Annotated in this window: 44 protein-coding genes and 3 pseudogenes (1 of these 47 running past the window's edge); 29 read left to right on the forward strand and 18 right to left on the reverse strand. The window is 61.0% G+C overall.

What is annotated here, in order from left to right; genetic code table 11:
* From AB4Z43_RS29535 to AB4Z43_RS29545, 3 genes are all read right to left on the reverse strand, one after another.
* Positions 1-400: the beginning of a c-type cytochrome gene (locus AB4Z43_RS29535; protein ID WP_441940239.1), read on the reverse strand. The gene continues 551 nt to the left of window position 1, outside the view; only the first 400 of its 951 coding nucleotides appear in the window; the start codon lies at positions 398-400; its stop codon lies beyond the left edge, outside the window.
* Positions 401-437: 37 nt separating this feature from the next.
* Positions 438-797, reverse strand: a complete 360-nt coding sequence (locus tag AB4Z43_RS29540; protein WP_441940241.1) for a hypothetical protein — start codon at positions 795-797, stop codon at positions 438-440.
* 442 nt (positions 798-1,239) lie between these two features.
* The gene (locus AB4Z43_RS29545) at positions 1,240-1,626 is read right to left on the reverse strand and encodes a response regulator (RefSeq protein WP_441940243.1); all 387 of its coding nucleotides are present in this window, start codon (positions 1,624-1,626) and stop codon (positions 1,240-1,242) included.
* A gap of 448 nt (positions 1,627-2,074) precedes the next feature.
* Here AB4Z43_RS29545 and AB4Z43_RS29550 point away from each other — a divergent pair, with 448 nt between their 5' ends.
* From AB4Z43_RS29550 to ligD, 3 genes are all read left to right on the forward strand, one after another.
* On the forward strand, positions 2,075-2,563 hold the full coding sequence (locus AB4Z43_RS29550; RefSeq protein WP_441940245.1) for an Hsp20 family protein: 489 nt from the start codon (positions 2,075-2,077) through the stop codon (positions 2,561-2,563).
* 74 nt (positions 2,564-2,637) lie between these two features.
* Positions 2,638-3,096 (forward strand): hypothetical protein, encoded by a 459-nt coding sequence (locus AB4Z43_RS29555; RefSeq protein WP_441940247.1) that lies wholly within the window; start codon positions 2,638-2,640, stop codon positions 3,094-3,096.
* A 95-nt stretch (positions 3,097-3,191) separates the two neighbouring features.
* On the forward strand, positions 3,192-5,834 hold the full coding sequence (gene ligD / locus AB4Z43_RS29560) for a DNA ligase D (protein WP_441940249.1): 2,643 nt from the start codon (positions 3,192-3,194) through the stop codon (positions 5,832-5,834).
* A 40-nt stretch (positions 5,835-5,874) separates the two neighbouring features.
* On the opposite strand, the gene AB4Z43_RS29565 is transcribed toward ligD, so the two are convergent.
* The gene (locus tag AB4Z43_RS29565) at positions 5,875-6,030 is read right to left on the reverse strand and encodes a hypothetical protein (protein WP_441940358.1); all 156 of its coding nucleotides are present in this window, start codon (positions 6,028-6,030) and stop codon (positions 5,875-5,877) included.
* A 455-nt stretch (positions 6,031-6,485) separates the two neighbouring features.
* Here AB4Z43_RS29565 and AB4Z43_RS29570 point away from each other — a divergent pair, with 455 nt between their 5' ends.
* Complete coding sequence (locus tag AB4Z43_RS29570; protein WP_441940251.1) at positions 6,486-8,522, forward strand: sensor histidine kinase; 2,037 nt, start codon at positions 6,486-6,488, stop codon at positions 8,520-8,522.
* Positions 8,523-8,753: 231 nt separating this feature from the next.
* On the opposite strand, the gene ku is transcribed toward AB4Z43_RS29570, so the two are convergent.
* Positions 8,754-9,563: a non-homologous end joining protein Ku gene (gene ku, locus AB4Z43_RS29575; protein WP_441940253.1), complete on the reverse strand. Its 810-nt coding sequence runs from the start codon at positions 9,561-9,563 to the stop codon at positions 8,754-8,756.
* Positions 9,564-9,804: 241 nt separating this feature from the next.
* Between ku and AB4Z43_RS29580 the strand changes: the two genes are divergently transcribed.
* From AB4Z43_RS29580 to AB4Z43_RS29605, 6 genes and pseudogenes are all read left to right on the forward strand, one after another.
* Positions 9,805-12,780: a Tn3 family transposase gene (locus tag AB4Z43_RS29580; protein ID WP_441940255.1), complete on the forward strand. Its 2,976-nt coding sequence runs from the start codon at positions 9,805-9,807 to the stop codon at positions 12,778-12,780.
* Between the two features lie 57 nt (positions 12,781-12,837).
* Positions 12,838-13,101, forward strand: a pseudogene (locus tag AB4Z43_RS29585) (AAA family ATPase); the annotation flags it as partial.
* A 183-nt stretch (positions 13,102-13,284) separates the two neighbouring features.
* A complete protein-coding gene (locus tag AB4Z43_RS29590) occupies positions 13,285-14,544 on the forward strand; it encodes a metallophosphoesterase family protein (RefSeq protein WP_441940257.1) in 1,260 nt (419 codons plus the stop codon).
* A complete protein-coding gene (locus tag AB4Z43_RS29595; protein WP_441940259.1) occupies positions 14,541-18,011 on the forward strand; it encodes an AAA family ATPase in 3,471 nt (1,156 codons plus the stop codon). Before AB4Z43_RS29590 ends, AB4Z43_RS29595 begins: the two co-directional genes overlap by 4 nt.
* Before the next feature lie 362 nt (positions 18,012-18,373).
* A pseudogene (locus tag AB4Z43_RS29600) lies at positions 18,374-21,486 on the forward strand (type ISP restriction/modification enzyme).
* 72 nt (positions 21,487-21,558) lie between these two features.
* Positions 21,559-21,837, forward strand: coding sequence for a hypothetical protein (locus AB4Z43_RS29605; RefSeq protein WP_441940260.1), 279 nt, complete (start codon positions 21,559-21,561; stop codon positions 21,835-21,837).
* Positions 21,838-22,143: 306 nt separating this feature from the next.
* Here the strand turns inward: AB4Z43_RS29605 and AB4Z43_RS29610 are convergent, their stop codons facing one another.
* Positions 22,144-23,142, reverse strand: coding sequence for a LacI family DNA-binding transcriptional regulator (locus tag AB4Z43_RS29610; protein WP_441940262.1), 999 nt, complete (start codon positions 23,140-23,142; stop codon positions 22,144-22,146).
* A 195-nt stretch (positions 23,143-23,337) separates the two neighbouring features.
* On the opposite strand from AB4Z43_RS29610, the gene AB4Z43_RS29615 reads away from it, so the two are divergent.
* The 5 genes from AB4Z43_RS29615 to AB4Z43_RS29635 are packed head-to-tail and all read left to right on the forward strand — an operon-like array spanning position 23,338 to position 28,046.
* A complete protein-coding gene (locus AB4Z43_RS29615; RefSeq protein ID WP_135883150.1) occupies positions 23,338-24,378 on the forward strand; it encodes an ABC transporter substrate-binding protein in 1,041 nt (346 codons plus the stop codon).
* Positions 24,379-24,405: 27 nt separating this feature from the next.
* A complete protein-coding gene (locus tag AB4Z43_RS29620) occupies positions 24,406-25,443 on the forward strand; it encodes an ABC transporter ATP-binding protein (RefSeq protein WP_441940356.1) in 1,038 nt (345 codons plus the stop codon).
* Positions 25,440-26,327, forward strand: a complete 888-nt coding sequence (locus AB4Z43_RS29625; protein WP_441940264.1) for an ABC transporter permease — start codon at positions 25,440-25,442, stop codon at positions 26,325-26,327. The genes AB4Z43_RS29620 and AB4Z43_RS29625 overlap by 4 nt, the downstream gene beginning before the upstream one ends.
* Entirely contained in the window at positions 26,320-27,111 is a 792-nt protein-coding gene (locus AB4Z43_RS29630; RefSeq protein WP_441940266.1) for an ABC transporter permease, read from the forward strand. Before AB4Z43_RS29625 ends, AB4Z43_RS29630 begins: the two co-directional genes overlap by 8 nt.
* 14 nt (positions 27,112-27,125) lie before the next feature.
* Positions 27,126-28,046 carry a phosphorylase family protein gene (locus AB4Z43_RS29635; RefSeq protein ID WP_441940268.1) on the forward strand — a complete coding sequence of 307 codons (921 nt, stop codon included), beginning with the start codon at positions 27,126-27,128 and terminating at the stop codon, positions 28,044-28,046.
* A gap of 186 nt (positions 28,047-28,232) precedes the next feature.
* Here the strand turns inward: AB4Z43_RS29635 and AB4Z43_RS29640 are convergent, their stop codons facing one another.
* Genes AB4Z43_RS29640 through AB4Z43_RS29660 form a run of 5 tightly spaced genes read right to left on the reverse strand, consistent with a single transcriptional unit; the run spans position 28,233 to position 32,735 of the window.
* Positions 28,233-29,258, reverse strand: a complete 1,026-nt coding sequence (locus tag AB4Z43_RS29640) for a leucyl aminopeptidase (RefSeq protein WP_441940270.1) — start codon at positions 29,256-29,258, stop codon at positions 28,233-28,235.
* A gap of 51 nt (positions 29,259-29,309) precedes the next feature.
* Complete coding sequence (locus tag AB4Z43_RS29645) at positions 29,310-29,999, reverse strand: N-carbamoylsarcosine amidohydrolase (RefSeq protein WP_441940272.1); 690 nt, start codon at positions 29,997-29,999, stop codon at positions 29,310-29,312.
* A gap of 11 nt (positions 30,000-30,010) precedes the next feature.
* On the reverse strand, positions 30,011-30,766 hold the full coding sequence (locus tag AB4Z43_RS29650) for a maleate cis-trans isomerase family protein (RefSeq protein WP_441940274.1): 756 nt from the start codon (positions 30,764-30,766) through the stop codon (positions 30,011-30,013).
* Complete coding sequence (locus AB4Z43_RS29655; RefSeq protein ID WP_441940276.1) at positions 30,763-31,587, reverse strand: alpha/beta fold hydrolase; 825 nt, start codon at positions 31,585-31,587, stop codon at positions 30,763-30,765. Before AB4Z43_RS29655 ends, AB4Z43_RS29650 begins: the two co-directional genes overlap by 4 nt.
* Positions 31,584-32,735 carry an FAD-dependent monooxygenase gene (locus AB4Z43_RS29660; RefSeq protein WP_441940278.1) on the reverse strand — a complete coding sequence of 384 codons (1,152 nt, stop codon included), beginning with the start codon at positions 32,733-32,735 and terminating at the stop codon, positions 31,584-31,586. Before AB4Z43_RS29660 ends, AB4Z43_RS29655 begins: the two co-directional genes overlap by 4 nt.
* 389 nt (positions 32,736-33,124) lie before the next feature.
* On the opposite strand from AB4Z43_RS29660, the gene AB4Z43_RS29665 reads away from it, so the two are divergent.
* Genes AB4Z43_RS29665 through AB4Z43_RS29675 form a run of 3 tightly spaced genes read left to right on the forward strand, consistent with a single transcriptional unit; the run spans position 33,125 to position 37,702 of the window.
* The gene (locus AB4Z43_RS29665; RefSeq protein WP_127262868.1) at positions 33,125-33,604 is read left to right on the forward strand and encodes a MarR family winged helix-turn-helix transcriptional regulator; all 480 of its coding nucleotides are present in this window, start codon (positions 33,125-33,127) and stop codon (positions 33,602-33,604) included.
* Between the two features lie 37 nt (positions 33,605-33,641).
* Positions 33,642-34,145: a (2Fe-2S)-binding protein gene (locus tag AB4Z43_RS29670; protein WP_441940279.1), complete on the forward strand. Its 504-nt coding sequence runs from the start codon at positions 33,642-33,644 to the stop codon at positions 34,143-34,145.
* Positions 34,142-37,702 (forward strand): molybdopterin cofactor-binding domain-containing protein, encoded by a 3,561-nt coding sequence (locus AB4Z43_RS29675; RefSeq protein WP_441940281.1) that lies wholly within the window; start codon positions 34,142-34,144, stop codon positions 37,700-37,702. Before AB4Z43_RS29670 ends, AB4Z43_RS29675 begins: the two co-directional genes overlap by 4 nt.
* Positions 37,703-37,788: 86 nt before the next feature.
* Here the strand turns inward: AB4Z43_RS29675 and AB4Z43_RS29680 are convergent.
* The 4 genes and pseudogenes from AB4Z43_RS29680 to AB4Z43_RS29695 all read right to left on the reverse strand — a co-directional run.
* Positions 37,789-38,403 (reverse strand): annotated as a pseudogene (locus AB4Z43_RS29680) (ROK family protein); the annotation flags it as partial.
* A gap of 206 nt (positions 38,404-38,609) precedes the next feature.
* On the reverse strand, positions 38,610-38,909 hold the full coding sequence (locus tag AB4Z43_RS29685) for a monooxygenase (RefSeq protein ID WP_441940282.1): 300 nt from the start codon (positions 38,907-38,909) through the stop codon (positions 38,610-38,612).
* 170 nt (positions 38,910-39,079) lie between these two features.
* A complete protein-coding gene (locus tag AB4Z43_RS29690; RefSeq protein ID WP_441940284.1) occupies positions 39,080-39,514 on the reverse strand; it encodes a RidA family protein in 435 nt (144 codons plus the stop codon).
* A 120-nt stretch (positions 39,515-39,634) separates the two neighbouring features.
* Positions 39,635-40,354 carry a DJ-1/PfpI family protein gene (locus AB4Z43_RS29695; RefSeq protein ID WP_441940286.1) on the reverse strand — a complete coding sequence of 240 codons (720 nt, stop codon included), beginning with the start codon at positions 40,352-40,354 and terminating at the stop codon, positions 39,635-39,637.
* Between the two features lie 162 nt (positions 40,355-40,516).
* On the opposite strand from AB4Z43_RS29695, the gene AB4Z43_RS29700 reads away from it, so the two are divergent.
* Positions 40,517-41,488 (forward strand): GlxA family transcriptional regulator, encoded by a 972-nt coding sequence (locus tag AB4Z43_RS29700; RefSeq protein WP_441940288.1) that lies wholly within the window; start codon positions 40,517-40,519, stop codon positions 41,486-41,488.
* Between the two features lie 147 nt (positions 41,489-41,635).
* Here the strand turns inward: AB4Z43_RS29700 and AB4Z43_RS29705 are convergent, their stop codons facing one another.
* Positions 41,636-42,265, reverse strand: coding sequence for a hypothetical protein (locus tag AB4Z43_RS29705; protein ID WP_441940290.1), 630 nt, complete (start codon positions 42,263-42,265; stop codon positions 41,636-41,638).
* A 75-nt stretch (positions 42,266-42,340) separates the two neighbouring features.
* Between AB4Z43_RS29705 and AB4Z43_RS29710 the strand changes: the two genes are divergently transcribed.
* The 8 genes from AB4Z43_RS29710 (at position 42,341) to AB4Z43_RS29745 (ending at position 53,144) form a co-directional block, all read left to right on the forward strand.
* On the forward strand, positions 42,341-42,784 hold the full coding sequence (locus AB4Z43_RS29710; protein WP_441940292.1) for a winged helix-turn-helix transcriptional regulator: 444 nt from the start codon (positions 42,341-42,343) through the stop codon (positions 42,782-42,784).
* A 366-nt stretch (positions 42,785-43,150) separates the two neighbouring features.
* Entirely contained in the window at positions 43,151-44,617 is a 1,467-nt protein-coding gene (locus AB4Z43_RS29715) for an FAD/NAD(P)-binding protein (RefSeq protein ID WP_441940294.1), read from the forward strand.
* A gap of 23 nt (positions 44,618-44,640) precedes the next feature.
* Positions 44,641-45,618 (forward strand): FAD binding domain-containing protein, encoded by a 978-nt coding sequence (locus tag AB4Z43_RS29720; protein WP_441940295.1) that lies wholly within the window; start codon positions 44,641-44,643, stop codon positions 45,616-45,618.
* Complete coding sequence (locus AB4Z43_RS29725) at positions 45,611-46,102, forward strand: (2Fe-2S)-binding protein (protein WP_441940297.1); 492 nt, start codon at positions 45,611-45,613, stop codon at positions 46,100-46,102. The genes AB4Z43_RS29720 and AB4Z43_RS29725 overlap by 8 nt, the downstream gene beginning before the upstream one ends.
* Positions 46,099-46,653, forward strand: coding sequence for a CoxG family protein (locus AB4Z43_RS29730; protein ID WP_441940298.1), 555 nt, complete (start codon positions 46,099-46,101; stop codon positions 46,651-46,653). Before AB4Z43_RS29725 ends, AB4Z43_RS29730 begins: the two co-directional genes overlap by 4 nt.
* Positions 46,650-49,094, forward strand: coding sequence for a xanthine dehydrogenase family protein molybdopterin-binding subunit (locus tag AB4Z43_RS29735; protein WP_441940300.1), 2,445 nt, complete (start codon positions 46,650-46,652; stop codon positions 49,092-49,094). Before AB4Z43_RS29730 ends, AB4Z43_RS29735 begins: the two co-directional genes overlap by 4 nt.
* 49 nt (positions 49,095-49,143) lie before the next feature.
* Positions 49,144-50,085 (forward strand): LysR family transcriptional regulator, encoded by a 942-nt coding sequence (locus tag AB4Z43_RS29740; RefSeq protein ID WP_441940302.1) that lies wholly within the window; start codon positions 49,144-49,146, stop codon positions 50,083-50,085.
* An 83-nt stretch (positions 50,086-50,168) separates the two neighbouring features.
* The gene (locus AB4Z43_RS29745) at positions 50,169-53,144 is read left to right on the forward strand and encodes a Tn3 family transposase (RefSeq protein ID WP_441940304.1); all 2,976 of its coding nucleotides are present in this window, start codon (positions 50,169-50,171) and stop codon (positions 53,142-53,144) included.
* Here the strand turns inward: AB4Z43_RS29745 and AB4Z43_RS29750 are convergent.
* Entirely contained in the window at positions 53,110-53,373 is a 264-nt protein-coding gene (locus AB4Z43_RS29750; protein WP_441940306.1) for a hypothetical protein, read from the reverse strand. The two genes, AB4Z43_RS29745 and AB4Z43_RS29750, sit on opposite strands and share 35 nt — an antisense overlap.
* Before the next feature lie 1,126 nt (positions 53,374-54,499).
* A complete protein-coding gene (locus tag AB4Z43_RS29755; RefSeq protein WP_441940308.1) occupies positions 54,500-54,808 on the reverse strand; it encodes a hypothetical protein in 309 nt (102 codons plus the stop codon).
* Positions 54,809-54,962: 154 nt separating this feature from the next.
* Between AB4Z43_RS29755 and AB4Z43_RS29760 the strand changes: the two genes are divergently transcribed.
* Positions 54,963-55,550 carry an NUDIX hydrolase gene (locus AB4Z43_RS29760; protein ID WP_441940309.1) on the forward strand — a complete coding sequence of 196 codons (588 nt, stop codon included), beginning with the start codon at positions 54,963-54,965 and terminating at the stop codon, positions 55,548-55,550.
* A 26-nt stretch (positions 55,551-55,576) separates the two neighbouring features.
* On the forward strand, positions 55,577-57,016 hold the full coding sequence (locus AB4Z43_RS29765; protein WP_137935309.1) for a homospermidine synthase: 1,440 nt from the start codon (positions 55,577-55,579) through the stop codon (positions 57,014-57,016).
* Positions 57,017-57,671 lie beyond the last annotated feature (655 nt).

Consider the following 57,671-nt stretch of genomic DNA (forward strand, 5'->3'; position numbering starts at 1 on the left):
GATAGTAATGCTCGCCGCTTGGCGAGACGCCTCCGACAAGGGCATTCGCCAAGTCGGCCGCGGTCCACCTCCCTATACCGTCGACCGGATCGGGAGAAATGTTTGGTGGCCGAAAGGTGCCGAATGGCGAGCCAAGCGCCATCCCGCCGCCGAGCTTCAGCCGGTCCGATTGCCCTGGCGTCGCATGACAGGACGCGCAATCGCCGGCCGCGAAGACGAGTTTGCCTCGCGAGGCATCGCCGCCGTCAAATTGCGGATCGCTTTGAGAAAATGGCGGGCGTGCCGCCGTCACGTACAACGCCATCACCGCTGCGGCGCATAAAACCACTAGAGCAATAAGCGCAACAAGAACAGTACGCCGTGTCGTGTTGCCATGTGAAGGATATGTACCGCCGCGCATCACGGTTGCTCGTTACGGGGCTCTTTACTCCGGGCGATCATACGAGCCAACTCGGAGAAGGAGGGGATTTCGGTTTCGCCTTGAGCGTGGTTGGAAATATGCAGGAACCATGGTTGGCGGGCGACATGTCTTCGAACAGGCGCTCATCGCCAGCCAGGTTGGCCTCGGCAGTTCGCAGCGGCGGATCGATTTCGTCGATGTTGAGAATGCCTTTGTGTGCAAGGGCATTGTTAATCGATGCGACCGCCTGGATTGGGCCCTGAAGCTGGAGATCTGCGACGTTCTTTGGCAGGTTACGTCCTGGTGTGGACGCCCGCCGACGCCCCACCTCCTGAATGTCTGGCGAAGCTGCCGAGGAAGTTGTAATTACCCTCTCTCGGTACTGGTCCGTGTCCATGGCATGCTCCTCCGCCTTATTTTTTGAGTCAACACCCAGGGTCACGTCGAGTTCCACCGTGCTGTAGCGCGCAAATTCGTTTGGCACCTCCGCGCAACTTCATTTGGCACTAAATCGTGCGATGTACGGGCCTTATATCGGGCGATGTTCAGAAAGCGGCGGAGACCGCGCCGCTGGAACTTGAGGCGCTGCACTTCTTCCGGCTTAGTCGACTTCGATAATTTTCCGCGCCGGTTTTTTGGCGGGCGGCCGGCGCCTTTTAACCGGGGCTGACCTCTCCGCGGGCTGTGCCGAAAGACGTAGCGCCCGCAATCGCGCCGTCTTTGCATTTCGCGCCTTCCTCTCCGCTTCGACTAACTGCTTCGCCTCTCGATCGGCGCGCTCGATGCGCTCTTTGTCGACTTGTCGTTGGGTCAAGATGGCCCTCCCTTGGCTAACTGACCTATGAAATTATCGCTTGCTTAAATTGTTCCCTCGTTGGTCCCCGGCGGTCAATTTCGTGACCGCACCGACGATATCGAGAACCCCCGCTGGCTAGGAACGTACCCGATCGGAAAGCGTCGTCGACCTCTGTCCGTGCCAAAGCCGAATGCACAACGAAGGGAACGTCATCTGCATGAAGTTTCTTTGCTACATCGACGCATTGGCCGTCGCTAAGGAGTACGTCCAGAACTGCGACATCCGGCCGGCGAGTAGCTAGCAAATCAGCGGCTTGGGGGCATGATCTCGCTGTTGCGACGAGATATCCGACTTCCGCCAGCGAGACCTCCAGGTCCCAACTGATCAACTCTTCGTCTTCAAGTACAAGCACAAGGGGCGCCCGTATCATAGAGACAGAGGTAGCTTGTCGCGGGAAGGGGTCAAGACCCTCTGGTTTCTTTCACCGCCGCTTTATTGTCGTCTGTCTCATGGACATCTGCACGGACGCATCGCGCCGCCTGTTTTCGCCTCGGAGCTAGCGCACACGCGCCTTGAAACCGGGCTTGAGCCATTCCACTTCCGGGCCCGTGACCGCTTCCGGGACACCCTCGGGCCGTCTATCTATCTCGCATTTGTTTGGTAAGCGCGATGGGGGCAGGGCCGAGCATATTTGCCGTCGCAGGGGACGGAAATCATGCACCCGGGATGTCGATCAAAAAAATAGAATCTGCCCTCTTGAACCGGATTTCGGGTTTTCCCAAATCGTTCTGCGTCGGGGCTTCGGCCCGACAGATTGAGCGTCGCAGAGACGCTGCGGCGCTGCTTGTAACCCATGTTGCTTTACGGAGGATATGGCTATGAGAAGCTTCGATTATACACCTCTCTACCGCTCGACGGTCGGCTTCGACCGTCTCTTCGACATGCTCGACAATGGCGTGCGTTCGGAGTGGCCGCCCTACAACATCGAGAAGCTCGGCACCGACGACTACCGCATTACGATGGCGATCGCCGGGTTCAGTACGGAAGAAGTCGAGCTCACCCAGCACGGCCCCGAGCTGATTGTCACCGGCCAGAAAAAGCCGGAGGAGGGCAACCGCCAGATTCTCCACCAGGGATTGGCCATCGGCAATTTCAGGCAGGCTTTTAAGCTGGCCGACCATGTCAAGGTAGCACGCGCCACGCTCGAGAATGGCCTGCTTTCGGTTGACCTGGTGCGCGAGATTCCTGAGGAGCTCAAGCCTCGCCGCATTGCCATCGGCTCGACCGGCAGCGCCGCGTCAGGGGACGAGACGGCGAAGAACAAGCAGATCAGCCACGATACGGATCGGCAGCGCAGCGCTGCCTGAATTCCACCCGAACCTCAAAGCTGCGATTTGCCTCCCGGCAGCGGCCGGGAGGCACGGATTGCGGAGAAACGGAGATGACAGGCTTTATTGGCTTTCCAGACACAAATCTTCGGGACGCAGATCGATCTGCGCTATTCCAGCGGCCCAATGAAATCCTCAACGATCCGGCAATGAGCCGTGCGGAGAAGCGGGAGCTTCTGGCTTCCTGGGCATCCGACGCCCGCGCGGTTCCTGGCCGGCCCTCGTTGCGTCAGCTGGAAGACGGCTCCCTCATCGAAGTGGATGAGATTCTCCAAGCGCTCAAGGCGCTGGATGCAGACATCTGCGCAAGCACCAGCCAGCAAACACCAGGACAGTCGCGAAGGCCGGCGCGGCGTCGCGCACGGCTGTCCTTCCCACATTGGGCGCGCATCGTGCGCCATCGTCGGCGCGATGACGATGACGACCCACCGCCTTGTCCAGTCTTTGCAGCCATCCCCCCCAGAACTGGCGGTGGCGGTGCCTTTGCTTCTCCCGAGCCCGCGCTGGCATGACGCCAGCGCGGGCGTGCCAGCTCTCGGGGGAACATGTCGCCACTCCGAACATTCCTGCCTGTAGGCCGATGTGGTCCGTGGTCCGAGGGCATCGAATGGCGAGCGACAAGCTAACAACATACAAGGCCAAGCGCGATTTCAAGAAGACGCAGGAGCCGAGCGGTCAAGGGTCGGTCAAGCCATCCAACCGCCGTCGTTTCGTCATTCAGAAACATGACGCGACGCGGCTGCATTACGATCTGCGACTTGAGCTCGGCGGCGTTTTCAGATCCTGGGCCGTGACGCGCGGTCCCTCTCTCGATCCTCATGACAAGAGGCTCGCGGTCGAGGTGGAAGATCATCCGCTCGACTACGGGGATTTCGAAGGGACTATTCCAAAAGGCCAGTATGGCGGCGGCACGGTCATGCTGTGGGACCGCGGCTATTGGGAGCCCGAGGGAAAGAAGAGCCCCGAGCAGGCGCTGGCCAAGGGCGATTTCAAATTCACGCTCGAAGGGGAGCGGCTGCATGGCAGTTTCGTGCTGGTGAGGATGGCCAACGACCGCGAACGCGGCAAGCGCACCAACTGGCTGCTGATCAAACATCGCGACGAATATGCCGTCGAGACAAACGGCGCTGCAATCCTCGACAAGAATGACACCTCCGTCGCATCCGGACGCAAGATGGAGGCAATTGCTGCCGGCAAGGGCCGCAGCCCGAAACCCTTCATGCTGCAAGGCGGCAAGGCCGAGGCAGATGCGGTGTGGGACAGTCGTACAGGCTTGGCGGCGCAGGAACGGAAAACAAACATTCGCGCAAAAAGGAAAAAGCACGGGACTGCCGCCGATCTTCCCGACTTCATTGCCCCACAGCTCTGCCAGACGCTGGCGCGGCCGCCCTCCGAACGTGGATGGCTGCACGAGATCAAGTTCGACGGCTATCGCATCCAGATGCGCGTCCTGGGCGGCGAAGCTATCTTAAAGACCCGCAAGGGTCTCGACTGGACCGCCAGATATCGCGCCATTGCCCGAGGCGCCGGCAATCTGCCCGATGCCATCATCGATGGCGAGATCTGCGCGCTTGACGAAAACGGCGCTCCGGACTTCGCCGCCCTCCAGGCAGCGCTGGCCGAGGGCAAGACCGATGCGCTTGTCTACTTCGCCTTCGACCTGCTGTTCGAAGGCGCTGAGGATTTGCGTGTCTTGCCACTGAGTAAGCGCAAGGCGCGATTGCGTCAGTTTCTGACCGACACGGGCGAGGATGATCGCATCCGCTTCGTTGAACATTTCGAAACTGGCGGCGAGGCAGTGCTTCGCTCGGCCTGCCGGCTGTCCCTGGAAGGCATCGTTTCGAAGCGCGCCGATGCGCCCTACGTCTCCGGCCGTACCGAGACGTGGGCGAAGTCAAAATGTCGTGCAGGCCACGAGGTCGTCATCGGCGCCTATGCCACAACGAATGGCAAATTCCGGTCGCTTCTGGTCGGCGTCTATCGCGGCGATCACTTCGTCTATGTCGGCCGCGTGGGCACAGGCTATGGCGCAGCCAAGGTCAGGGATCTGCTGCCGAAGTTGAAAGCTGCCGCGACCCGGAAATCACCCTTCACCGGCATCGGCGCGCCAAAGAACGAACCCGGCGTTGTCTGGCTGAAGCCGGAGCTGGTGGCCGAGATCGAATTCGCCGGCTGGACGTCCGACGGGCTCGTGCGCCAAGCCGCCTTCAAAGGCTTGCGTGAGGACAAGCCGGCCGGGGAGGTCGAAGCCGATAAGCCTGCCTCGCCGCAGAAGACCAAGGTGCCCCTGCCTCGGGAGCCGACCGCAGCGAAGCCTTCCCGCAGCCGCGGCAAGGCCAATGTCATGGGTGTGCTGATCTCGAACCCGGACAAGCCGCTGTGGCCCGATGCCAATGATGGCACGCCGGTGACCAAGGAAGATCTCGCCCGCTACTACGAAGCTGTCGGTCCCTGGCTGATCGAGCACATCCGCGGGCGGCCCTGCTCAATCATCCGCGCGCCGGACGGAATCGTCGGCGAGCAGTTCTTCCAGCGTCATGCGATGCCAGGAACGTCAAATCTTCTCGAACTGGTGAAAGTGTTCGGCGACAAGAAGCCCTACCTGCAGATCGACCGTGTGGAGGGTCTCGCCGCCGTCGCCCAGATCGGTGCGCTGGAATTGCATCCCTGGAATTGCGAGCCACAGCAGCCGGAGGTGCCAGGCCGGCTCGTCTTCGATCTTGATCCAGGTCCCGAAGTCTCGTTCAAAACGGTTGTCGAGGCGGCCAAGGAAATGCGCGCGCGGCTCGACGATCTTGGGCTCGTCAGCTTCTGCAAGACGACCGGCGGTAAAGGGCTGCACGTCGTCACGCCCTTGGCGGTTGCCAAGCGCAGCAAGCTCACCTGGGCGGAAGCCAAAGGTTTTGCGCATGATGTTTGCCTGCAGATGGCACGGGACAACCCCGCCCTCTACCTGACCAAGATGGCGAAGAACCAGCGCATCGGCCGCATCTTCCTTGATTATCTGCGCAACGATCGCATGGCGACCGCCGTGGCTCCGCTGTCGCCGCGGGCGAGACCCGGCGCGACCGTCTCCATGCCGCTCACCTGGGCACAAGTCAAAACCGATCTCGATCCGAAGCGCTTCACCCTGCGTACCGTCCCAGCGCTGCTGAAAAAGAGCACGGCGTGGAAAGACTATGGCGAGGGTCATCGCCTGCTCGAACAAGCGATCAAGCGACTGGCAAGATCGATGCGTCGGGCGGCCTGACGCGCGATGGGCTGGAGGCCCGGACAGCCAGTCTCGACGTCTAGCGCTTGCCGGGACGATTCTGCGCTTCGACGGACTTGCGCAGGGCATCCATGATATTGATGACGTTGTTCGGCGTCGCCTTCGGCTCGGTCGACGCGTCACCACTGCCATAGGGAGGAGGAAATCGACCAGGATCTTCGGCGATCTTGGGCATTTGCGATATCGATGGGGGAGGACATTAGGAGCTGGGCGAACGGGCCAAACTGTTGGAATGCCCATTGCTTACCGTACACAGCGTTGCAGTGGTGACCGAGCCAGATGCAGGATGCCCAGCTGAGTTGCTCCGCACCAGAAGCCACGGAATTCCCACGCTGACGCCGGACTTCAGTCACGCGCCACCAAGGATGAGTGGAACGAAGGCAGGCAGACACCGCCTCCCGGTTTCTACGTCATCGTCGCCGCTACGCTTTCTGGCATCGGCCGCACCTCGACGTGCCCTGCATTATCCGGAAAGGCTAAAGTTGCGGTTTCCGAGAGGCTACAGGCTAATCGCGATCGTTCATTCCAGGACACTCTTACCCGGTACTGACTGGGTCTTCTTAACTAACGCTTGCGGAACGTCGTCCTGCGATTATGTTCGAGGTCTCTGAGGGCACAAGGGGACATAGGTTGCCTCGTCGTTCCGCCCGTTTGCACCTGCTAGGTCTGATCGCAGCCGCCGTGATACCGGTCTGGCTTTTCGCGGCGTATCTCCTTTTCCAATTTGCCATGCATGAGCGATTGCGGTTTGAGCAGGATGCGTTGCAGACGGCCCGGCAGGTTTCGCTTGTGGTGGAAGCTGAGGTCGCCAATCTGAGAACGATCGTGGACGGCTTGTCGAAATCCGCGGCTCTCGCTAATGGCGACCTGGAAGCCTTTCGAGGAGAGGCGCTCCGTGCGGTACAAGGAACCACCTATAACCTTGTACTGCGCGATCTCGGGCACAATCAGTTGTTGAACACAGACGTCGGTTTCGGGGCAAATCTGCCGCAGGTCGAACCGATATCGGCCCCAGATCGCGAGAAGCTGAAGGTCTCTAGCATTCTCGTTAGCGATGTCTTTCAAGGCCAGGGCTCCAAGGATTATCGCGTGGCCATTTCCGTCAAAGTGCCATCTCCTACCGGTGAGGACCTGCTTCTTTCGATTTCCGTCCCGACATCGCGCATTCGCGATGTGATGATGCCGGCCGTGCCCGATGGTTGGACAGTCGGAGTAGGAGATCGCGACGGAAACTATGTCGCGCGCTCCAGATCGCATGAGGAGATGACCGGCAAGCCCGGACTACCCGAATATTTGAAAAAGATCGTCGGCCGCTCCGGCAGCTTCATATCTCGCAACTATCAGGGCACCACGTTGCTGGCGGGCTATTTCCGATCCTCGTATTCCGGATGGTTCTACACAGCCAACGTGCCACTGTCGGATGTGCAGGCGCCGCTGTGGCGCTCGCTGGCGGCGATAGGCGGGATTGGCATTGTGGCGCTTCTATTGTCGGCTGGTCTGGCCTATGTCGTCGGCAAACACCTCACGGGGGCAACCACCGACCTGGCAGCCCGAGCGGATGCACTGGGAAAGGGCTGTCCCGTGCAACCTCTGTCCACTTCGGTAAGAGAGTTTGCAACAATCGCGCAAGCCTTGGTGGATGCCGAACGTGCGATTGCGCAGCGCCGCAATGAGCTGGAGACTGTGCTCGACACGGTGCCGGCTGCTGTCTGGTTCACCTACGATCCCAAAGCTCTTCTGGTCATTCGCAACCGCTTCGCCACGGAGCTGATGGGTTTGCCAACCAAGGTCCGGCAATCGTTTGGAGTGCCTGATCCTGTGATCAATACCGTGGCAGTCAAGGATGGTCACACGGTCAGTCGGGAAGATCGGCCACTATCAAGAGCGATGCGCGGAGAGCTGACCGACAACGAAGAATTTTCCTACACCCTTCCGTCGGGCGGAGAGCGCTTCCTGCTTTCGAGCGCGCGTCCGATTCGCGGCGCAACCGGCCATATCATAGGGGCAGTGCAGATCAGCCTCGACATTACGGACCGCAAGCGCGGCGAAGAGCAAAGGAAATTGCTGGTCAACGAATTGAATCACCGTGTCAAGAACACGCTTGCAGTCGTCCAGGCCATAGCCAGCCAAACGATTCGCAACGCCACCAGCCTGCCGGAGGCAGGCCGAACCCTCACCAGTCGACTCGTCTCGCTGTCAAAGGCCCATGACATTCTAACGCAAAAGAATTGGAGCGGCGCTGATCTGAATGATCTGATCATCGAATCGATCAAGCCCCATGCGGCCATCGAGCGCTTTCAAATTACCGGAGAGAAAGTTTGGCTTCCGCCAAACCTGGCGCTTTCATTTGCCCTCGCGCTTCATGAGTTGACGACGAATGCTATCAAGTACGGTGCCCTGTCAAACGCAAAAGGTAGGGTCACGATCTCTTGGAACCTCGTGAACCAAGGGACTGAAGCCCGGCTTAATCTGGAATGGAGGGAAACCGGTGGTCCAACCGTGGGATCTATAGAGCGCAGGGGCTTTGGCACCCAACTTTTGGAGCGCGTATTCGCCCCCAACTCCGCAGGCCGGGTCTTGATGAACTTTAAACGGCGAGGGTTGTCTTGCGTTTTTGACGTCGACGTGTCCGAGCACAATGAGACTGACGCAGGACCAGTTGCTTGATAGGGAGGCTCCAATCGCGTGGCGGCTTTAGCTGCTGCTGGCTAGCAGTCTGAAATGCCGCGGTCGAACAGGGCGGGCGTGATTATCCAAGCAACGATCCTGCCGTAGCTTGGCATTTCGCCTAGCGTTCCTCGAAACCAGCTCCAAGCGGAAAGATGCTTCCCGCCAATTCGTGCTACGCCTGAAGGTGAGATGACCGCGGCGGCGCCAGCGTCGCAAGGAATTGCACGTCTAGCGCTTGCCGGGACGATTCTGCGCTTCGACGGACTTGCGCAGGGCATCCATGATATTGATGACGTTGTTCGGCGTCGCCTTCTGCTCGGAAGCCTTCGCCTTGGCCGGGCGCTTTGTCTTCTTCCGCTTAGCTTCGATGATGTCCAGCAGCTTGTCCTGCACCGGGTCGGAGACCAGCTTGCTGTCCCAATGGCGGGTCTGCTTCTGGATGAATTGCTGGATGAGGGGCATCATCTCGGGATCGGGTTTGTCCGCGTCGATCCCCTCGAAATAGGCGGCCTCGTCCCTGACCTCGTCGCCATAGCGCAGGGTCCACAGCACAATGCCCTTTCCGCGCGGTTCCAGCATCACCGCGCGCTCGCGCCGCGAGATCACCAGCCTGGAGATACCGACCATGTCTTCTGCTGCCATGGCGTCGCGGATGACCGAGAAGGCCTCCTGGCCGACCGGATCGTTTGGCGACAGGTAATAGGGCGTGTCGAGCCAGATCCATTCGATGGAATCGCGCGGCGAGAACACATCGATATCGATGGTCCTGGTGCTGTCCAGGGCGACGTCCTCCAGTTCCTCGTCTTCGAGAATGATGTAATCGTTCTCTCCACGCTGATACCCCTTGACCTCGTCTTCCTCGTTGACTTCCTTGCCCGTGACGGCATCGACGTAGTGGCTGACCACGCGGTTCTTCGTCTCGCGGTTGAGCGTATGAAAACGGACCTTTTCGCTCTCCGACGTCGCCGGCATCATCTGCACCGGGCAGGTGACCAACGAGAGCTTCAGATAACCTTTCCAATAGGGTCGAACGGCCATGATGGTCTCCGATCAGGCCGCGCGTCTGGAATTGGCGACGCGCTTGGGCTGCTTTCCGGGGTCGGAACAAGAGCAGTGCGAAATCGTACGCTAAGGGCGAACGGATCATGAACTCTGCCGTAGTGCGGCCGTGCAGCATCCGATCCCTGTGGATTGCCATCGCAGGGCACCCAGTTTTGATTTCTTCGCCCGTCCGACTCGACAACGCTCCCGGCAGATTGGTCGTGGAAGGAGTTGGGCGATGGGTAAACGGAGGCTTCTCAAGGTTCAGGATCGACAGAGACTTTTCGATATACCAACCGATGAGGACGGCCTCATCCGACACTATTCGTTGTCGTCGGCTGACAGGCTCGAGATTGGACTTCGCAGACGAGAACACAATCAGCTCGGATTTGCCGTTCAGCTCTGCCTGATGCGATATCCAGGAAGAGTGTTGGCGACCGATGAAACTCCGCCTCGCGCAATGCTAAAGTACGTTGCCGAGCAGATTGGCGCCGACGCTGGAAAGTTTGCGCTCTATGCACGTCGTGAAGAAACGCGTCGCGATCACATTGCTCGGTTGATGGTTTATCTGGCCGCGCGGAGCGCGACGGGACAAGACCGTAGAGCTGCGCTGTTGGCTGCAATTCAGGCGGCCGCGATCTCCGACGACGGTGGCGCGATAGCGAGTGCGATTGTCGCCATGTTTCGTGAACGCGGATCCCTTCTTCCTTCAATCGACACGATCGAACGGATCGGTCTTGCCGCCCGCGCCATTGCCCGTCGGCGGGCGGAGAGAGCGTTGATCGAAGAAATTTCGGTCGATACGCTGCAATCGTTGGATAAGCTGTTGGAGGTTGACCCGGCCATCGGCCAAACGCGCTTTCATTGGCTGCGATCAGCGCCGGATGCGCCAGGTGCGTCAAACCTGGTCGGGCTGACCGAACGGATCGCCTTCCTGCGCAAGCTAGAAATCGATCCGAAATTGCAGATGCGCATCTCGTCTGGACGATGGGATCAGATGATCCGTGAGGGCAACGCCACACCGGCATGGCTGGCCAACGATTTCAATGCCAGCCGTCGACACGCGCTGATCGTGGCGCAAATTATCAAGCTCGGCCAGAAGCTCACGGACGATGCATTGTCGATGTTCATCAAGCTGATAGGCCGGCTGTTCTCGCAAGCCAATAACCGCAAGAAGCAGCGCCACATGGACTGCAGGCCGGATACCGCCAAAGCGCTACGCATGTTCCTGGACACGATCACAGCCCTGCAGTCCGCGAACGATTATGGCGGGAACGCATTGGAGGTTCTAGATCAGGAAGTTGGATGGCACCGGTTGCTTCGGATGAAGCCTGAGCTTGAGTTGATGGTCGAGGACAACGAGGCGTCGCCTTTGACCTTAGCGGCCGAGCAATATGCGACCGTCAACAAGTACGCCGGTGCGTTCTTGGAGGCGTTCACGTTCCGCTCAGCGCGCCGCCACGATCCCCTTCTTGCGGCGATTTCGCTGCTGAAACGGCTCTATGCCGAGAAGCGGCGCACCCTTCCGGATCGCCTCCCGGTCACCCACCTCGGTCAAGCTGATCGACGGCTAATTCTCGGCCAGGAGAAGCCCGATCGCCGTCTGTATGAGATTGCAACGCTCGCGGCTTTGCGAGACCGGCTTAGATCTGCGGACATTTGGGTCGATGGCAGCCGATCCTTCCGACCGATCGACGAGCACCTGATGCCGCGGTCAACGTTCACCATCCTGAAAGATGAAGATCGCCTCGGACTTGGCGTCCAAGAAGACGGCGCGGCGTGGCTTACCGAAGCGCAACAGATGCTCGACTTCAACCTGAAGCGCCTGGCGCATAGAGCACGATCCGGAAAGCTCGACGGTGTTCGTCTCGAAGGTGGAACGCTTATCGTCACGCCAGCAGCTGGCGAAGTTCCCGCAGCAGCGGAGGACCTGAACGCCGAGATCAGCGAGCTGTATCCACTGGTCGAGGTACCGGACCTTTTGAGGGAAGTGCACGAATGGACCGGCTTCGCCGACCATTTCACGCATGTTCGCACGGGTGACACTCCGAGGAATATCTCGGCCATGCTGGCTGGCGTACTGGCCGATGCGACCAACCTCGGTCCGAAACGGATGGCGAGCGCGTCCAAAGGCATCAGCGCTCACCAGATCAGTTGGATGCGCACCTTCCACGCCCGGTCAGAGACCTACCGCGCAGCCCAGGCCTGCGTGACGGACGCACACACCGGCCATCCGCATTCTCGCGTTTGGGGCAATGGCACGACGTCCTCATCTGATGGCCAGTTCTTCCGAGCAAGCGACCGAGCCGCAAAGCGCGGAGATATCAATCTACATTACGGCAGTGAGCCCGGATCGAAGTTCTACAGCCACCTGTCAGATCAGTACGGCTACTTCAGCATCTTGCCCATCAGCCCGACCGAAAGCGAGGCTGCCTATGTGCTCGACGGACTATTCGATCAGGACACAATCCTCGAAATACAGGAGCACTTCACCGACACCGGCGGCGCGAGCGATCACGTCTTTGGGCTCTTCGCTCTGATCGGCAAGCGGTTCGCACCGCGACTGCGCAATCTTAAAGATCGGAAGTTCCACACGTTCGAGAAAGGCGATGCATACCCGGCGCTGTCGAACCACATCGGGGCGCCGATCAACACCACCCTGATCCTCGATCACTGGGACGATCTGCTTCATCTGGCGGCATCGATCACCACCCGTGCCGTTGTGCCCTCGACGATCCTGAAGAAGCTCTCGGCATCGCCAAAAGAAGGTCAGCTCGCCAGGGCGCTGCGGGAACTCGGCCGCATCGAGCGATCGCTTTTCATGATTGAATGGTACTCGAGCCCGACACTGCGCCGGCGCTGCCAAGCCGGCCTCAACAAGGGGGAGGCAGCGCACAAACTCAAACGGGCAGTCTTCTTTCATGAGCGTGGGGAACTCCGCGACCGGTCGTTCGAAAGTCAGGCATTCCGCGCATCGGGCCTCAATCTTGTCGTCAGCGCAATCGTCCACTGGAACACGGTCTATCTCGACCGCGCGGTCACAGAGCTCAAACGAGCGGGAAGGAACATCCCAGATATGCTGTTGAAGCATATCTCGCCGCTGAGTTGGGAGCATATCAACCTGACAGGTATCTACACCTGGGATAGCGAGCAACATCTCCCGGAAGGCTTCAGGTCGCTTCGCCTCCCGGCAGGCCTACGCCGTGCCGCATAACGTTCCTGCTCTGTTCGACCTTAGCGTACGATTTCGCACTGCTCTTGTTCCGACCCCAATGAGACGGTCGTAAGCCTGCTCGTGCCGGTCCTCAATGAAGCAAAGAAAGCCCGACAGATCATCATGGTCACGCACAATCCAAACTTGGCGGTGGTGTGCGATGCCGAGCAGATTATACACGCAACATTCGACAGGAAGAACGGCGCGCGAATTTCTTACCAGTCAGGCTCGATCGAAGACGGGATCATGAATAGAGCCGTCGTTGACGTCCTGGAGGGAACAAAGATTGCATTCGATAACAGAGGACAGAAGTACCATTGAGAACTGAATTCCGAGCACGATGTCTGCCGGATGGGAAGAGTGCATATAGGGTGCAGAGCTGATCAGTGGGGCAGATGCCAATTGCCGGATGAACTTTGACGATGGCGTCATCCAACGTGATAAGGCGCTGGCGAAAACCACGCCGGCATAGGCGCCCTTGTGTTCAGAGGCGGAGACCGCCGAATGGCGTTTCGATTTCTACATACTGCCGACATCCATCTTGACTCGCCGCTGCGTTCCCTGGCGTTGCGAAACCGCGACCTTGCCGAGCTCGTTGGTGACGCCAGCCGCCAGGCATTCGTCGCGATCGTCGATCTCTGCCTTGCGGAACGTGTCGATGCGCTGGTCATTGCCGGCGATCTCTACGATGGCGACCAGACCTCGATGAAAACGGCGCGGTTCCTGGCGGCACAGATGACGCGCCTGCACCAGGCCGGTATCAGGGTTTTCAAGATCCGCGGTAATCATGACGCCCTGTCGCGGATATCGAAGCAGCTGGTGTTCCCCGACACGGTGACGATCTTCACTGGCCGTCCACAGTCAGTACTGCAAACGGCCGGCGGTCTCGACGTCATGTTCCATGGCCTGAGCTTCGCCAGCCCCAAGGCGCCGGACAGCCTGCTGCCCAAATATCCGGCTGCCCGCGAAGGGGCTGTGAATGTCGGCATCATGCATACCAGCCTGGCGGGATCGCCGGGTCATGATGTCTATGCGCCCTGCGGCGTCGCCGACCTGCACGGCCATGGTTTTGACTACTGGGCGCTCGGGCACATCCATGTTCGCCAGGTCCATCCTGGAGCAAGAACGGTGGTGATGCCGGGAATCCCGCAGGGCAGGGACATCAACGAGGCCGGCGAGAAATCAGTCACTTTGGTGACGATAACAGACGACCGCTCCGTCGAGATCGAGGAGAGGCTGACCAGCGTCGCGCAATTCGAGCGGGCGAGCGTCGACCTGACCGGGACAGTGGAATGGTCCGAAGTCGTCGGGCGCGTCCGCGCCGCTCTCGAAGATGTCCGGGCTTCCGTCACGTCGCGCCATGCCGTGGTGCGTCTTGGTCTGACCGGAGCGTCGCCTCTGTCTTGGGCACTGATCCGCGACCGGGACCTGCTGCTGGCCGAAGCAGAGCAGGCCGCGGAACAGGTCGGCGATACATGGGTGGAGAAGCTCGAACTTGACCTCGCGCTGCCCAGGACGGAAGCAGCCGAGGGCGTCGCGGATCCGATCCTTGAACTCGCTCAATCCATGCGCGCCGACGCCAGCTCGGAGGCGTTTCGTGCCGAGGCGAGGGCGCTTGTCCAGAAGATGATCGCGGATCTTCCCGCCGACGGCCGCGACTTTGCCGGAAGGGACGAGGCTGGGCTGGACCTGTTCCTCGACAGGGTGCTTGCCAGCGGCGCCGACCTCGTCACGGCCCGCCTCAAGGCAGGTGGCGCGCCATGAGGCTCCGGCGCCTTGACCTCATCCGCTACGGAAAGTTCACCGACAGGACGATCGACTTCGGGCCCAAACCGGAGTCAGGACCCGACCTGCACATCGTGTTCGGCCTGAACGAGGCCGGAAAGTCGACAGCGCTATCCGGCTACCTGGACCTTCTGTTCGGCATCGAGGAGCGCAGCCGCTACAATTTCCTGCACGAGTACAGCGCCATGCGCATCGGCGGGGTGCTCGAATTCGACGAAGCGGAACATGTGTTCACGCGCACCAAGCAACGGAATAACTCGCTGCTGAACGCGACGGGCCAACCGGTGAGCGAGGTGGCTGTAACCGCCCATCTTGCGGGTCTGTCCCGAGACGCATACGCGACCATGTTCTCGCTGGACGACGAGACGCTGGAAGCGGGCGGCAAGTCGATCCTGGAGTCGCGTGGCGACCTGGGCAAGCTGCTGTTCACGGCCAGCGCCGGTCTTGGGCATGCGAGTGACACGTTGAGCGCGCTCGAGGCCGAAGCGGATGGGCTGTATCGCAAGCAGGCGCACGGAACCGAGCTTGCGCTGCTCAAGAAGCGTCTGGCGGACCTCAAGTCGCGCCGCGACCAGATCGATACCTTGGCATCGACCTATGAGAGCCTTGAAGCTGAACGCCTGGACGCGGCGGAAAAATACGATCGCAACATCACCGAACGTTCCGTGCTGTCGGCCCGGCTCGATGCCATTGCCAAATACTTTCGTGCGCGCCCGATCCTGGCGGAGATCCGGCGCAAGGCAGCCCAGCTGGCGGAGCTGCCGGACATCGCTTCACCATCTCGCACCTGGACCGGCAACGTCGCCGGATTGATCGATGACGACGCCAGCCTGAGAACGCGGCTGGCCGGCAACATCGACGAGGTCGAGCGCCTAGCGACGAAAATCGCTTCCGTCGATATGGACGAAGTGATCCTTGCGATTTCCGAGCGCGTTCGGGGCCTGGCGGAGAGCAAAGTGCGCCATGTCTCTGCTGGCCTCGACTTGCCCAATCGCAAGATGGAGGAGCAAATCCTCAACAACACCGTGGCGACCTGCCTTGCCGCGCTCGGACGATTATCCGAGCGCGATCCCGCAGCACTGCTTTTGCCTGCAGCGACTGTTGGCACTGTCCGCACCATGGTCGACCAGCGATCAGGGATAGCGACCAGCCTGCGCGTCGCCCGCGACGAGGCCTCGGCGGCGCTTGATGCGCTCCAGACGGCGCGGGAACGGGTCGGCGAGGAACGGGCCGTGCCCGAGCCTGCCAGGGCAAGGCTCGGTGCGACCTTGTCGAAGGCGAGGGCGAGCGGGCACGCCAGCGAGATCAGGGCGGCACGTGAGGCGGAAGACGCCGGCGCGGTGCGATGGGAGGCGGCACTCGGCCGCTTGCACCCATGGTCTGGCGACGCGCAGGCGTTAGGCCGGATTTCTGTTCCGGGCGCCGGGCAGATCATCGCCTGGAAGACGCTGTCGGCGGAACTCGGCAGGAAGAGAGCCGTCCTGTCCGAACGCCTTGCCGAATATGAGGGCAACCGTGAATTGCTCGCGGCGCGTCTCGGCGCGCTTCGCGCCTCGGTTGACGTCGCCGATGATGAGGCGGCGGCCGCGATCCGGCGATCGCGGGATGACGCCTGGGCACGGCATCGCGGTGCGCTTACCGGTGAAACCGCTGACGATTTCGCAGTGGCGTTGGCGCGCGACGACGGTGCCGGCGCCGGCCGATTGGCCGGCGCGTCGGAGCTTGCCGAAATCCGGGCGGCGACGCGCGGCCTCGCCGAAGCCGCGGCCGACATCGCGCGCCTGCGCGAGCAATTTTCACGGGTCGACACGGACAGGGACGCCGCCCTGTCGGACCTGCGCGCGGCGGCAAGGGATCTGCTCGGAGAAGATCAGGAACCGTCCCTGGAGCGCCTGATCGAACGCATCGAGGATCGCATTTCTGGACGCACCGATGCGCTCGCGGCCTGGGACGAGATCGAGCTTGCCCGCAAGAAGGCCGGGCGGGCGGGCGATGAGGGCGAGCGAATACGACTGGAGCTGAGCGGCGCGCTGGAGAGCGTCGGGATCGGCGCGGATCTCGGCGACAGCCTGGAGACGATCATGGCCGTCGCCGAGCTGTTCCTCGACCGACAGCGCAAGGTGGACGCCCAGCATGCCGAGGCGCTCAAAACAGTGGGCGCCAAGGAGGAGGAATTGGCCACAAGGCGGCGAGCCGTGGAAGTGGCGGAGCGGCGCGAGGAAGAATGGCTGGCCGGCATTGCCGAAGCCCTCAAGGGCACCTGGCTCGAGAACGGGCTTTCCGCGCCTGGCGTCGGCATGGTCCTCGACCAATTGGTCGAATTGTCCAGAAGCCTCCAGGAGCGGGACGCCATGCAGCTCCGCATCGAGAAGATGCAGGCGGACAGGGACAACTTTATTGTCGAGCTCACCGCCGTTGCCGCCGAAGCGAACGAGCCGGTTGACAGTGAAGAACCGGAACAGTTGGCGATCCGGCTTGCCGAGCGCCTGGAGCGTGCCGAGCGTACGCGCGAGATGAAGGCAAGCCTTGTCAACGACCTGCAGCGCCTGCGTGACACCCGCGAGGTTCTCGATGCTGAAATGTCGGCACATGAGCGTCGCAGGAACGACGTTCTGGATGTCTTCGGTGTCGCCACCTTGCCCGAAGTGGTGGAACGCGACGAGCTGCTGCGAGACAGGGATCGCCTGCGTTCCGCGATCGCCGAACTCGAGGAGCAGGTGGCGGCCGAGCTTGCGGTGGACGGGTTCGACAAGGCGCGTTCGATCCTGAATGCTCTCGATTTCGACGGCGTCGCCATCGAGAAGGCCGAAGGTGAGCAACGACTGCTCGATCTTGATGAAGCGATAAGGCAACAGCTCATTCGGCAAACGCGCGCGGCCGACAAGCTGGACGCCATTGGTGGCGACAGCACGGTTGCCCGCATCGATGCCGAGCGGCGCACTGTCCTGCTGGACATCGAGGAGAAGGCCGTCCGCTACATCGAGCTGAAACTGGGAATAATGTCGGCCGGCAACGCCCTGCGCATCTACCGCGAGCGCCACCGCTCCGGAATGATGGCACGGGCATCCGACGCGTTCGCGCTGATGACGCGCGGCCAGTACTCGGGTCTGACCACACAACCGGTGAAGGGCGGCGAAGTGCTCATCGCGTTGCAGCGCGACGGCCAGTCGAAGGTAGCCGACGCGCTGTCAAAGGGCGCTCGCTTCCAGCTCTATTTGGCGCTGAGGCTTGCCGGATACCATGAATTCGCGCAGTTCCGGCCTTCCGTGCCGTTTATCGCGGACGACATCATGGAAACCTTCGACCATGTCCGCTCCGAGGAGGTTTTCAGGTTGTTTGGCGAGATGGCGAGTGCCGGCCAGGTGATCTACCTCACGCATCATCAGCACTTATGTGAAATTGCCAAGGCTGTTGTGCCTGCCGTAACGATCCACGAGCTCAATTAGGTGTTGGTCGCCTGGTAGGTAAGTTACGAACGCAAAACCCATGCAAATCCCGGATGCTTTGAATAAGTTCGACCAAGGAAGTAGATCGGCCCGATTCTTTCTCATCGGGAACGACAGTGCGGAGTGGAATATTGGCAAAGTCAATTCAGGAGGCGGTGTCGGCCTATGGCGCATCGCTGAAGCCAAAGCTTGCAAACCCGGCGATCGGCGGCCAACCGGAGGACCAGCTTCGCGGGCCGCTTGAGGTGCTGATCAAGTCGCTCGCCGAGGTCGGCGGTTTCGCGGCCGGCGCTGTCCACTTGGTCGGCGAGACCAGCCTCGCTGACATCAAGACTCGGCCGGATTTCGCGGTCACGGCCAACATGGTGCTGGTCGGATTTATTGAGGTCAAAGCACCGGGCAAGGGCGCGGATCCGCGCCGCTTCACCGATCCGCATGACAAGGGGCAATGGGGTAAGCTGAAGTCGTTGCCCAATCTACTATACACGGATGGCCAGTCCTTCAGCCTGTGGCAGGACGGCGAGATCGTCGGCAAGGTAGTGGCGCTTGAGGGCAGCGTCGAGAGCGACGGAGCGAAACTCGCCGCCCCGGATGCACTGCTGCCGCTGATCTTCAACTTCCTCACATGGAAGCCCATCCCGCCCACCAATGCCAAGCAGCTCGCGCGCATATCGGCGCGTCTCTGCCGCCTGTTGCGTGACGAGGTGATCGAGCAACTGGAGCGCAAGAGCCAAGGACTGACGGACCTTGCAAGAGATTGGCGCAGGCTGCTGTTTCCGGAAGCCAACGACTACCGTTTCGCCGACGGCTACGCCCAGGCCGTGACCTTCGGCCTGCTTGTTGCCCGCGCCATTGACATCCCGCTTGCCAGCGGCATCCACCAGGCCGCCTACCAGTTGCGCGGCTCCAGTTCGCTGATTGGCACCGCGCTCGGCCTGCTGACCGACGATCCGGAAAACCAGAAGGCGCTGGAGACGTCGCTCGCCACGCTGACCCGCGTGTTGAACGAGGTGAACTGGCACACCATCAGCAAGGACAGGCCGGAAGCCTGGCTCTACTTCTACGAGGACTTTCTTGAGGTGTACGACAACGACCTCCGGAAGCTGACCGGCTCCTACTATACGCCGCCGGAGGTGGTGTCGGCGATGACGCGGCTGGTGGACGAGACGCTGCGCGGGCCGCTGTTCTCGCGCCCGAGCGGTCTTGCTTCCACCGACGTAACGTTGGCCGATCCGGCCATGGGTACCGGCACCTTCCTGCTCGGCGTGATGCGCAGGATTGCCGATACGGTCGAGGCCGACCAAGGCAAGGGCGCAGTGCGCGGCGCGGTCGAGGCGGCGATGGGTCGCCTGATCGGTTTCGAGCTCCAGTTCGGCCCCTTCGCCGTCGCTCAGCTTCGCCTGATCGCCGAATTGCAGGCTCTGACAAAGCCGGACGCCAAGGCCCCGCCGAAACTACCCGACTTGCAGCTTTTCATCACTGACACGCTCGGCAACCCGTATGTCGAGGAGGACACGCTGGTGCAGAGCGGGCCGATTGCCCAGTCGCGACGGGAGGCCAACAGGATCAAGCAGCAACGTGACATCACCGTGGTGCTCGGCAATCCGCCCTACAAGGAAAAGGCGCGCGGGATGGGCGCCTGGATCGAACAGGGTAGCGGCGAGAAGGATCTGGTCGCACCGATGGATTGGTGGGCGCCGCCGCCGGAATGGAAGGTTGGCGCGCACACCAAGCACCTGAAGAACCTCTATGTCTATTTCTGGCGCTGGGCGACGTGGAAGGTGTTCGGCACCGGTAACCGTGCCGCGACCGGAAATCCCGACCGAGATGAGGAAGGCATCGTCTGCTTCATCACCGTCGCCGGCTTCCTGAACGGCCCCGGTTTTCAGAAGATGCGCGACGATCTCAGGCGAACCTGTTCCGACATCTGGGTGATCGACTGCTCGCCGGACGGACACCAACCGGAGGTGCGGACCCGCATCTTCCAGGGAGTGCAACAGCCCGTCTGCATCATACTGGCGGCGAAGCCGCTAGGCAAAGATCGGAACACGTCGGCCAGAGTGCGTTTCCGCGCGCTCCCCAAAGGGCCGCGTGGGGATAAGTTCGATGCGCTGGAGTTGCTGACCCTCGACGCTCCGGAGTGGCAAGACTGCCCATCCGCTTGGCGCGCGCCGTTCTTCCCGGCAGCGAGTGGCGACTGGGCCACCTTTCCGTTGCTCAGTTCCTTTTTCACCTATGACGGCTCTGGCGTAATGCCGGGGCGGACATGGATCATCGCGCCCGACAGACAATCGCTTGAGGCGCGCTGGAAACGGCTGATTTCCGAGAAAAACGCCGAGAAGAAAGAGAAACTGTTCCACCCCCATCTCCGGCTCGGAAAGCCGGGAGACAAGCATGTCCGCAAGACAGTCGCCGCCGGGCTGGCAGGCCACGAGCCGCGGCTGGGCGCAGTCATCGATGAAAGCAACAACGTTGTTCACCCTGTCCGCTACGGATTTCGCTCGTTCGACCGCCAATGGATCATTCCGGACGCTCGCCTTATCAACCAGCCAAACCCTACGCTGTGGAGTGGCTACTCGCCCCGGCAGGTCTTCCTGACAGCTCTGGAGCGAGTTTCGCCGAGGTCTGGGCCGGCCGTTACCTTACCAGCCTCATTCCCGATCTTGACCACTTCAACGGTCGAGGCGGCCGCGGCCATCCCCTCTGGCGCGACGCGGCGGCAAAGGTTCCCAACATACCGACGCAACTGCTCGGTGTGCTGGCCGATGTCTACGGCCATGCGGTGTCGGCCGAGGATGTCATGTCCTATCTGGCGGCGGTGATGGCGCACCCCGCCTTTACCGTGCGGTTCCAGGAAGACCTCGTTCAACCCGGTCTTCGCGTGCCGTTGACCGCCGACTCGGCGCTGTTCGCGGAAGCCGTCGCGATTGGCCGCGAAATCATCTGGCTTCACACCTATGGCGAGCGTTTCGCCGACCCCGCAGCCGGACGGCCGAAGGCGCCCCCGCGCATGGCCGAAGGTATGCGGCCGTTTATTCCGGAAGGCGGCGGCATTTCTGGCGCGCCGGAGCCGCTGCCCGACACCATGAAATATGATCCGGCCACGCGCCGATTGTATGTTGGGGCCGGATTCGTCGACAACGTGTCGCCGGAAATGTGGGCCTATGAAGTTTCGGGCAAACAGGTGGTTTGGCACTGGTTCAGCTACCGCCGGCTTGACCGCAGCCGGCCGCAGATCGGCGACAAGCGCCCTTCGTCTCCACTCGACAAGATACAGCCCGACAATTGGCTCGCCGAATACACCAGCGACCTGATCGACATCCTCAACGTATTGGGGCGGGTGATCGCTCTGGAACCAGCGCAGGTTAACCTGCTGACGCGCCTCCTCAAGGGCGAGCTCATCAAGGCCGATCATTTGAAGGCGGTGTTGGGGCCGGAAACAACTGACAGTCTTCTGTCAGGAAACCGTGGATAAGCCAACCTACTGCCATCGCATGGCCCGATTGGCTGGGGCATAATGCCAGTCTAGAATCGTATCGGCAGGATCATGGCCAGGAATCAGCTCGACCTTTTCGGCGCCGACCAGCCGCTTTTCGACGAGGACGCGCCGCCCGTCTACTACCACGGCGACCCCGACCGCGTGCGCGCGCGGCTGCACAGGCTGATCGCCGAGGCGCGGGCGGCCGACACGCTGCCGTGGGACAACGACAGCGTGCGGCTGTACCGCAAGATCGTGCCGCAGATGGTGCTGTGGCTGCCCGAAGACGAAGCAAAGCAGCTTTGCTTCGATTTCGAGGAGGAGATCCGGCGGCTGCTGGCAGCGTAAAACTCAGGGCTGTCATTCGTGGGCCAAGGTTTCCTGTCACCTTTTAGCCTGACCCGAGTTAGAAACCCGTCGCCGTCGAACACCTTCAGCACCGGAACCCTGACTGTGTCCGCTTGTGGATCCTCAGGCACAATGATCAGGGGATTTACTTCTTGAGCCATTATATCGTCAGCAAAGGAAAAACGAGAGTTCCCGTTCAGCTATATCGTAGATCGTAGTCTTGCGAAGCACTTCGATATATTTGCCTGCTGGCATGGTGGCGTGGCGCTAGCGCCCTTGACGCGTCTCCCGACTTCTCGGGTCCGACTATTCGCCAGGGTCGAATTGACCTTTGAACAAGATTGTCTCCACCGGTCCGACCGGATTTGTGATCCGCCTCTCAAGCACTTCGACGAGCATGCGTCCGACCCCGGTCATGTCGACGGAATGAACGCCAATTCTCGCTGGCAGGAAGCGCGCAAGCCGCGTGCTGTCACGAGTGACGATGTGGACGTCGCTTCCTGGCACAAGACCTCTTCTGCCAAGAACGTGCAACGCCCCGAGAAGGCCCAGTTCGTTGGCGCATGCCAAGCCTGTTGGCGGATCTGACGACCCCAGCAAGCGATCGAACCAGGCAGCGCTCGACTCCATCGTGAACATGCCATGGCCGATCAGCGACTGGTCGATCGGAATACCAGCCTCGGCCATTGCCCGTTCGTACCCAGAAAGACGCATGGCACTCGCCTGGTCCCCCGGAACGAGAAGTTGCAGCGCAATGCGTCGACAGCCCTTGTCCATGAGCTGTCGGGTCGCCTCGTAGGCAATCTGTTCGTTGTCGATATCGACATAAGGATAGGCGACGTCCAGGTCGGTTCTTCCGAACGCGACAAATGGCATGCCTTGATCCAGCAGCAGCTTGACGCGCGGATCGCTTGACACCATGCGCGTGATGATCAGTCCATCAGTGCTGCGCGCCTGAAGCTGCCGCCGCACACTCTCAACGGGATCGTCGTCGGGAGTCGTGGAATAGATGGACATACTATAACCCGCTTGCCGCGCCGCCAGCGTCATGCCTTCGATCAAGGGGATCTTCAACAGATCGGACAGATGGTCTTGTGTCTCCATCGGGTATATTGCCGTCATCGTCAGCGTGCGGCCAGTTTTGAGCGCGAAGCCATGATGATTTGGCACATAGCCAACCCGCTTCGCCACCTCCTTGACGCGAGCGATGGTCGAGGGATGAACTTCCGGCCCATCCTTCAGTGCGCGGGATACCGTGGTAACCGAGAGGGACAGTTCCGCCGCGATCTGTTTTAGATTGGCCATTCTGTCCTGACTTTTGTCTGCGAAAAGCGTTGGCTGAAATTTGCTGGAGCGTTCGTGACGTTACCGGATTCGATGTCCCGGTCAATTCAAACTCCTTCACGGACATCTTGACTCTGGTTTCGATTAAGTGCAATCGTAACGTTACGATTAGAAATAGATGGCTCTTTTGAGCGCCATTTAAAGGGAGGAGAACCTATGTCCTGGCTACGCATTTCCTTAACAGCATTCGCAATCTCGGCTGCCTTGCCCGTCCATGCTCAAACAGTCACCATCACGACCGCGGGCGGCGATTATGGCAACGCCATCAAGGAGGCTATGTGGGCTCCCGCTGCAAAAGAGCTTGGCTATGATGTCCGCGAGGAGACCCTAAGCGACGGCCTGGCCGCCCTAAAGATGCAGGTCACCTCGGGTGCGGTCACGACCGACGTCATTCACCTGGGCTCACCGGAGGGCGCGCAGGCGGCTGCGCAGTCGCTGCTTGAGCCGCTTGACTACAAGATCATCGATCCCAACTCCGTGCCGGCCGGTGCAAAGTCCGACTACTGCTATCCGTTCGACTCCTATGGCACTGTCTTGTCGTGGAACACCAAGACCTATGGCGAGAACCCGCCGAAGACCTGGGCGGAGTTCTGGGATGTCGCCAAATTCCCGGGCCGTCGCGCGCTACGCGCCAATGCGCAGGACTCGATCGAGATCGCACTGCTCTCCGACGGCGTGGCGCCGGCGGACATCTATTCCGTGCTCAGCACGCCGGAGGGCCTGGATCGCGCCATCAAGCGGCTTGAAGCGATCAAACCAAATGTCGCCGTGTGGTGGACCTCGGGCGCTCAGTCGGCGCAGTTGCTGAAAGACGGCGAGGCGGATCTGGTCATCACCTGGAACGGACGGGCAGAGACTGTGAAAAAAGATGGCGGCGCGGCCGACTACACGTTCAAGGGTTCCGTCATTGGCACCGACTGTCTCGGAGTACCGAAGGGAGCGCCGAACAAGGAAGCGGCCATGAAGCTGATAGCAGCGATGACACAGCCCGCGCGCGTGGCGAAGCTGACCGACTTCATCGCCTATGGCCCTGTAAATCCTGCTGGCTATGAGGGTGGCCTTATTCCCGAGGACCGTCTGAAGACCCTTGCGACCGCGCCTGAAAATGCCGGCACTTCGGTGTTTTCGAATGCGGACTGGTGGGTCAAGAATGGCGAGGCTGCCCAAAAAGCCTTCGATGAGATGATGGCCCGCTGAGTCTCAGCTTTAAGGCTGAAGCACATGATGAAGTCGCTCCCGATCACCATCGACAGCGTGCGCAAGACCTACGGATCTTACGTCGCGCTGGACGATGTCTCGCTCGACATTCAGGCTGGCGAATTCCTGACGCTGCTGGGGCCGTCCGGATCGGGCAAGACCACGCTGCTCATGGCTCTGGCCGGTTTTGTCCGGCCCGATTCCGGTAAACTTTTGTTGGACGATCGGGACATCACCCGCCTGGCCCCCAACAAGCGCGACATCGGCATCGTGTTCCAGAACTATGCCCTGTTTCCCCACATGAACGTCCTGGCAAATGTCGAGTATCCGCTGGTGCTGCGTAAGGTGCCGAAAGCCGAGGCCCGCCAGCGGGCGCTTGACGCCTTGGCCCGCGTGAAGCTGGACGGTCTGGCGGAGCGCGACATTGCCGCATTGTCCGGCGGCCAGCGCCAGCGGGTAGCGTTGGCGCGGGCGATCGTCTTCGAGCCACGCGTGATGCTGATGGACGAGCCGCTGTCGGCGCTCGACAAGAATCTGCGCGAAACCATGCAGTACGAGATCCGGCGTCTGCACGACGATCTCGGGATCACCACCATCTATGTGACGCATGATCAGCGCGAAGCACTGATCATGTCCGACCGGGTCGCCGTGATGAACTCCGGCCGCATTCAGCAGATCGACACGCCACAGCAGATTTATGATCGTCCATCGACCCGCTTCGTCGCGGAGTTCATGGGCGAGGCCAACATTGTGGCCCCTGGATCGGTGCGCAGAATGGACGGCGCCGATGCGTCACGCGACACCCTGATGATCCGCGCGGAAAGCTTCCACCTGGATGTCAAGCTCGTCGGGCGAGACGGGGTGGCGCTTGAGGGAACGCTGCGCGCCAAGGCGTTTCGCGGTGAGAACTGGCTTTTGACGCTGGCGCTTGACGGCGGCCAAGAAGTCCTTGTCTGCATTCCGGCGGCGCTGGCCAGTGGCTGCGCCGAACTTGCCACCGGTCAGCGGGTGACCGCCTATGCACCAGCAGCGAAAGTTCACGCCATACCGGGAGCGGTAGCGTGACCGTCCTTGTCGATCCCGCGCTCGCGGCAGACGCACGACGCGAGCGGCGGTTCTTCCTCTCGCTTTCACTGCCCGCGCTTTTCATCGTTGGACTGGCGGCGATCCTGCCCATCGTCTGGATCATCCGGCAATCCTTCCTGACCACAGGGGGCGAATACACCGTCGGCAATTACGAGAAGGTGCTGTCGAGCGGACTGACATGGTCGGCACTCGTGACAACCGTTGAGCTGTCCTTTGGGACGCTGGCGTTCTGCATTCTTCTCGGCACCCCCTTGGCGCTCGCCCTAGCCAGCGCCAGACCAAGGGTGGCCAATTTGCTGATGGCCTTCGTCATGCTGCCGTTGTGGACTTCCATTCTGGTGCGCACCTATGGCTGGCTGGTGCTGTTGCGGCGCGATGGCCTGATCAACGCGGCTTTGACGGGCTCAGGCCTGACAGCTGAGCCATTGCCGCTGGTCTACAACTTCACGGGAACGCTGATCGGCATGGTCCACTACATGCTGCCGCTCTTTCTGCTGCCTGTTTATGCCGCGATGCGCGATATCGACGCAAACCTCGTCCGCGCTTCGGCGAGCATGGGAGCGACGCTCGGGCAAACGATCCGCACGGTCATTCTGCCCCTTTCGGCCGGCGGCATCTTCTCGGGTTCGATCATCGTCTTCATCTACACCATAGGGTTTTTCATCACGCCGGCTGTGCTTGGCGGCGGCAAGGTAAATCCTCTTTCCACCCGGATCGAGCGCACGCTGTCGACCTTCCAGGATTGGGGCTCGGCGAGCGTCCTGGGCATTCTGCTCCTAGTTCTTATGGCGTTGGTGGGGGTGATGTTCCTGGCGGCGCGCCGACTGATGGCGCGCAACAAATTCGGTACGGCCCATGCTTGAAGCCTATCCGGACAACCGGCTGGCCCGCATCCTCCTGTGGAGCTTTTGCGCGCTCGTAATGGCGTTCCTGATGCTGCCGACGCTGGTCGTCGTTCCGCTGTCCTTTTCGGCGTCCAATCTTCTCGAGTTCCCACCGCGCGCATACTCACTGCGCTGGTACGAGAATTTCTTCGGTTCGGCGACATGGATGGCCGCACTCAGGACGAGCCTGATCCTTGGGACATTGACGGCGATGATCGCAGTGCCCCTGGGGCTGCTGGCCTCCATCTCGATAAACAGGCTCGGCGGAAAAGCCGCCGTAACCATTCAGGGCATTCTGCTTACGCCGTCCATCGTGCCGGGCATCCTGCTGGCGATCGGTCTCTTCTTTGTTCTGGCCGCCCAACGTCTGGTCGGAACGCTGTTCGGTGTCCTGGTCGGACATGTGGTGCTGGCCATCCCGGTCGCCTGCATTGTGTTGTTGCCCGCTTTGGCCCGCTTTGACTGGAACCAGGTTCAGGCGGCACGCAGCCTAGGCGCGAACTGGGCGAGAGCCATTGGCGGCATAATTGTCCCGCAGCTTCAGATCAGTCTGCTGTCGGCCACGTTGATGGCCTTCCTGACTTCGCTGGACGAGTCTGTGATTTCGATCTTCGTTTCGAGTGGTCAAAATAGCACGCTGCCGAAGCTCATGTTCATATCTCTGCGCGATCAGATCGACCCGACCATTGCGGCGATTTCGACCTTGTGGACCGTCATCGTCGTGGTCGTTGTCCTGATCGTGACCCTTCGCCAAAAATCCTGACCGAGACTGGAAACATGCCTGCAAATCATCACGTGGCCGGTGCTCCGGCGGATCAGTCAACGGACATCCCTCAGGTAGGGTTGGCCATCATCACCGGCTCGGCAAACTGGGGGCTTGCCTTCCCGGAAGATGTCGAATTCGAGGGTGTGCGCACCTTGCGACGCGACATGAGTTTTGAAACGCCTTTCGGTCGTTCCGACAACTGGAAGCTTCTCGAATTCGATGCGTCGATTACCGTCGAGGGCAAAACGAAACATGCCCTGTGCATGTATTCGCACGGCAATCCCCGCGACCATATCGACCATTCCTGTCATCGCCGAGCGTTCTGGGTCTTGATGAAAGCGGGTGTAAGGCAAGTGCTGGCCTGCTCGACTGTTGGCGCCGTCAACAAGGCGATCCAGCCCGGCGACATGGTGGTGAACGCCGATATCATCGAACTGTCGCAGACCCCGTTTTCACTGCTTCCCGGCCGCCAGAGTTTCGACTGCTCGGGCAAGCAGATCGTATGTCCAAGATGTGCGGCATTGTTGGCCGAGACCGCTCGGCGCCATTGGCCAGCCGAATGCCGCGTCCATGGCATCGAACAGCAGTTGGTCGCTGCCCATTGCTACGGGCCGCGACTGACAACTCCCGCCGAAGCTCTGGCGTATCGAAACATGGGAGCGGACGTGCTCAACCACTCGATCGCCCCAGAGGCGACCTTGTCGCGCGAGATTGGCGCGTGTTTCGTGCCTCTTGCGTTCGTCACGGCCGGCTTCAACGACTATATGGACCGCAATCGCCAGAAATTGCTGCAGGAGGATGTGTTGCCGAGCCTTTCCATGACAGCCTCGCGGGTTGCGCTGGAGACTGCGGCACGACTTCCAGCTGACCCTGAATGCTCTTGCCAGAGCTTGAAGTCGCCTCAACCGGCAGAGCATTCTACTCGGTTCTGAAGCAGCGATGGAGTCTGGATTAGTCACCCACGACGCAGCTCGCATCGAACTGAGAGTTCGCATTTGGACGCCTTTGCTTGCAGCGTCCGGTCCGCTTCCGTCCCCAATTCAGACTACGAGTCATGCTTCACATCGCATATAGATAAGCCTCAGGCCTTGGGGCCGATCGGGTGCCGGCAGTCTCGTCTATTGGCGGTGCTGCATTTCCTTGATGACGATGTCTCCGTCCACAACGATCGGCTCGTCATCCAGGAAAAGACTGCAGCCACGCATCGGAATGTCGAGGTGGCAGGCGGTGTCGTTGGGACCGCCGAGTTCGTTGTTCGGGCCCGTCGAAAACATTACATTGCCGTAGAAGGAGCGCAGCTCCATGCCCATGCCGCCGGGAAATTGCGTCAGGCCGTGCCACTGCGCCCGATGATCGAGCCCCCAGCCGACATGGCTCATGCCCATGCCGCGCGGGTCCTTGAACTCACCCATATAGGATTTGATGAGTTCGGCCTCCAGGCCGCCGCGGATATCCTGAACGAAGCCTTTTTCGATCGTGTAGACGACCGGCTCGCGCACGTAGGTGTTGAACGGCAAAAGCACGTCGCCAGGCGCCAGCACGATCTTGCCGTCGACGCCGTCGTCGGCGCCGCCGGTGAAGACGAAGGCGGCCGGCCAGTGGTCCCAGCGCCCCGGCTGGTCGGTGTAGCCGTATTCGCCGACCGTCGGATAGACGCCAAGCCTGTAGATCACGTCGGTGCCATGGGGGGACGTGATGCGTATGGTCTTGGCCTTCGATAGAAGCGCCTCACCGACCTCTACGCGCTCGCGCAATTGCTTGGTCGGCAGCAGCCTGGCAAGCAGCGGCGCGGGTTCGACCGCCGTCAAAACGCGCGCGCCCGCAGCCTGGATCGCCATCTGCTCCGGGCTGAACAAAAGAAAGATGAGGTCGACGACCATGTCGGCCCGCTTCAGGGCTTCGACGGCCTCAGGATTGGCCGCCAGGCCGGTCTCGCCGACCGCCCAGGCACCATTGCCGGGCAGCGGCGCGGGCAGGCGCATGTGATACATGCGTGCGCCGAGGCGCTGGCCGGCGGCGAGGAAGGCGTCGGCATAGTCGAGCCGCTCGCTGCCTTGCGACAGCACGATGACCTTCTCACCTTCATGCACGCCGCTGAGCGTGAGCTGGTGCAGGCAGATTTCAGTCAGAACGTTGCGGTCCATCCAGCGATCTCCTTTGCAATACGGGCGTCGTCGCGGCCCAGTTCATGCGTTTCAGTCATGTGCTCTGCCTGCGCGCCGTCTGCCGGCGCGCCCGATTTCGTCCAGGGCCTCCTCCAGGCTGACGACGTCGCCATATTTGGCATCGATGTCGAACAGGTTGGCCTCGTGCGGCCCGGCATGCCGGTCGCCAACGCAATCCTTGACCACGATGGTTCGGAAGCCGTGCTGGACCGCGTCCACGGCGCTTGCCCGGATGCACCCGCTGGTCGAGCAGCCGGCGAGTATGACCGTGTCGACGCCGTCGGCATGCAGCATCGGCGCCAGGCTGGTACCGAAGAAGGCGCTGGCATACTGCTTGGTGACGACCAGTTCATCCGGCAACGGTTCGACGCCGTCGCAGAATTCGGCCAGCGGACTGCCGGGGACCAAGGCTGCCATCACCGGCGCCTTCTTGACCCAGATCCCGCCGTCGGCGCAGTTCGGCGCGTGGTAGAGGATGTTGGTGTGGATCACAGGCATGCCGGCCTGGCGCGCCGCCGCCAGCAGTTCGGGTGTGCGTGCGACGGCCTCTACCACGCCCTGCGCGAAGAGAGGGGCGCCGGGGGTCGTGTAGGCTTTCATGAAGTCGATCATCAGCAGAGCCGGCTTGCGCCCGAAGCCGATGCGGTGACCCCAGACGCCGCTGTAGTTGTCGGCTGCCGCCTGCGTTTCGGCCTCTATAGGAATTACCGGCTGCGTCATGCCCGCCTCCCTCAGTAGGCGCCGGAAAGCAGCGCGCCGGCGCCGGGAACGACCGGCTCGAGGCCGACCGCCTTCAGCAGGCCGTAAGTAGTGGCGACCGCCGCCGTCAGCACTGGTTTCCCGGTAAGGGCTTCGACCTTGGCGACGACGGGCAGCGACGGCATTTGCACGCAAGCCGACAGCACGACCACATCGACACCTTCGAGGTTCATGCCGGCAACGATGCCGGGCAGATTTTCCGGATCGTGGCGCGCCACGTCGAGATTGTCGGGGATTTCCAGCGCACGCCAGTCGGCGACTTCGAAACCTTCCTCACGGATGTAGTTGACCACGAGTTCGGTCAGCGGCCGCATGTAGGGCGCCACGACGGCGATGCGCTGGGCCTTCAGCACCTTGAGCCCGTCGATCAGCGCGCCGGCGCTGGTGACGACGGGGATATCGGCGTCATTCTCCTGCGTGCGGCCGCGCAGCCGCGCCTCCGACTGGCGGTGATAGCCAAGCCCTGTCGCCATGATGGCGACAAGGCAGGCATAGCCCAGCACATCGACGCGGGCATCCGAAAGCTCGGCGGCGCAGCGGTCAGACTCGCCGTCCATGGCAGCCAGTTCGTCCTTGCTGACCGTCTTCATGCGCATGCGGCTCGAATGGAAGGTGAAACGCTCGGGCCGGATGCCTTGGCGCGCCAAAAGCATCGCCGGAATCTCGGTTTCCATGGTCGTATTGGAACTCGGCACGATCTGGCCGATCCGGAACGGTTTCGTGGTCATGCCGCTTTCCTCGCTGCCAGAGCGGTTCCGAGCAGCCGGTCAGCCGTGGCCAGAAACCCTTCGAAATTGTCCCAGGGGATCATGTGCCCGGCATCGGCTACCCGCTCTATGCAGATGCCGGGATTGAGCGACTGAATTTCCACCTCGTCGGCAGGTTCGATGACGCCGCCACGCGTCGCCACCATCAGGCCGGCGGGGATGGGAAGCCCAGGCAGATCGCGATGGATGTCGTCGGTATGAAAGCCTTCGAAGGCCGTCACGATGGCGGGCTCAAAGCAAGTGTGCAGCCACTCGGCTCTGAGCGCGAGCTGCTCGCGGCTCCATGTCGGGCAGAAGGTGCGCATCGCTTCTGCGTCCATGCCCTTTCCCGCCTGTCGTATTGAATCCACATACCAGGCAAGCTTCGAAGGGTAGGGGCGGCGGCCCGGACCCGAGACGGGCGGGTCGACCAGCAGCAGCCGCGCCATGCCGGCTGGGTTGCGCTTCGCCGCACGGACCGCGACGCGTGCGCCCATGGAATGACCGAGCACCGTCACGCCGGAAAGACCGAGTGCTGCGATGAAACCCGAGAGGTCGTCGGCCAGGCTGTCGAGGCGGTAGTCGAGGTCGGGGCCTGATTGCGACAAGCCCCGGCCGCGCACATCGAGGACGTAAACGTCGAATTCACGGGCGAGCCTTTCGGCGACGAAACCCCAGGTCACTGCCGGGCTGGTAATGCCCGGCACCAGCACCAGCGGCGCTCCCGCGCCGAGATAATGCAGGTAGTGCTGGCGGATGCCGTTGGCTGCGACATTGGCGCCTGTGACCGTTGCCGCGCTCACTGCGCCGCCTCGCTGCTCTGCAGCGGCGTCTCATAGACGTCGTAGCCGAACACCCAGGCCGGGTCTTCCTGGCTGCGCAGCCAGGTATTGGCGTTGGAAACCGCCTGTACGCGCGAGGCGCGATCCCTGCGGTTTGCTTCGTAGAGGGCGAAGGCCGATGCGTGGTTGCCGGTCCCGGTCTCGCCGAGACACCGCGCCAGCATGGCCGCGTCCTCGATCGCCATGGCCGCACCCTGCGCCATATGCGGCTTCATCGGATGGCAGGCATCGCCGAGCAGCACCATCCGCCCCTCGCTCCAGACCGGCAATGGTTTGCGGTTGAGCAGCGGCCATTTGGTGACCTCGTCGCTGGCGTCGATCAGCGCTTCAACGACCGGATGGCAACCGGCAAAGGATTGCCGCATCTCCTCGCGGCTCGACGGTACGAACGCCCCGTCGAAATCCCAGCCCGGGTGGGGAACGCCGGTGACGTAGTAGTACTCACTGCGGTCCGCGGTGGTGTGGTAGACCATCATGTGGCGGTCCTCGAACCACCATTTCACGCAATCTTCGAAGTCGAGGCCGTAGCGTCTCAGCTTGTCGGACGAAATCACCGCCCTGTGGGCGACCCAGCCGCTGTAGTTTGGCTTTTCCTCGCCGAGCAGAGCTTCGCGGACCTTCGAATTGATGCCGTCGGCGCCAATAACGATGTCGGCCGTGACCCGAGTGCCGTCGGCGAAGCTGAGTTCGACGCCGGCGCCACTGTCCGTCACCGCGTCCAGCCGCCTGCCGAAGTGCAGGTTTTCTGGGCGCAACAGCGACACTTGGAGCGCGTGCAGATCGCCGCGATGGACGGTCACATAAGGAGCGCCATACTCTTTTTCGGCGAACGCGCCGAGCCGAATTCGGGAAAGATACTCGCCGGAGCGCCCGTCACGGCTGAACCAGAAATCGGGCTTCGATCCCATGGCGACGACAGCGTCGTCCATCCCGAGTTGACGAAACACCCGCATGACATTGGGACCCATATGGATGCCGGCGCCGATGCGTGAGAATGCGGGCGCTTGTTCGAATACATCGACCTGAAAGCCGGCTTGCTGAAGAAGGGCGGCGGCGGCGGCGCCTCCGAGGCCAGCGCCAATGACGGCAATTTGCGTTTGGATTGGCATGGGCTTGTCGACCCTCCCGTATGAGATCACAACTGCGACAATCCGCACATTTAGAGAGTACACACTGTAAATGTCAATCGGGAAATGAGGAATCAGAGAAAGAGTTTCGCCGCGTACGCCGCCTTTGACACAATCTGCAAACCGAGTATTATAGTGTATGCGCTTTTTTTTGGCACGTTCACGATGGGACTCTGGTGCGGCTTGCGGCCCGACAAAAAGGACGGGACGCGGGCAACCGCGCCTTGATCCCCGCAGGTCCGGCTTCCAACAGACTGTCGGGCAATGTGGCCCGGAAATCGAATATGAAAGCAGCGGAAGCTGTCTTGCATTGCGCGACGAGGGCGTTTTATGCATGCGTCGGATGCTACGACTTTGGAGTGGGACACGCGGTGCCGGATCACAGGCCAAACCAAGCGGATCGCATCGAGAATGCGGATCGCTATGTTTTCACGGACCAGGTCGGCTACCTGCTTCGGCGGGCCTATCAGCGACATCTCGCAATCTTTCAGGCGAATGCCGGCGATCCGCAGCTGACGGCAGTTCAATTTTCGACGTTGTGTGCGCTAAAGGACAGCGGCCCTCAGTCGCAAGGCGAACTCGTGAAGGCAACAAGCGTCGATCAGGGCACAATTCGCGGGATCATCGACAGGCTGAAGAATCGCGGCTTGATCGCGTTTTCGAAGGACGGCGCGGATGCGCGCAAGGTAATCGTCTCCATCACGGCCGCCGGTCTGCAATTGCTGGAAGCTGTCGTGCCTCATGCGAGAGATGTCACCGAACTGACCTTGAAGCCCCTCAATCCTGCCGAGCGTATGGCACTTCTCCACACGCTTCGCCTGCTCGGCGACGATACAGACCCGAACGACTGAAGTACGCCAGAGTGATTGCAGGTTTCAGCAAGTCAGGATGGCGGCCTTGATTGCGCTGAACGTCAACGGATTGGCAGTCCAGGTCTCCGTCGCACCGTCGACGCCGCTCCTCCTCGTGTTGCGAAACGACCTCGGCCTGAATGGCCCAAAATACGGTTGCGGCCTTGCTGAGTGCGGAGCCTGTGCGGTCCTCGTCGGTGATACCGCGGTTCGCTCGTGTACGGTGCCGGTCGGCGCGATCACCGGCCGGCCCGTCACCACATTGGAAGGGCTCGGAACGCCGCAGCACCCGCATCCCGTACAAGCCGCGTTTATCGCAAACAACGCCGCTCAGTGTGGTTACTGTATCAACGGCATGATTGTCGCCGCTGTGGCGTTGCTCAGAAGCAATTCCAGTCCCGATGAGACCGCCATTCGAACCGCCCTGCGTCACCATCTTTGCCGCTGCGGCACGCATCTCGAAATCCTTGCCGCCGTGCGCGAAGCGGCGCTCGCCACATCCAAGGTCGCGGTCGCGAACGTCGAAGAGGCGGCTTCATGACCGGTCCGCGTGATCGGTCTGTCGCGACCTATCTGAAAGGTCCCGATACGCTTTTGGTTCTGCGCCCAAATTCTTTGGCGGGCAGGGACGACGAACTGTTCCTTGCGCTCGACGCGGACGGCCGTGTCACCGCGTTCAACGGTCATGTCGATCTAGGCACCGGGATCCGCACCGCATTGGCCCAGATCGTGGCCGAGGAGTTGGACGTTCCATTCGAACGCGTCCGGATGGTGCTTGGATCGACCGCGGCCGCACCGGATCAGGGCGCGACGATTGCCAGCGAAACCATCCAGATCACCGCAAAGCCGCTGCGAGCTGCCGCTGCGACCGCCCGCGCCCATCTACTGCAACTGGCTGCCGCGCGGTTTGCCATGAAGGCGGAAGACCTGGTCATCGAGGACGGCGTGATCCGCGCGGCGAATTCGGAAGAAAACCGCTTCGTTACCTTTGGTCATCTCATCGCAGGCGGCAACACGCGCCTGTTCATCGATCAGCGCGCACCCGTAAAGCGGGCGGCGCAATACCGGATCGTCGGCCGTTCCCAGCCGCGAAGCGATATACCAGCCAAGGTCACCGGCAGGTTCACCTATGTCCACGACGTGCGACTGCCCGGCATGCTGCACGGCCGCGTCGTCAGGCCGCCTTATGCCGGTTTCGACTCCGGTATTCATGTCGGCTCCAGCCTGATTTCGGTGGATGAGAACTCGGTCGCAGATGCGCCGGGGGTGGTGGCGGTGGTGGTGATAGGCGACTTCGTCGGCGTGGTTGCGGCACGCGAGGAGCAGGCCATCGAGGCAATGCAGAGTCTCAAGGTGGAGTGGCGCAGCGCCCCCGATATGCCCGACCTCAATACGCCCGAGGCAGCCTTGCGCGGGAATCCATCGACAGCCCGAAAGCTGGCCGATCGAGGAAATGTTGAACGCGGCCTCGGCGCGACAGCCGAGCCGATGCAGCGCACTTATGTCTGGCCTTACCAGATGCATGGTTCGATCGGACCGTCCTGTGCGGTCGCCGACTGGCGCGACGACGGCCTGACCGTCTGGTCGGGCACGCAGAACCCATTTCCGATGCGCACCGACCTGGCAAAACTTCTCGACATATCGGAAGAGCGGATCGTCGTCGAACGGCTGGAAGCCGCTGGATGCTATGGACGCAACTGCGCTGACGACGTAACTGCTGACGCCGCTCTAATGTCCAGGGCAGTCGGGCGGCCGGTGCGCGTCCAACTTACCCGCGAGCAGGAACACGCGTGGGAGCCAAAGGGTGCCGCGCAGATCATCGACGTGCGCGGCGGCCTGGACGAGGAGGGTGGTGCGGCTGCCTATGACTTCGAAACCCGCTATCCGTCCAATCTGGCACCAACCCTTCCGCTGATCCTGACCGGAAAGGTCTCGCCGGTCCCCGAAGTCGCGCTGATGGGAGATCGCACAGCTGTTCCTCCCTACGCATTCGGCAATCTGCGTGTCACTGTCCACGATATGCCGCCGCTGGCTCGCGCCTCGTGGTTTCGTGGCGTTTCGGCGCTCCCAAACAGCTTTGCGCATGAATCCTTCATCGACGAGTTGGCTACGGCGGCTCAAGTCGATCCCGTGGAATACCGCCTGCGCTATCTCACCGATCCGCGCGCGATCGATCTGGTCCGAGCCGTGGCCGAGCGCTCCGGATGGAAGCCCCACATCAAGCCGGGCACGCATGGCCACGAGGGCGACATTGTGTACGGGCGCGGCTTTGCTTATGCTGTCTATGTCCATGGTCCTTTCCCCGGGAAGGCGGCGGCTTGGGCAGCTTGGGTCGCCGACGTGGCGGTGAACAAGGTGACGGGCGAGATCGCCGTGACCAAAGTGGTCTGCGGGCAGGACACAGGCGCGGTCATCAACCCTGACGGCGTGCGTCACCAGATCCATGGCAACGTCATCCAGTCGACCAGCCGGGTTCTCAAGGAAGATGTGAACTTCTCATCCAGCGCTGTCACCAGCCTGGAATGGGGCGCCTATCCGATCATCGGCTTTCCCGAGGTGCCGGACATCGACGTGCTGATGATCCCGCGCCCCGACGAGCCGCCCTTGGGCGCCGGCGAGTCCGCATCGGTGCCGAGTGCCGCCGCCATTGCCAACGCGGTTTTCGACGCCACAGGCGTGCGCTTTCGCGAGCTGCCGCTGACGCCGGAACGCGTGCGCGCTGCCTTGAATCCGCTGCCGACCCCGCCGCCATCGAACGAAAACAGGCGAACGGCCAAGCGTTCGAGCCTGAGGTTCGCCTGGCCACTCGCCGGCGCCCTTTCCGGCGCCGTCGCCCTCGGCGCGGGGATTTTTCCATTCAATGCGGCCATAGCCCCGGTGGCGCGTCCGCTGCCCGACGTCTTTTCGCCTGCGACGATCGAGCGTGGCCGACTGGCGGCTGCGGTGGGCGCCTGCAACGTCTGCCATGTCGGCGCCGGCGGCAGGCCGTTCGCGGGGGGGAGGGCTCTCGAAACCCCTTTCGGTATCGTCTACGCCACCAACATCACCCCGGATGAAGCGGCCGGCATTGGCAGTTGGTCCTATCCGGCTTTCGCCCGGGCGATGCGCCAGGGCGTCGCCCGCGACGGACATCACCTCTATCCGGCACATCCTTACACATCCTTTGCCAAAACAAGCGAAGCCGATCTCGAGGCGCTCTATGCCTATCTGATGGCCCAGCCGGCGACAGCGGCGAAAGCACCGCAAACACAGCTGCGTTTTCCCTTTGGCATGCGGCCATTAATGGCCGGGTGGAACGCGCTTTTCCTATCGTCGTCGCCGGCACCGGCTGATCCCACCCACGATACCGCGTGGAACCGGGGCGCGGAACTGGTGGAAGGGCTTGGCCACTGCAGCGCCTGCCATTCGCCGCGCAATGCCATCGGCGGAGAGATCAAGGGGTCAATGCATCTTGCTGGTGGCGCCGCAGACGGCTGGTACGCGCATGCGCTTACGGCGAAATCCTTTTCGCCCGTAACCTGGAACGAAAGGGCTTTCTACGATTATCTGCGGACCGGGCATTCCGCCGCGCACGGAGCGGCGGGAGGGCCGATGGCTCATGTGATCGATTCGATGGCACCGCTTCCGGATGCGGACATCAGAGCGATGGCGGTCTACCTCGCGAGCTTCAACGTTGGCGGTCAAACGTCCGCGACTGGCGCGTCGGTCCAGAGCATCATCGCCGCCGCAAATCTGGCCGCACCGGACGCGGCAGTGGCTTTTCCTCGGGGTGCGCGCCTGTTTGCCGGCGCTTGCGAGACTTGTCACTCGGAAACGTCGCCCATCACGTCGCTTGCCCTTAACACCAATCTGCATGCCGACGCGCCGGACAATCTGCTCCATGCCGTCCTGGAAGGCGTGTTCGCGCCGGCAGCCTCGCCGCTCAGGACAGACGCGGGTGATTTCGGCGTCATGGCGATGCCGGCCTTCGGCGGCGTGCTGCATAATGCCGATCTGGTTGACCTCGTGGGCTATCTAAGGGCGCGTTTCGCACCCGGCAAACCCGACTGGCAAGCCATCCCGGACTCACTCGCCGCCCTCCGATCCGCTCATCATTGAACCAACGGAAATATCACATGCCCAAACACCAACGTTCCCGCCGAAACGGCCGGGGGAGATGGTGTTCCCACCGCTCGGGGCACGCATCACGCCTGTCCCGTTCTCGTCAGTCGCGCAAGACGACAACCATCCGGCCGCCTGCCGAAACTCGCTTTGGACGCCACAGCCTTCGTGGCCCGGTCATCGATTTCGAGACGGCTCAGGTTCTGCTGTGTAACAAGCGATCCTGGCTGCATCAAAGGCAGATGGTGCTGTCTTGGCAGCCTGAAGAAGGTCAGGGTCTGTTCGATGGCATCCTCGGCCCAGCCTGTCAGGCGCGGATAGCGAGGCGACCATTTGGCGAGCCAGGCGGCGAGATCGGCCCGCACGATCGGCACGTCGCGATAGGCTTGCATGGCGCGCTCCTCGACGGTCGCCCGGATCGTCGGCGCCAGGAGGTCGAAGCCGTAGGAAAGGCCGCCGCCCATCACGATCAGGTCGGGCGAATAGAGATGCAAGAGGTTGGTGAAGCCGATGCGGAGCCACTTGGCTTCGGCCTCGACCAGTTGGCGAGCCGCCGCATCACCCGTCCGCGCGGCCTCCACGACATGCCGCGCCGAGACATCGCCATTGTTCGAAAGGCGCCTGGGCAGCGAGACGTCGCTTGGCGCGGCATGTCGTGTCGCCCGCCGTCCAAGCGCGGTGCCGGAGGCGACCGCCTCGGATTGATAGATGCTCTCGAAATGGCGCCGCCGGATCATCCTCAATAACCCGTGAGATCAACCGCAGGACTACTCGGCAGCCAAAGGCAGCGGCCGTTCACGCCTGTGCTTTATCGTCAGCCAAAGATCCTCGTTCTCGATGACGCAGGCAGTCAGCGCGGCGCCGCTTCGTGTTGTCTCGCACCACGCAATCATCTGCATATCGCTCATCGCCCCCGGGTGGCCATGGACAGCGATTCGTTGACGCCGTACGAGCGGACGTCGATGTCGGTGATGCCGAAATCCTTCAAGCGCGCGGAATGTTTCTCTGTATACGTTTGCGCGCGCTCGACGCTGTCGAACAGATAGACTCCGCCCGCGACACCTCGATCAGCCGCCTCGGTCCACACCTTCCAGATCAGCCCGGGCTCCTGGGCGATATCCAAGGCCAATCCATTTAGCGCATGAGCCATCTCTTTGCCCCATGGCCCGCGGAACCCGAATTCAAACACCAGAAGCGTCGTCATGGTTCGCCCTTTTCAATAAATTGAAATTTCGCGTCCGCCAGTTCGGGCGGGTGCCGACAGCAGATCGACCATTGTTTTAAGCGCATTCGTTGGATGCTTGCGCCCCACGAAGCCTACCTCCACGAGGCAGTCGGCTCAAAACCACCGATCACCCGCTCGGCCGTCCAGAGCTAGTCTGCCGAGATCGCCACGATCGCTTCCACCTCGAAAAGCATGCCGTCGAGGGCCAAGCGCGGAACCGGGATCAGCGTCGCCGTCGGCATCATGCCAGGACCATAGGCACGTGCGAACTCCTCGCCGAGAATGTGAAGCTTCTTCTCATCGTGATCGACGACCAGCATCGTTTGTTTGACGACGCTCTGCAGATTGGCGTCGACTGCGGCCGCAGCGACCGCAAGATTCTCGAGAGCTTGCCGTACCTGAAGACGAAAGTCAGGTGAAAGTGACCCGTCCGGCGTTTCACCGCCTTGCCCAGCTATGAATGCAATGCGGGCTTCCGTGCCGAGCCGGGCAACATGCGAATAGCCGTAAGCCGACGGGTCATAGAGGCCGGCAGGATTGATGAACTCGAATGCTCGAGTCTGCGCCGTTTTTGCATTAGCCAATGGTTTCTCTCTCTTCTGCTGGGTTTGTGGTCGATTCAGTCGCAGCCGCTACGCAATCGATAGGTGACCCGTCGAACTGCTGCAGTATTGCGCTACAGCTCGACGAAAGTCCTCGCGTAGTTACATCGCAGCAGACCGACCGGAGTCTGGCCGTGGTTGATATTTCGAAACTGCCTCATCTACGCATAGCGAGAAGAAGCCCTTGCCGAAAGCTTTGACTTCTTCCGCAAGCTCCGGCCCGGCCAATTCTGCCGTGCCGACGCCGAAGACTGCCTTAGGGTGGTATTCGACGTTGAGTTCCTGCAACTTGGCGGCATGTTCACCCCGAAGGTGAGACAAAACGAGGAGAGCTGCCTCAAAACCACCAGTCGCAGGACCCGCGGTGAACAGCTTGCCGTCTTCAACCACTGAACCGCCCTCGACAACGTCGCAGCCGAACTCAGCGAGGCGATCGATACATTGAAAGTTGGTTGTTGCGCGCCTGCCTTGCAACAAACCAGCGGCGCCAAATAGCAGGGCGCCAGCGCAAATCCCGATAAAGTAGGGATCATGCTTGGCCTGCTCTTGAACGAAGGCAATGGTTTGCGGATCTGAATATACCTGCGGCGCCATGGCTCCCGCCACAAGAACGTCCAACAGCGGGCACTCTGCATATGTCGTGGTTGCGGCCAGCGGAAGGTCGCCCCATGCACGGATCAACTCCTTGGTCTTTCCCACGTGGTAAAGCTCAACGCCCGATGAGAATCCCAAAACCGATTGGACCCCAACCACGTCCATCAACAAAACCCCAGGCTCAATAAGCACGCCCACCTTGATGGGGCGATCTGCAATCTCGTTCACTTTGGACTCCACTCCTCAAACATCCTTTTGCAGTCCGCAGCTTAGTGACATGCCGTTTGGCGTAAACGACAATAAATTGACGATTTCCGCCAAAATCGGTACTGATCAACCAAGCGTCCCATGTCGCTTATGGGGAGGCCATCGCGGAACAAAGGTCCACTCATGCCACCAACGAAGTCGTTGCAACTCATTGCTTTCTCCAGGATGAGTTTTCTGGATATTTCCGGGCCGCTCGATGTGTTCCTCACCGCAAACCTCGTCGTCGATGGGCCTCATCAGCCTTATGATGTCTCTGTCGTCTCGCCTGCTGGTCCTGTGGACATGCCCGCCGGCATTTCCATTCATACCGACGCCTTAAGCGAGGATACTGCGCCGCCGCACACACTGATTGTGCCGGGTGGACCGGGCATTCATGCCTTTTGCGAGGGTGAAGGGTTCAAGTCGATTTTCGAGGTGCATGCCAAAAAGGCGAGCAGGCTCGCGTCAGTATGCACCGGAGCCTTTGCATTGGCTGCTGCTGGGCTGCTTGATGGGCGCCGGGCAACGACACACTGGCAGTCCTATGACGACCTTGAGCGCCGTTTTCCCAAGGTGATCGTCAAACGTGGCCCCATCTTTGTCAATGACGGTCATATCTGGACATCGGCCGGCGTGACCGCGGGAATAGACCTCGCGCTTGCAATGGTCGAACAGGATCTTGGACAGGCTGTGGCGCTCGAAATTGCCCGCAACCTTGTAATGTTTTTGAAGCGACCGGGCGACCAGGCGCAATTCAGTGTTCCCCTCACATTGCAATCCGAGAGCGGTCGTTTTTCCGACCTTCATGCCTGGATGAGTGCCAATCTTGCTGAAGACTTGTCGATCCCTGTGCTCGCAACGCGTATGAACATGAGCGAGCGCAGTTTCCTGCGGCATTATCGCAGTCATACGAGACGCACACCAAGTAAGGTGGTTGAAGCGCTGCGCCTGGAGGCGGCGCGCCATTTGCTCCTCAATACCGATTATCCCATGAAAGATATCGCCGCCCGATGCGGTTTTGGGAATGAGGCAACTTTCTTGCGGCGGTTTGGTAAATCTTTTGGCACCAGCCCCGGCCAGCATCGCGCAAATTTTGGATCCCAGGTACGAGATTAAGCGACAGACACCTCGCTGAGGGATACCCGGGGATGGCTCTCAAGAAGTGCGTGGCTTATTTTGAACGCTTGGTAGTTCAATATTCAGCGACTGATAGAAGCGACGCCCGCAAGTCAAGAAAAGCAGGGACCTGCGGGCGACGAGATCCTATCGGGCCAGCATATCGGCTAGCCAGTCCTTGATACTACGTGGGGTGAGCCCAAGCAGGCGCTGGGCGCTGGTGTCTTCGGAAATCACATTGTCTGGAACCTGCGAAAGTGCCTGGTAGAAGCCAACTACATTGGCGGCGGCGGGGCCGAACATCGGCTCGATCAGCTTGCCGAACGCTTCCGGCGTCAATGCGTCGAAGCTGATGGTGCCGCCGAATTGCGCCGAGAATCCCGCAGCGAGATCCGCGCCCTTGAGACCGGGAAGTTGGCCTACGCCAACGACACCGGTCACTGAAGTGTCGGTGAGGAGCCGTTCGGCGACCTCGGCCACGTCTAGATGCGAACTCCATGAGACCGGAAAGTCGGCGCGCAGTGGGTAGCGCAGTACGCCCTCGGCCTTCACCGGTTCGAAGACCGTCGGCAGCAGCAGGTTTTCCAGATAGAGCCGTGGCGCGACTACAGCATGGGAGACGCCGGTTTCCTCGACACCGCGCAAGAGGATCGCGATGGCGCTGCGCGGACCGCCGCAACCGCCTTCTTGCCCGAGGCGAGCAGGCGCGCGTAGAGCGGGCCGCCTTGGGCCCCGGTCGCGCCGTGGATAACGTGAAACATTCGATACTCCCTTCATTGATGTAGCCATTGGCTAATCGTTGGTGCAATATCTGCATCGGTTACGTCAAATGCACTAATGGAACGAATTGGCATGAGTGATATCAACGTTCCTGGGTGCGGCGTTGATCGCTTCCTGCTGCTCCTCGACGGTCCCTGGGCGACGCTGATCGTGCGCGAACTGCTGAACGGGCCGCGCCGCTTCACAGAATTGCGGAAGGCCCTGCCGGGCATCAGCGCGCACACGCTAAGCCATCGCCTGCGCCGCTTCGAGGAGCATTGGCTGGTGACGCGCACGGCTTTCGCCGAGACTCCGCCGCGGGTAGTCTATGAACTGACCCCTTTGGGCATGTCCCTTAGGGATGTCCTCTACGCGATGAACGACTGGGGTAATGCGCTCCCCGAAACGGTGCAGGTGCAAATCGCGACGTCCCGGTCAGCCAACTCTGTGGTCAGCGACCGAACGCAGACCGTCGATCCACAGGGCAAGCAACGTGCAAGTTGCCCCGGAAAGCAGGTAGGCATCGGCGGCGATTAGGCCGGAATTGCCCCGCAACAACAGCGCAGCGAGTGGCGCGAAACAGGCGCCGAACATCCACGCCAGATCCAAATTAATTGCCGGGCCCTTATAGCGATCCAGCTTTGAATGGCTCGATGCGATTATGCTGGACGACTGCTCCCATCAAGGCCCGAGACGCAACAAGTCGTGCGCGCGATGCTATCGCCGAGCGCATGGCGGCCACGTTAATTTCGGCTTCTGAAGAGCGATCGCAGCGTGCTGAGGCGACCGCGGGTCACCTGGAGAGCCGATGAGACAGCCATCCGCCTTTGATCTCGACACGATAGCGCTGATTGTCTTTTCGGCAAATGGCGCGAGGGGCAGGTTGGCCTGGGGGCGTAGCATATGAGTCTGGCGGAGCTCGAAAGCCTGGTCAAGCGCCAGAATGCCTTCATAGACTTCCCGAACCGGCCGTGGATGCCCGAGACGACGTCGCCGAGGGGGCATGTCTATGACGTTGTGATCGTCGGAGCCGGGCAGAGCGGGCTTGCGGCTGCCTATGGGCTCATGCGCGAACAGGTGACGAATATCATCGTGCTTGATGCGGCTCGCGAGGGGGAGGAGGGTCCGTGGACGACTTTCGCACGGATGATCACCCTGCGAACCCCGAAGATGCTGAGTGGGCTGGACTTCGGCAATCCGTCGCTGTCGCCACGCGCCTGGTTTGAAGCGCAGTGGGGCAGGTCAGCCTGGGACGGGCTCACAAAGATTCCGCGCGGTATGTGGCAGGATTATCTGATCTGGTACCGGCGCGTGCTGGGCATACCGGTGCGCAACGAAAGTCGCATAATCGACATCGCGCCCGCGCCTGCGGCGCTGCTCTCTCTGCGGGCCGCTGACGGCAACGAATACCTGGCACGCAAGCTCATCCTTTGTACTGGCCTCGACGGCAGCGGCCGATGGGAAGTTCCATCGGTGGTGAGCGAAGCGCTGCCGCGTGACCGCTACGCCCACACTGCTGATGCAATCGATTTCGGCGCTCTTGCCAGGCGCCGTCTCGGGGTCTTGGGAAACGGGGCGTCGGCATTCGACAATGCGGCGATGGCGCTTGAGGAGGGGGCTGCACAGGTATCGCTCTGCCTTCGCAAGGAGGCCTTTCCACGCGTCAATGTCCATAAATGGATGGAGACCCCAGGTTTTCTCGGTCACTTCGCGTCGCTTCCCGACCTGGCTCGCTGGCGCTTCCTGCGTCAGGTCACTTCGGTGAGCCAGCCGCCACCACAGGACACGTTCTGGCGCTGCAAGCGCCATGCGAACTTCTCGCTCCACACCGGCGCAGCCTGGACTGCTGTGGCTTTGGATGGTGATGAGATCGTCGTCGATACCCCCAAAGGGCGGATGCACTTCGATTTCCTGATCGTTGGCACCGGAATATCCCATGCGTTGCGACTACGTCCTGAGCTTGCCGGCATTGCCAGTGACATCGCCACCTGGAACGACGTCTTCACGCCGCCGGCGGACGAGGCGGACACCCACCTGGGGCAGGCGCCTTATCTGGGCGCGGGCTTTGAGTTTCAGGAACGCAGGCCCGGAGCGGCACCTTATCTGCGTCGCATTCATAATTTCAGCTATGGCGCGACCCTCAGCATGGGGTTGTCGGCGGCCTCCATCAGCGGCATGCGTTACGGCATTCCGCGCTTGGTGCGGGGCGTCGTCGGAGATTTGTTCAGGGAAGATCAGGACAGGCATTTCGCGTCTCTGCTCGCTTACAGCGACGAGGAGATCTCGACGCTGGAATTGCCAGACGACCCATCGCTCATTCCCGGTCCGCCGATAGCGGCCACCCGGGATACGACCGAGGTGTTGGTTTGATCCTGACGGCGAAGACGGCGGATATGACCGCCTTCGCCTTGGACGGTTCCAGAATCCTGCGCTCCACGCGCTCAAGCATTTCAGAGACTTTCTCCGAAAGGAAATCCATGTATCCCGCGCCATTCAATTTCATCAGGGTGGGGAGCTTCTCGGAAGCTTCCGCGGTTCTGGCGGCCGACCCGAACGCCAAGGCGATCGCTGGTGGGCAAACCCTGATCCCAATGATGAAGCTGCGTCTGCTGAAGCCGGCTCTGCTCGTTGACCTGCGCGGAATTTCCGGCGCGCGCGACATCGCACTCGGCGACGACGCCATCGAGATCGGTGCCTTGGCGACCCATGTGGACATTGCAGGCTCGGACATCGCTGAACGCTTCAGCATTCTGCGCGACTGCGGACAGGGCATCGCCGACACGCAGGTTCGCAACATGGGCACGATCGGCGGATCACTGGCCGAGGCTGATCCGTGCAGCTGCTGGCCGGCGCTGCTGGTTGCGCTCGATGCACAGGTTTTGTGCGAAGGCCCCGACAGCCGGCGTGTCCAAGGCGTGCGCGAACTGCTGGAAGACGCTTACACACCTGCCCTGGAGCCCGGCGAACTGATCACCCGCGTCGCCATAGCCCGCCAGGCGCTGGAGGGCTACGGCACATTCGTCGCCTTCAAGCGTTGCGCGCCGGCCTATCCGACGGCCAGCTGTGCCATGCAGATCGCCTATGATGGCGATCGGATCGCTAGCCTGCGCATGGGCTTCGGTTGCCTCGACCTGACCGCGCTCGCCTTCGACGAGGGAAGCGACATTGCCGCCGGCAGACAGGCCACCGAAAACCTGGTCGAAGATGTAGCCGAAGCCGCATCGATATTCGTCGAGCCCTTCGCCGACGCAAAGGGTACGGCGGAATACAAGCGGGAACTCGCGCGCGGCCTGGTTAAACGCGCATTTGGCATCATCGAGGCCCGCCGTCTCGGGCGCCCGGCTGTGGAGACGCATCAATATTATGGCTGAGTATCCGACCATGCGTGTGGCCCTGAAGCTGAACGGCCACCAACTGCAATTCGAAGTCGAGCCGCGGACCCTCCTGGTGGAGCTAATCCGCGAGAACGCCGGCCTGACCGGTACGCATGTGGGCTGCGATACCAGCTATTGCGGCGCCTGTACGGTGGTCGTCGACGGCCGCTCGGCCAAGTCCTGCACGGTGCTCGCGCTGCAGGCCGATGGCGCCGAAGTCACCACGGTTGAGGGGCTGGAAACGCCTGACGGCCTGCATGTCCTGCAGCAATCCTTTGCAGAAAATCATGCGTTGCAGTGCGGCTTCTGCACGCCCGGCTTCCTGATGTCGGCGCTGGCGCTGCTCAGCGTCAATGCCGATCCCGACGAGGCCGCCATCCGCAAAGCCTTTAGCGGCAATACCTGCCGCTGCACCGGCTATCTCCCGATCATCGCGGCGGTCAAGGCAGCCGCCGTCAAGCTCAAGGAAACCGTACAATGAAAGTTGACATGGACGGCAATTTCGAGGTGACGGCGTCGCCTGCGGAAACATTCGTCTTCATCACCGAGCCGCGGACTTTTGCTCCGATCCTTCCCTATTTCAAGGAACTGCATTCGGTAGAAGGCGACGGCTTCGGGGTACTCCTCGAAGTGGGCGTCCCACAGATCCGGGGGCAAGCCGATGTCGCGGCGCGCCGTATCGAGTCAGTGCCAAACGAACGCGTGGTCTACACAATCAATGGTCGCCATGCGCTGGGCATGATCGATGCGCGCATGACCTTCGTCATCGAGCCAATCGAGGCTGGCTCGCGCGTGAGCTGGACCAGCGAAGGCACCGTCAGCGGTACACTCGCTTCCCTGGCACAGGGCATCCTGCTGCCGCTGGCGCGACGTCAGGTCAAATCACTTGTCGTGGCGGTGCAGAAGGAGCTCGGCGTCGTGCAGCCCGAGCCGGCTGCCTCGGCTGGCCTGATGAAGCGCTCGGTCTCCTCGATGAAAGGGCTGTTCGGCGCCGCAAGGGCGAAAAGCCCGAACGAGGATCTGTCATCATGAGCGACGACAAGCCCATCGTGCGGCGCGAGGACGGTCGCTTGATCCGCGGGCGTGGCCGTTTCGTCGACGACGAAGGATCACGCGCACTTCATTGCAAGCTGGTGCGCTCTCCCTATGCGCATGCGCGTATATTGGGCATGGACACAAGCCGGGCCGAGTCGCTGCCGGGGGTGGTCTGCGTCCTAACCGGCGCGGAAGTACGCGAGCTGACCAACCGCTTCCCACAGATGGCACCAGAGCCGACCAGCCGCATCAGCGACTATTGCATGGCAACCGAACGGGTGCGCTTTCAAGGGGAGCCCGTTGCAGCTGTCGTGGCGACAAGCGCCGCCATCGCCAGTGACGGCGTTGAACTCGTGCGCGTCGACTACGACCCCTTGCCGGTCGTCGTTGATGCAGTTGCCTCGCTGGGGGTCGATGCGCCAATCCTTCACGATGAATCCGGGACCAATCAAACCTGGGGCTCGCTGTTCGACTGGGGAGACGTGGACGGCGCCTTTGACAGCGCCGGTGTCGTCGTCGAGATCGACCGGCTGAAGTTCCACCGTTTCTCGAGCACGCCGCTGGAGGGATTTGCCGGTCTCGTCACCTGGGAGCCGACCGGGCGGGTGGACATGCTGTGCAACCTAATCCAGCCGGGCGTGGCGATGAAGTTTATCGCACCCGCGCTGCGAATCTCGCCCGAGCAGCTACGCATACGCACGCAAGACATCGGCGGCGGCTTCGGCATCAAGCAGAACCTCTATCCTTATCTGATGATCGCGGCGCTGTGCTCGCGCAAGGTGGGTTATCGCCCAGTGAAGTGGATCGAGGAGCGACGCGAGCATCTACAAGGCAGCGCACATGGCAACGAGCGCACCTTCCTGGACATCCGTGTTGCGCTCACGGCCGATGGCGAGATCACCGCTGTGGACGCTCGGCATGTCGACGATTGCGGCGCCTATCCACGCTACGAGCCACTCGGCGCGGTCATCTGGAGCCAGGTCGCCCCGGCCTCCTACCGATTGCAGAATCTGCGTATCGATTTCCGTCAGGCAATGACCAACAAATGCCCCGTGGGACCCAACCGCGGCTTTTCGCGAATGCAGAATGTCTGGTTCCTCGAGCGGGTGATCGACATCTGCGCCCATGAGATGGGCATCGCACCCGATGTCATGCGCAAGCGCAACTATGTCCCCGAAATGCCATGGACCACGCCCAACGGCTGCGTCTACGATTCCGGGGACTACGGCGCCATGCTGGACATGGCGAAGGATCTGATCGGCTGGGACGATTGGATCACAAAGCGCGACGCCTGGCGCGCCGAGGGCCGGATCGTCGGAATCGGGATCGGCACGGCACTGGATTCCGGCACCAACAATTTTGGCCAGTCGCGCATCGTCAATCCGAACTCGCCGCTCTCCGGCAACTCGGAGGTGGCCAATGTGCGCCTGGGCGTGGACGGCACAGTCACCGTCTCCGTCGGCTCGGTGCCGCAGGGGCAGAGCCACGAAACGATCGCCGCGCAGGTTGTCGGTCAGGAGTTGGGCATATCCTCCGATCTGGTCCTGGTCGCCATCGGCTTCGATTCAGAGCGCATGTCGCACAACAACCATTCGGGTACCTATGCCTCGCAATTCGCAGTGACGAGCCTCGGCGCCATCCATGGCGCCGTGGAGAAGTTGAGGCAGGAACTGCTGCGAGTCGGCAGCTATTTCCTGGGCCAGCCTGCCGAAACGCTGAGGGTAGGGACCTTCGAAGGCGTCGCCTCGGTGGCAGCGCCCGATGGGCAGTCGGTTTCGCTGGCGCGGATCTCGAACCTCGTCAACGCCCAGAGCGCCGAGCTCCCACCTGAGCTTATGGATGTCTCGCTGAATTGCCGCCATGTCTATCGCGCGCCATTCCAGGTGCCGGACATCGAGAAGAAGTTTGGCAACCTGACCCTCACCTACGCTGCGCAGGTGCATGTCGCCGTGATCGAGCTGGATCCGCTCACCTATAACATTCATGTCCACGACTATTCGATCGTTGACGACTGCGGCAAGGTCATCAACCATCAGATCGTCAAGGGCCAGGTGGTCGGCGCAGCCGCTCATGGCTTCGGCGCCGCTCTGATGGAGTGCTTGAAATATGACGAGGCCGGCAACCTTCTGACCAGCACCTTCAGCGATTACTGCCCCCTGACGATCATGAACATGCCCAACCTGCACTACGGCAACCGTGAATCGCCGTCGCCCTTCACCTATAACGGCGCCAAAGGCATGGGCGAAGGCGGTGGCGGTCCGATCTTCGCGATCTCGTCTGCTCTGCAGGATGCTGTGGCGACCACCGGGATGCGGCTCGACCAGTCGCATTACTCGCCCAGCGATATCCACGCGTTGCTCTCAGGCATTGCCGAAAGACGGGGTGCCAAGGTGTCAATGACGGTGCGAACGCCATCACGCGAGCCGTTGCCGGCGTGAAGGAGGGCGACTACGTTGGCCGATGTTCGGCCGTGCGAACGGAACCTAGATGACGCCATCGGGCACCTACCGCGATTTTCCGGCCGAAAGGCTGAGATATCTCTACGAATCCGTGCGCCTCGGCACGATGCGGGCGGCAAGCGATTTCCTCGACATGGCGCCGTCCTCCATCAGCCGGCAGATCACCGCGCTGGAGAAGGAAATTGGCATCGAACTGATCGAGAAGAACCGGCATCGCGTGCTCCTGACCCCAGCCGGCGAGCGCCTGATCGAATATTACCGCGACCGCCTCGCCCAGCAGGAAGCCTTGGTCACAGACCTCGACGACCTCAAGGGACTGCGCACCGGTCATTTGAGGATTGCCGTAGGCACCGGGTTGATGCGTGTCGTTATCGCGCGAGCGGTGGCTGAGTACACAGCAAGGCTGCCCGGCGTTCGCATCGATGTCGTCTCGGCCCCCTCGCGCGCCGTGATATCGATGGTCCGCGACGACATGGCGCATTTCGGCGTGGTCATGGATGCACCGACCGATCCGCGCGTCTGGTCGCGGTCGAGTTTCCCCGAGCCAAACTATCTGATTGTCGCGCCGCACCATTCGCTGGCGTCGGCGTCCGAAGTCGACATTCGCGATCTCGTCAATCAGCCCCTGATCCTGCCTGAAGGCGGGTTCCGCATTCGCGATGTGCTGTCCGAATTCGAGGCTACTCATGGCTTGTTTCTGGATACGCGGATCACCGCATCATCCGTCCAGTTCATAGCAGATGTGACCTCGGCGAGCACGGTCGCAACCATCATGCCACTGGGCTGCGTTTCCGATTATGTGGAGGCGGGCCGACTGCTTGCGCTGCCGATCTCGAATCCGGAATTGAACACTGGACGAGTGAACATCGTCACACGCGTCGGTCGCCGCCTATCATGGGGGCGGAACAAGAACCGTTCCCGCAGACACGCTAAGGTCGAACGAAGCGCGAACACGCGCATAGATCTGTAGATGAAGCCACTGGGCTGGTTGAAAGCCTCCGGCCGATGACGAACCAATTCCCTTGGAATTTAGTGTGCCGAGGGAGAAGGCGAGTGGGTAGAAGACGGCTTGTCAGTTCAAAGGAAGCGGCGATACTTCTGGGCATAGCGACGGACGAGGATAGTCTGATCCGTCACTTTACACTGGACCCGTCAGATAGATTGGAATGCGAACTCCGCCGGCGACCGCAGAACAAGCTGGGCTTCGCCGTTCAACTCTGCACGATGCGACAAACGGGGCGGCTCTTGTGGGATAACGAGCAGCCACCCGCGGCTGTGATCGACTATCTTGCGGATCAGCTTGGTATCGACGCGCGCCTCTACGCCTTCTATGCGCATCGAGTACAGACGCGCTTCGATCACAGCCGATCGTTGATGGCTTACCTCGGTCTCCGGACTGCATCTAGAGACGATCGCCGCGCCGCCCTTGTGGCTGCAATCGATGCGGCGACCAATGGCGATCACGGGTTGCCGATCGCGACGGCAGTCATTGCCGAGTTCCGGAAACGAAACGCACTCCTGCCCTCGCTGCATTCCATCGAGAAGATCGGCCTCGGCGGTCGCGCGATAGCTCGCCGACGGGCTGAGAAAGAACTCGTCGAAGGTATCCCGCCCGATCGGCTTACATTTTTGGACAGGCTGTTGGAGGTGGACCCGGCCCTCGGCCAGACGCGCTTTCATTGGCTGAGATCGGCGCCGGATGCGCCTGGTGCTTCGAACCTGATTGGGCTGACCGAACGGATCGCATTTTTGCGCACGCTGGAGATCGATCCGAAATTGCAGATGCGCATATCCTCCGGACGGTGGGATCAGATGATCCGTGAGAGCAACGCCACACCGGCATGGCTGGCCAACGACTTCAATACCAGCCGTCGACACGCCCTGATCGTGGCGCAGATTATCAAGCTCGGCCAGAAGCTCACGGACGATGCAGTGTCGATGTTCAACAAGCTGATAGGTCGGCTGTTCTCGCAAGCCAATAACCGCAAGAAGCAGCGGCACATGGACTGCAGGCCGGATACCGCCAAGGCGCTGCGCATGTTCCTCCAAACCATCACTGCTCTCCAATCCGCGAACGACTATGGCCGGAACGCATTGGAGGTTCTCGATCAGGAAGTCGGGTGGCACCGCCTGCTCCGAATCAAGCCTGAGCTTGAGTCGATGGTCGATGACAATGAGGCGTCACCGTTGACCTTGGCGGCAGAGCAATATGCGACCGTCAACAAATATGCCGGTGCGTTCCTACAGGCGTTCACGTTCCGCTCAGCGCGCCGCCACGATCCGCTTCTTGCGGCAATTTCGGTCCTGAAAGGCCTCTATGCCGAGAAGCGTCGGACACTTCCGGATCGCGTTCCCGTCACTCACCTAAGCCAGTCCGATCGAAAGCTCATCTTCGGCCAGGACAAACCTGATCGTCGTCTCTATGAAATTGCGACGCTCGCGGCTTTGCGGGACCGGCTTAGATCTGCGGACATTTGGGTCGATGGCAGCCGATCCTTCCGGCCGATCGACGAGCATCTGATGCCGCGGTCAACATTCACGTCCATGAAGGAGGAGGACCGTCTTGGACTGGGCGTCCAAGGTGACGGCGCGCAGTGGCTTGCCGAAGCGCGTCACATGCTCGACTTCAACCTGAAGCGTCTGGCGCATAGAGCGCGGTCCGGAAAGCTCGAAGGTGTTCGTCTTGAAAATGGAACGTTGATCGTCACGCCGATCGTCGGTGAGGTGCCTGCCGCAGCCGAAGAATTGAATGCCGAGATCAGCGAGTTGTATCCGTTGGTCGAAGTTCCCGACCTGCTGAGGGAAGTGCATGAATGGACCGGCTTTGCGGATTTCTTCACGCATGTTCGCACCGGCGACGTCCCAAGAAATGTCTCGGCCATGCTGGCCGGCGTGCTGGCCGATGCGACCAACCTCGGTCCGAAGCGAATGGCGAGCGCGTCCAAGGGCATCAGCGCGCACCAGATCGGCTGGATGCGCACCTTCCACGCGCGGTCCGAGACCTATCGGGCGGCGCAAGCATGTATCACCGATGCACACACCCGACATCCGCATTCTCGACTGTGGGGCAACGGAACAACATCATCGTCCGATGGCCAATTCTTCCGCGCGAGCGACCGTGCCGCAAAGCGCGGTGACGTCAATCTGCACTATGGCAGCGAACCCGGATCGAAATTTTACAGCCATCTTTCCGATCAGTATGGCTACTTCAGCATTCTGCCCATCAGTCCGACCGAAAGCGAGGCCGCCTATGTGCTCGATGGGCTATTCGACCAGGACACAATCCTCGACATCCAAGAGCACTTCACGGACACCGGCGGCGCGAGCGATCACGTCTTTGGGCTATTCGCTCTGATCGGCAAACGCTTCGCACCGCGACTGCGCAATCTTAAAGACCGGAAATTCCACACATTCGAGAAAGGCGATGCATACCCGGCGCTGTCGAACCATATCGGGGCACCGATCAACACCACCCTGATTCTCGACCATTGGGACGATCTGCTCCATCTGGCGGCGTCGATCACGACGCGATCCGTGGTGCCGTCTACGATCCTGAAGAAGCTGTCCGCATCTCCGAAGGAAAGCCAACTCGCCAGAGCTCTACGCGAACTCGGTCGGATCGAGCGATCGCTCTTCATGATCGAATGGTACTCAAGCCCGGCACTGCGGCGAAGGTGCCAAGCTGGCCTCAACAAGGGCGAGGCCGCGCATAAGCTGAAGCGCGCCGTCTTTTTCCACGAGCGTGGTGAAATCCGTGACCGATCATTCGAAAGCCAGGCGTTCCGCGCCTCCGGCCTCAACCTCGTCGTTAGCGCGATCGTGCATTGGAACACGGTCTATATCGAACGGGCCGTCACCCACTTGCGCAAAATGCATCGCGAGATCCCGGACCATCTGCTCAAGCACGTCTCGCCGCTGAGCTGGGAACACATCAATCTGACCGGCATCTACACCTGGGATGCAGAACATCAGATGCCTGAAGGCTTCCGGTCGCTCAGACTTCCGGCTCGGTTACGCCACGCCGCATGACGTTCACGCTCGGTTCGACCTTAGCGTGTCGCTGGGAACAGTTCTTGTTCCGACCCCTAAGTGTCACAACGTTTGCCGGGATATCCTCTCGGAACGTCACGATGGCGGCCGACAGCTTGCGCTGGAGGATCGGGACCAAAGGATCGTCACGCCCAAGGCGGCGGTCGAGCATGACTTCGAGGATGGTGTAGTCTTTTGTAGTGAGGCGAAAGATCTGATCGTTGGACATGGCATATCTCCATGTCGGCCGCTGGGGCCGACGAAAAAGCGTTCTCCGTTCTGTGATTTGTTTACGAGCTGCCCCTGATCCATGCACCGCAAGCGGCCACAGGAGGGGCTACTCTCCCGCGATCGGGCTGCCCGCCTGGTTCAGCCGATTGAAGAGACTCGGAAGTGTTATGTCGACTTTGCCGACTGAGCTTCGTCTGCCGTCGCCGCTTTGCGTTGGCCGCTGGCTTCGCCGACGCTGTTCTACTTGGGTGTCATCACCACCAACGGGTGGCTGCGTCCATCGACGTGTTGCTTGAGCCGAAGGGAAGCTGGAATGGGAGGCAGCGCTAATGACAAGCCTTGGCTTGCTCTTGGATTCAATTTTTTTGGCCATTTCAAACTCGCTAAAAGCCGGGCCGTGCTTCCCTCTGAAAGCAGGCACTCAGGTCGATGCCGGAATCTCGCGGCAGTTAATCTCGGCAGGCTAAGCTGACCGGAATATGTTTGGGAAAAAACGCTCGCCCCTCGACTCAAAGAAAAGCCGAGCCGGGGGTTAGGATCCCACGATGGGGCAATCCCGGATGTAAAAGAGCAATTTCACGGCGGCATTCATGGTTGCATCTTTCCCGAGCTTCTGACGGAAGTCAAGAGGCCAACAGAAAATAGAAATGACATCGTCTTGTTTGAGAGCGAACTTAACAAGTTTCCATATAGGGCGAATTCGAAGAGCGCCCTATATGGATGACAAAATTAAGGTTATTTCTTTCCTACGCGTTGCCCGACTCTGAGAGACTGTTGAGATATCGCGGATATTTCAGCTGGCTGTTCTCTTATTTTCTTCGGTTTGCGTATTTCTCGATTGCCATTTTTCTTTGACATTGGATTCCTGCCTTGAAGCGAAGGTCACATCAACCTCCTCCCGCCCGGTCTCGCGCGAGAACAAGCCGTATGACATTCGCAATCAGATTCCACCTTGACGCATTGCGATCAGGCGAAACCAGTTGGATTGGTGATGTCGAGGGGGGTGAACTCCCTGGCCCGCTTGTCGCTTCGGCGACAATCCGGACCAGGGCTAGTGGCCTACGAGGAGGCCCAACCGAAAAGTCGGTAAATAGGGAAACGAATTTTGCATGCCGCTATCTTGGTCATGGAATGGTCAAAGTCAAATGCGGGTTTGCAAAGAACACTTTTTGTCGCAGGGCAGTTTCCACCCTTGCTTTGGCTGCCTCAATGTCTAGATTAAAAGGCATGTGCATGAAAACATTCATCATGATTTCGAGGCTCACCGGGGATGCATATGCTTTCTCCTGGGGCAGCTTGATGATGAACTGACAGCCGCACAGTACTCCGCTCCGGGAACACTCACCAAAATCATCGCGGTGCAGTTCTATTTGCGTATCGCTTGGCGAGCGCCCCTCGGAGCCCATCATGTTCACCCCGTTTTTGGCCGTCATGTGCCAGGCCTGTCAACGCAACCTGCCAAAGGCCGCACGCCGCTGTCCATGGTGTGCCAGCCGGGGCCTTGTTCAATATAGCTGCCACACACGCCCTCAGAAGGGCTTTCGACGGCCTCGATGCGTCGCTCTCGAAAAGACCGGGTTGTAGACCGTGTCAGCGATTGAAAAAGCTGCAACCCATGGACAGCTAGAGTCGTTCCAGGGGTCAGGCGTTCGCCGTCAGTACGGTGCCATCGCATGGCGCCGGTCCAGGAGTGGTGAGCTCAAGATTCTCCTGATCACCTCGCGAGAGAGGGGGCGGTGGATCGTACCCAAAGGCTGGCCCATCAAAGGCGAGACCCCGGCAAAGGTCGCCGCACTGGAGGCATTCGAAGAAGGAGGAGTATTCGGAGATGCTCGTTCGGAACCGATCGGGGCCTACGACTACCTGAAAATCCTTCGCGACGGTTCGACAGCCTTATGCCGTGTTGTTCTGTTCGGCATCGAAGTCCGGGGCACACTCGTCAACTGGCCCGAGCGGTCCCAGCGCAAGCGGAGTTGGTTCACGGTCTCCGAGGCGGGACGGACTGTTTCGGACTCCCAGCTCGCGCGAGTTCTAAGGTCTTTGGAGGCGAACTGCACTGTTTGTGTCGACGATTGCAAATGCGGACGTCTCCCTTGGCCGACGCGGCCCGCGAAAAAGAAGACGGTCCCCGCAGATCCAAGCCTTGAATCCTTTCCAGTCACGTCTCCCACGTGACGCCGCCAACCATGATGGACAAGCATATGAAAATCGAATCCTGGCCTGTGCACGCACGAATTTCCGGTCCCATCGTAATGATTGGCTTCGGCTCCATCGGCAAAGGAATGCTGCCGTTGATCGAGCGCCATTTTGAGTTTGACCGGTCCCGCCTTGTGGTGATCGATCCCGATGATACCGACCGCCACCTCCTCGATGAGCGGGGGATCAGGTTCGTCCATGCGGCGGTCACACCAGATGGCTACCGCGAGCTTCTCACGCCTCTGCTGACAGCCGGCGGCGGCCAGGGATTCTGCGTCAACGTCTCGGTCGATATATCGTCGCGTGACATCATGGAGCTCTGCAGAGAGATCGGTGCGCTCTATATCGACACCGTCGCTGAACCTTGGGCGGGCTTCTACTTCGACAACAGCGTCGGGCCTGAGGCTCGCACCAACTACGCCCTGCGCGAAGTCATCCTCGAAGCACAACGTCGGAACCCGGGTGGCACGACTGCCGTGTCGTGCTGCGGGGCCAATCCCGGAATGGTCTCGTGGCTTGTGAAGCAAGCATTGCTTACCCTCGCAAGCGACATCGGAATAGAACTTGAAGAGCCGAAATCTCGAGAGCAATGGGCGATCTTGATGCATCGCGTCGGCGTGAAAGGCATGCATATTGCCGAGCGGGACACGCAGCGCGCCCTATCGCCAAAGCCTGTCGGCGTGTTCGTCAACACCTGGTCCGTCGAAGGCTTCGTGTCCGAGGGCCTGCAACCCGCCGAACTTGGGTGGGGTACCCATGAAAGATGGATGCCAGCCAACGGCCGCACCCATGACAAAGGCTCTCAGGCCGCGATCTATTTGCTTCAGCCGGGCGCCAATACGCGTGTCCGCTCGTGGACGCCTACAGCACAGGCGCAGCACGCCTTCCTGGTCACCCACAACGAGTCCATTACGATTGCCGACTATTTTACCGTTCACGATGATGACGGAAAGGTCGCCTATCGGCCGACCTGCCACTACGCCTATCATCCTTGCGGCGACGCGGTGCTGTCGCTGCACGAAATGTTCGGCAAGGCAGGCAAGGCTCAGGACAAGTTCCACATCCTTGACGAGAGCGAGATCGTCGACGGCATAGATGAACTTGGCGTGCTTCTCTACGGGCATTCAAGAAACGCGTTTTGGTACGGTTCGCAGCTCTCGATTGAAGAGACACGCCAGCTTGTGCCCCATCACAATGCTACTGGGCTTCAGGTCACCTCGGCTGTGCTCGCAGGCATGGTCTGGGCGCTTGAAAACCCCGAGGCTGGCATCGTGGAGGTTGAAGACCTGGACTTCCGGCGCTGCCTGGAGATCCAGAAGCCCTATCTTGGCTCCCTCGTGGGTGTCTATACGGACTGGACGCCTCTGGATGGCCGGCCTGGGCTCTTCCCGGAGGAGATCGACACATCCGATCCGTGGCAGTTCCGGAATGTGCTGGTTTCCTGACTGACTGGCGCCGGGCAGGGCAGCGGCGCACGGCGTTTCTGCTCCCGGGTTCTCTTCCGGCGCGGAAGCGGACGGTCTTCTCTTCCAACTCGAAACGCCAGGCATGGCAATAAGGAAATTGATCTGATGGATCTCACCACACGCCTTGTAATCGCGATCGGGCTCGGCGCGCTTCTCATCGGCGCGTTCATCCTTATTTAGCCGATTTTCGGCGCTCCAAGTCACAGCCACTTCGGTTCGTCCACCTGGTTCCACTAGCGGCCGCCAGCGCTTCAAACGCGCGACCGAGGCGGTATCGCTTGCACGGGCGCACAACAGTCTGAAGAGCCTCGCTGTTGGGGAATTCCAATTGCTCGTGCGACACCAGCCACGATTTCATCGACCGCGCAGTGGAGGAAAGCGTGCTCCGGCTTTTCAACAACAACGGTATTTCGAAAGAGCAGTTGAAGCATAGGAAATTGCCTGCCGCAGCCGCAAAAGCGGTGATCGACCCTCCCTATGGATGCGATGAATGTCGATTCAGCCTAGGGCACGAGAGCCTTCCGTCGCTATCCCAATGTCGACATGAAGCCGGCGGCCAACAGCGCCGTGAAAGGGAATAGGCCCAAGGCGACGATCTCTGTGTACCCGACCATCGCTTCAGCCGGCTCATGTC

The sequence above is a fragment of the Mesorhizobium sp. 2RAF45 genome (assembly GCF_052115225.1).
Lineage (GTDB): Bacteria > Pseudomonadota > Alphaproteobacteria > Rhizobiales > Rhizobiaceae > Mesorhizobium > Mesorhizobium jarvisii.

Bases quoted from the DNA above. Each gene is read 5' to 3' on its own strand.
- AB4Z43_RS29540 (WP_441940241.1), bottom strand. From the start codon at position 797: ATGGACACGGACCAGTACCGAGAGAGGGTAATTACAACTTCCTCGGCA.
- AB4Z43_RS29545 (WP_441940243.1), bottom strand. From the start codon at position 1,626: ATGATACGGGCGCCCCTTGTGCTTGTACTTGAAGACGAAGAGTTGATC.
- AB4Z43_RS29550 (WP_441940245.1), top strand. From the start codon at position 2,075: ATGAGAAGCTTCGATTATACACCTCTCTACCGCTCGACGGTCGGCTTC.
- AB4Z43_RS29555 (WP_441940247.1), top strand. From the start codon at position 2,638: ATGACAGGCTTTATTGGCTTTCCAGACACAAATCTTCGGGACGCAGAT.
- ligD (WP_441940249.1), top strand. From the start codon at position 3,192: ATGGCGAGCGACAAGCTAACAACATACAAGGCCAAGCGCGATTTCAAG.
- AB4Z43_RS29565 (WP_441940358.1), bottom strand. From the start codon at position 6,030: ATGCCCAAGATCGCCGAAGATCCTGGTCGATTTCCTCCTCCCTATGGC.
- ku (WP_441940253.1), bottom strand. From the start codon at position 9,563: ATGGCCGTTCGACCCTATTGGAAAGGTTATCTGAAGCTCTCGTTGGTC.
- AB4Z43_RS29580 (WP_441940255.1), top strand. From the start codon at position 9,805: ATGGGTAAACGGAGGCTTCTCAAGGTTCAGGATCGACAGAGACTTTTC.
- AB4Z43_RS29590 (WP_441940257.1), top strand. From the start codon at position 13,285: ATGGCGTTTCGATTTCTACATACTGCCGACATCCATCTTGACTCGCCG.
- AB4Z43_RS29595 (WP_441940259.1), top strand. From the start codon at position 14,541: ATGAGGCTCCGGCGCCTTGACCTCATCCGCTACGGAAAGTTCACCGAC.
- AB4Z43_RS29605 (WP_441940260.1), top strand. From the start codon at position 21,559: ATGGCCAGGAATCAGCTCGACCTTTTCGGCGCCGACCAGCCGCTTTTC.
- AB4Z43_RS29610 (WP_441940262.1), bottom strand. From the start codon at position 23,142: ATGGCCAATCTAAAACAGATCGCGGCGGAACTGTCCCTCTCGGTTACC.
- AB4Z43_RS29615 (WP_135883150.1), top strand. From the start codon at position 23,338: ATGTCCTGGCTACGCATTTCCTTAACAGCATTCGCAATCTCGGCTGCC.
- AB4Z43_RS29620 (WP_441940356.1), top strand. From the start codon at position 24,406: ATGAAGTCGCTCCCGATCACCATCGACAGCGTGCGCAAGACCTACGGA.
- AB4Z43_RS29630 (WP_441940266.1), top strand. From the start codon at position 26,320: ATGCTTGAAGCCTATCCGGACAACCGGCTGGCCCGCATCCTCCTGTGG.
- AB4Z43_RS29635 (WP_441940268.1), top strand. From the start codon at position 27,126: ATGCCTGCAAATCATCACGTGGCCGGTGCTCCGGCGGATCAGTCAACG.
- AB4Z43_RS29640 (WP_441940270.1), bottom strand. From the start codon at position 29,258: ATGGACCGCAACGTTCTGACTGAAATCTGCCTGCACCAGCTCACGCTC.
- AB4Z43_RS29645 (WP_441940272.1), bottom strand. From the start codon at position 29,999: ATGACGCAGCCGGTAATTCCTATAGAGGCCGAAACGCAGGCGGCAGCC.
- AB4Z43_RS29650 (WP_441940274.1), bottom strand. From the start codon at position 30,766: ATGACCACGAAACCGTTCCGGATCGGCCAGATCGTGCCGAGTTCCAAT.
- AB4Z43_RS29660 (WP_441940278.1), bottom strand. From the start codon at position 32,735: ATGCCAATCCAAACGCAAATTGCCGTCATTGGCGCTGGCCTCGGAGGC.
- AB4Z43_RS29670 (WP_441940279.1), top strand. From the start codon at position 33,642: ATGGCGGCCTTGATTGCGCTGAACGTCAACGGATTGGCAGTCCAGGTC.
- AB4Z43_RS29675 (WP_441940281.1), top strand. From the start codon at position 34,142: ATGACCGGTCCGCGTGATCGGTCTGTCGCGACCTATCTGAAAGGTCCC.
- AB4Z43_RS29685 (WP_441940282.1), bottom strand. From the start codon at position 38,909: ATGACGACGCTTCTGGTGTTTGAATTCGGGTTCCGCGGGCCATGGGGC.
- AB4Z43_RS29700 (WP_441940288.1), top strand. From the start codon at position 40,517: ATGCCACCAACGAAGTCGTTGCAACTCATTGCTTTCTCCAGGATGAGT.
- AB4Z43_RS29705 (WP_441940290.1), bottom strand. From the start codon at position 42,265: ATGAAGGGAGTATCGAATGTTTCACGTTATCCACGGCGCGACCGGGGC.
- AB4Z43_RS29710 (WP_441940292.1), top strand. From the start codon at position 42,341: ATGAGTGATATCAACGTTCCTGGGTGCGGCGTTGATCGCTTCCTGCTG.
- AB4Z43_RS29715 (WP_441940294.1), top strand. From the start codon at position 43,151: ATGAGTCTGGCGGAGCTCGAAAGCCTGGTCAAGCGCCAGAATGCCTTC.
- AB4Z43_RS29720 (WP_441940295.1), top strand. From the start codon at position 44,641: ATGACCGCCTTCGCCTTGGACGGTTCCAGAATCCTGCGCTCCACGCGC.
- AB4Z43_RS29725 (WP_441940297.1), top strand. From the start codon at position 45,611: ATGGCTGAGTATCCGACCATGCGTGTGGCCCTGAAGCTGAACGGCCAC.
- AB4Z43_RS29730 (WP_441940298.1), top strand. From the start codon at position 46,099: ATGAAAGTTGACATGGACGGCAATTTCGAGGTGACGGCGTCGCCTGCG.
- AB4Z43_RS29735 (WP_441940300.1), top strand. From the start codon at position 46,650: ATGAGCGACGACAAGCCCATCGTGCGGCGCGAGGACGGTCGCTTGATC.
- AB4Z43_RS29740 (WP_441940302.1), top strand. From the start codon at position 49,144: ATGACGCCATCGGGCACCTACCGCGATTTTCCGGCCGAAAGGCTGAGA.
- AB4Z43_RS29750 (WP_441940306.1), bottom strand. From the start codon at position 53,373: ATGTCCAACGATCAGATCTTTCGCCTCACTACAAAAGACTACACCATC.
- AB4Z43_RS29755 (WP_441940308.1), bottom strand. From the start codon at position 54,808: ATGACGGCCAAAAACGGGGTGAACATGATGGGCTCCGAGGGGCGCTCG.
- AB4Z43_RS29765 (WP_137935309.1), top strand. From the start codon at position 55,577: ATGAAAATCGAATCCTGGCCTGTGCACGCACGAATTTCCGGTCCCATC.